50 protein-coding genes (2 of these 50 running past the window's edge) are annotated in these 57,671 nt (G+C 59.0%); 25 read left to right on the forward strand and 25 right to left on the reverse strand.

Features of this window, described 5'->3' with window-relative positions:
• Positions 1–53: the 5' portion of an alternative ribosome rescue aminoacyl-tRNA hydrolase ArfB gene (arfB, locus tag ACR0ES_RS13890; protein ID WP_209505170.1), read on the reverse strand. It extends 367 nt beyond the left edge of the window; the window shows 53 of its 420 coding nt (coding positions 1–53); it begins with the start codon at positions 51–53; the stop codon falls past the left edge of the window.
• A 153-nt stretch (positions 54–206) separates the two neighbouring features.
• On the opposite strand from arfB, the gene ACR0ES_RS13895 reads away from it, so the two are divergent.
• The gene (locus ACR0ES_RS13895) at positions 207–575 is read left to right on the forward strand and encodes a YybH family protein (RefSeq protein ID WP_480871048.1); all 369 of its coding nucleotides are present in this window, start codon (positions 207–209) and stop codon (positions 573–575) included.
• Positions 576–615: 40 nt separating this feature from the next.
• Here ACR0ES_RS13895 and ACR0ES_RS13900 read toward each other — a convergent pair whose 3' ends face one another.
• Complete coding sequence (locus tag ACR0ES_RS13900; RefSeq protein WP_480772982.1) at positions 616–1,065, reverse strand: CBS domain-containing protein; 450 nt, start codon at positions 1,063–1,065, stop codon at positions 616–618.
• A 56-nt stretch (positions 1,066–1,121) separates the two neighbouring features.
• Positions 1,122–2,486: a magnesium transporter gene (gene mgtE, locus ACR0ES_RS13905; RefSeq protein WP_480871050.1), complete on the reverse strand. Its 1,365-nt coding sequence runs from the start codon at positions 2,484–2,486 to the stop codon at positions 1,122–1,124.
• Positions 2,487–2,582: 96 nt separating this feature from the next.
• Here mgtE and ACR0ES_RS13910 point away from each other — a divergent pair, with 96 nt between their 5' ends.
• From ACR0ES_RS13910 to ACR0ES_RS13925, 4 genes are read left to right on the forward strand one after another with little or no spacing between them, the layout of a single operon-like run.
• On the forward strand, positions 2,583–2,861 hold the full coding sequence (locus ACR0ES_RS13910; protein ID WP_480482704.1) for a hypothetical protein: 279 nt from the start codon (positions 2,583–2,585) through the stop codon (positions 2,859–2,861).
• Positions 2,862–2,866: 5 nt separating this feature from the next.
• Complete coding sequence (locus ACR0ES_RS13915) at positions 2,867–3,367, forward strand: ATP-dependent zinc protease family protein (RefSeq protein WP_480487871.1); 501 nt, start codon at positions 2,867–2,869, stop codon at positions 3,365–3,367.
• The gene (rimK, locus tag ACR0ES_RS13920; RefSeq protein WP_480487873.1) at positions 3,364–4,269 is read left to right on the forward strand and encodes a 30S ribosomal protein S6--L-glutamate ligase; all 906 of its coding nucleotides are present in this window, start codon (positions 3,364–3,366) and stop codon (positions 4,267–4,269) included. The genes ACR0ES_RS13915 and rimK overlap by 4 nt, the downstream gene beginning before the upstream one ends.
• Before the next feature lie 5 nt (positions 4,270–4,274).
• Positions 4,275–5,309, forward strand: coding sequence for a succinylglutamate desuccinylase/aspartoacylase family protein (locus ACR0ES_RS13925; protein ID WP_480487875.1), 1,035 nt, complete (start codon positions 4,275–4,277; stop codon positions 5,307–5,309).
• A gap of 48 nt (positions 5,310–5,357) precedes the next feature.
• On the opposite strand, the gene ACR0ES_RS13930 is transcribed toward ACR0ES_RS13925, so the two are convergent.
• Entirely contained in the window at positions 5,358–5,723 is a 366-nt protein-coding gene (locus tag ACR0ES_RS13930) for an SPW repeat protein (RefSeq protein ID WP_480546905.1), read from the reverse strand.
• Between the two features lie 18 nt (positions 5,724–5,741).
• A complete protein-coding gene (locus ACR0ES_RS13935; protein WP_480487879.1) occupies positions 5,742–5,990 on the reverse strand; it encodes an EF-hand domain-containing protein in 249 nt (82 codons plus the stop codon).
• A gap of 256 nt (positions 5,991–6,246) precedes the next feature.
• Between ACR0ES_RS13935 and ACR0ES_RS13940 the strand changes: the two genes are divergently transcribed.
• Complete coding sequence (locus tag ACR0ES_RS13940; protein ID WP_480871052.1) at positions 6,247–7,113, forward strand: LysR family transcriptional regulator; 867 nt, start codon at positions 6,247–6,249, stop codon at positions 7,111–7,113.
• Between the two features lie 337 nt (positions 7,114–7,450).
• Here ACR0ES_RS13940 and ACR0ES_RS13945 read toward each other — a convergent pair whose 3' ends face one another.
• The 4 genes from ACR0ES_RS13945 to ACR0ES_RS13960 all read right to left on the reverse strand — a co-directional run bounded on the left by ACR0ES_RS13945 (position 7,451) and on the right by ACR0ES_RS13960 (position 11,271).
• Positions 7,451–8,095 carry a queuosine precursor transporter gene (locus ACR0ES_RS13945; RefSeq protein ID WP_480871054.1) on the reverse strand — a complete coding sequence of 215 codons (645 nt, stop codon included), beginning with the start codon at positions 8,093–8,095 and terminating at the stop codon, positions 7,451–7,453.
• Positions 8,096–8,186: 91 nt separating this feature from the next.
• Positions 8,187–9,071, reverse strand: coding sequence for an esterase-like activity of phytase family protein (locus ACR0ES_RS13950; RefSeq protein WP_480538468.1), 885 nt, complete (start codon positions 9,069–9,071; stop codon positions 8,187–8,189).
• Entirely contained in the window at positions 9,044–9,907 is an 864-nt protein-coding gene (mepA, locus tag ACR0ES_RS13955) for a penicillin-insensitive murein endopeptidase (protein WP_480871056.1), read from the reverse strand. The genes ACR0ES_RS13950 and mepA overlap by 28 nt, the downstream gene beginning before the upstream one ends.
• On the reverse strand, positions 9,904–11,271 hold the full coding sequence (locus ACR0ES_RS13960; RefSeq protein WP_209598483.1) for an MFS transporter: 1,368 nt from the start codon (positions 11,269–11,271) through the stop codon (positions 9,904–9,906). Before ACR0ES_RS13960 ends, mepA begins: the two co-directional genes overlap by 4 nt.
• Before the next feature lie 129 nt (positions 11,272–11,400).
• On the opposite strand from ACR0ES_RS13960, the gene ACR0ES_RS13965 reads away from it, so the two are divergent.
• The 3 genes from ACR0ES_RS13965 (at position 11,401) to yaaA (ending at position 14,609) form a co-directional block, all read left to right on the forward strand.
• Positions 11,401–11,688, forward strand: coding sequence for a YggT family protein (locus tag ACR0ES_RS13965; protein ID WP_170382138.1), 288 nt, complete (start codon positions 11,401–11,403; stop codon positions 11,686–11,688).
• A 78-nt stretch (positions 11,689–11,766) separates the two neighbouring features.
• A complete protein-coding gene (gene recQ / locus ACR0ES_RS13970; protein ID WP_480772991.1) occupies positions 11,767–13,806 on the forward strand; it encodes a DNA helicase RecQ in 2,040 nt (679 codons plus the stop codon).
• A 32-nt stretch (positions 13,807–13,838) separates the two neighbouring features.
• The gene (gene yaaA, locus ACR0ES_RS13975) at positions 13,839–14,609 is read left to right on the forward strand and encodes a peroxide stress protein YaaA (protein WP_480546900.1); all 771 of its coding nucleotides are present in this window, start codon (positions 13,839–13,841) and stop codon (positions 14,607–14,609) included.
• A 47-nt stretch (positions 14,610–14,656) separates the two neighbouring features.
• On the opposite strand, the gene ACR0ES_RS13980 is transcribed toward yaaA, so the two are convergent.
• The gene (locus tag ACR0ES_RS13980) at positions 14,657–16,915 is read right to left on the reverse strand and encodes a response regulator (protein WP_480772992.1); all 2,259 of its coding nucleotides are present in this window, start codon (positions 16,913–16,915) and stop codon (positions 14,657–14,659) included.
• 115 nt (positions 16,916–17,030) lie between these two features.
• On the opposite strand from ACR0ES_RS13980, the gene ACR0ES_RS13985 reads away from it, so the two are divergent.
• Together ACR0ES_RS13985 and pbpC are read left to right on the forward strand one after the other, a co-directional pair.
• On the forward strand, positions 17,031–22,457 hold the full coding sequence (locus ACR0ES_RS13985) for an alpha-2-macroglobulin family protein (RefSeq protein ID WP_480871057.1): 5,427 nt from the start codon (positions 17,031–17,033) through the stop codon (positions 22,455–22,457).
• Between the two features lie 36 nt (positions 22,458–22,493).
• On the forward strand, positions 22,494–24,551 hold the full coding sequence (gene pbpC / locus ACR0ES_RS13990; RefSeq protein ID WP_480871059.1) for a penicillin-binding protein 1C: 2,058 nt from the start codon (positions 22,494–22,496) through the stop codon (positions 24,549–24,551).
• Positions 24,552–24,571: 20 nt separating this feature from the next.
• On the opposite strand, the gene ACR0ES_RS13995 is transcribed toward pbpC, so the two are convergent.
• The 4 genes from ACR0ES_RS13995 to ACR0ES_RS14010 are packed head-to-tail and all read right to left on the reverse strand — an operon-like array spanning position 24,572 to position 31,249.
• Positions 24,572–26,614: a hypothetical protein gene (locus ACR0ES_RS13995; protein WP_480871061.1), complete on the reverse strand. Its 2,043-nt coding sequence runs from the start codon at positions 26,612–26,614 to the stop codon at positions 24,572–24,574.
• A complete protein-coding gene (locus ACR0ES_RS14000; RefSeq protein ID WP_480871063.1) occupies positions 26,611–29,373 on the reverse strand; it encodes a DUF4159 domain-containing protein in 2,763 nt (920 codons plus the stop codon). Before ACR0ES_RS14000 ends, ACR0ES_RS13995 begins: the two co-directional genes overlap by 4 nt.
• On the reverse strand, positions 29,370–30,245 hold the full coding sequence (locus tag ACR0ES_RS14005) for a DUF58 domain-containing protein (RefSeq protein WP_480871065.1): 876 nt from the start codon (positions 30,243–30,245) through the stop codon (positions 29,370–29,372). Before ACR0ES_RS14005 ends, ACR0ES_RS14000 begins: the two co-directional genes overlap by 4 nt.
• Positions 30,242–31,249, reverse strand: a complete 1,008-nt coding sequence (locus ACR0ES_RS14010; RefSeq protein ID WP_480871067.1) for an AAA family ATPase — start codon at positions 31,247–31,249, stop codon at positions 30,242–30,244. Before ACR0ES_RS14010 ends, ACR0ES_RS14005 begins: the two co-directional genes overlap by 4 nt.
• Before the next feature lie 64 nt (positions 31,250–31,313).
• Here ACR0ES_RS14010 and ACR0ES_RS14015 point away from each other — a divergent pair, with 64 nt between their 5' ends.
• Positions 31,314–31,889, forward strand: coding sequence for a DUF1285 domain-containing protein (locus tag ACR0ES_RS14015; RefSeq protein WP_480871069.1), 576 nt, complete (start codon positions 31,314–31,316; stop codon positions 31,887–31,889).
• On the opposite strand, the gene ACR0ES_RS14020 is transcribed toward ACR0ES_RS14015, so the two are convergent.
• The gene (locus tag ACR0ES_RS14020; RefSeq protein ID WP_480482669.1) at positions 31,872–32,726 is read right to left on the reverse strand and encodes a DMT family transporter; all 855 of its coding nucleotides are present in this window, start codon (positions 32,724–32,726) and stop codon (positions 31,872–31,874) included. The genes ACR0ES_RS14015 and ACR0ES_RS14020 overlap by 18 nt on opposite strands.
• Positions 32,727–32,994: 268 nt before the next feature.
• Between ACR0ES_RS14020 and ACR0ES_RS14025 the strand changes: the two genes are divergently transcribed.
• Both ACR0ES_RS14025 and ACR0ES_RS14030 read left to right on the forward strand, forming a co-directional pair.
• Positions 32,995–33,759 carry a hydroxypyruvate isomerase family protein gene (locus tag ACR0ES_RS14025; RefSeq protein ID WP_480871071.1) on the forward strand — a complete coding sequence of 255 codons (765 nt, stop codon included), beginning with the start codon at positions 32,995–32,997 and terminating at the stop codon, positions 33,757–33,759.
• Between the two features lie 53 nt (positions 33,760–33,812).
• Positions 33,813–34,043: a DUF2798 domain-containing protein gene (locus tag ACR0ES_RS14030; protein ID WP_209505197.1), complete on the forward strand. Its 231-nt coding sequence runs from the start codon at positions 33,813–33,815 to the stop codon at positions 34,041–34,043.
• Between the two features lie 43 nt (positions 34,044–34,086).
• On the opposite strand, the gene polA is transcribed toward ACR0ES_RS14030, so the two are convergent.
• A complete protein-coding gene (polA, locus tag ACR0ES_RS14035) occupies positions 34,087–36,888 on the reverse strand; it encodes a DNA polymerase I (RefSeq protein WP_480871073.1) in 2,802 nt (933 codons plus the stop codon).
• A 126-nt stretch (positions 36,889–37,014) separates the two neighbouring features.
• Entirely contained in the window at positions 37,015–37,194 is a 180-nt protein-coding gene (locus ACR0ES_RS14040) for a zinc-finger domain-containing protein (protein WP_480476870.1), read from the reverse strand.
• Positions 37,195–37,281: 87 nt separating this feature from the next.
• On the opposite strand from ACR0ES_RS14040, the gene ACR0ES_RS14045 reads away from it, so the two are divergent.
• On the forward strand, positions 37,282–38,274 hold the full coding sequence (locus tag ACR0ES_RS14045; RefSeq protein WP_480871091.1) for an ABC transporter ATP-binding protein: 993 nt from the start codon (positions 37,282–37,284) through the stop codon (positions 38,272–38,274).
• On the opposite strand, the gene ACR0ES_RS14050 is transcribed toward ACR0ES_RS14045, so the two are convergent.
• On the reverse strand, positions 38,271–38,735 hold the full coding sequence (locus ACR0ES_RS14050) for a DUF1203 domain-containing protein (protein ID WP_480871075.1): 465 nt from the start codon (positions 38,733–38,735) through the stop codon (positions 38,271–38,273). The two genes, ACR0ES_RS14045 and ACR0ES_RS14050, sit on opposite strands and share 4 nt — an antisense overlap.
• Before the next feature lie 110 nt (positions 38,736–38,845).
• Here ACR0ES_RS14050 and ACR0ES_RS14055 point away from each other — a divergent pair, with 110 nt between their 5' ends.
• The 3 genes from ACR0ES_RS14055 (at position 38,846) to ACR0ES_RS14065 (ending at position 43,318) form a co-directional block, all read left to right on the forward strand.
• The gene (locus ACR0ES_RS14055; RefSeq protein WP_480772999.1) at positions 38,846–41,764 is read left to right on the forward strand and encodes an error-prone DNA polymerase; all 2,919 of its coding nucleotides are present in this window, start codon (positions 38,846–38,848) and stop codon (positions 41,762–41,764) included.
• A gap of 48 nt (positions 41,765–41,812) precedes the next feature.
• A complete protein-coding gene (locus tag ACR0ES_RS14060) occupies positions 41,813–42,226 on the forward strand; it encodes a group III truncated hemoglobin (protein WP_480482659.1) in 414 nt (137 codons plus the stop codon).
• Between the two features lie 153 nt (positions 42,227–42,379).
• Positions 42,380–43,318: a DMT family transporter gene (locus ACR0ES_RS14065; RefSeq protein WP_480506582.1), complete on the forward strand. Its 939-nt coding sequence runs from the start codon at positions 42,380–42,382 to the stop codon at positions 43,316–43,318.
• Positions 43,319–43,378: 60 nt separating this feature from the next.
• Here ACR0ES_RS14065 and ACR0ES_RS14070 read toward each other — a convergent pair whose 3' ends face one another.
• Positions 43,379–44,491 (reverse strand): S-(hydroxymethyl)glutathione dehydrogenase/class III alcohol dehydrogenase, encoded by a 1,113-nt coding sequence (locus ACR0ES_RS14070; protein ID WP_267364409.1) that lies wholly within the window; start codon positions 44,489–44,491, stop codon positions 43,379–43,381.
• Between the two features lie 130 nt (positions 44,492–44,621).
• Here ACR0ES_RS14070 and ACR0ES_RS14075 point away from each other — a divergent pair, with 130 nt between their 5' ends.
• Positions 44,622–44,912 carry an I78 family peptidase inhibitor gene (locus ACR0ES_RS14075; RefSeq protein ID WP_480773000.1) on the forward strand — a complete coding sequence of 97 codons (291 nt, stop codon included), beginning with the start codon at positions 44,622–44,624 and terminating at the stop codon, positions 44,910–44,912.
• Between the two features lie 66 nt (positions 44,913–44,978).
• Positions 44,979–46,631, forward strand: coding sequence for a DUF6504 family protein (locus ACR0ES_RS14080; protein WP_480482653.1), 1,653 nt, complete (start codon positions 44,979–44,981; stop codon positions 46,629–46,631).
• Positions 46,632–46,634: 3 nt separating this feature from the next.
• Here the strand turns inward: ACR0ES_RS14080 and ACR0ES_RS14085 are convergent, their stop codons facing one another.
• Positions 46,635–47,360: an SDR family NAD(P)-dependent oxidoreductase gene (locus ACR0ES_RS14085; protein ID WP_480871077.1), complete on the reverse strand. Its 726-nt coding sequence runs from the start codon at positions 47,358–47,360 to the stop codon at positions 46,635–46,637.
• Positions 47,361–47,512: 152 nt separating this feature from the next.
• Here ACR0ES_RS14085 and ACR0ES_RS14090 point away from each other — a divergent pair, with 152 nt between their 5' ends.
• The 5 genes from ACR0ES_RS14090 to ACR0ES_RS14110 are packed head-to-tail and all read left to right on the forward strand — an operon-like array spanning position 47,513 to position 51,719.
• The gene (locus ACR0ES_RS14090; RefSeq protein ID WP_480871079.1) at positions 47,513–48,844 is read left to right on the forward strand and encodes an NAD(P)/FAD-dependent oxidoreductase; all 1,332 of its coding nucleotides are present in this window, start codon (positions 47,513–47,515) and stop codon (positions 48,842–48,844) included.
• Positions 48,798–49,343: a hypothetical protein gene (locus ACR0ES_RS14095; RefSeq protein ID WP_480773003.1), complete on the forward strand. Its 546-nt coding sequence runs from the start codon at positions 48,798–48,800 to the stop codon at positions 49,341–49,343. Before ACR0ES_RS14090 ends, ACR0ES_RS14095 begins: the two co-directional genes overlap by 47 nt.
• On the forward strand, positions 49,343–50,566 hold the full coding sequence (locus tag ACR0ES_RS14100; protein ID WP_480773004.1) for an MFS transporter: 1,224 nt from the start codon (positions 49,343–49,345) through the stop codon (positions 50,564–50,566). Before ACR0ES_RS14095 ends, ACR0ES_RS14100 begins: the two co-directional genes overlap by 1 nt.
• The gene (locus ACR0ES_RS14105) at positions 50,563–51,180 is read left to right on the forward strand and encodes a DUF3833 domain-containing protein (protein ID WP_480871081.1); all 618 of its coding nucleotides are present in this window, start codon (positions 50,563–50,565) and stop codon (positions 51,178–51,180) included. The genes ACR0ES_RS14100 and ACR0ES_RS14105 overlap by 4 nt, the downstream gene beginning before the upstream one ends.
• Positions 51,177–51,719 carry a DUF3833 domain-containing protein gene (locus ACR0ES_RS14110; RefSeq protein ID WP_480487914.1) on the forward strand — a complete coding sequence of 181 codons (543 nt, stop codon included), beginning with the start codon at positions 51,177–51,179 and terminating at the stop codon, positions 51,717–51,719. Before ACR0ES_RS14105 ends, ACR0ES_RS14110 begins: the two co-directional genes overlap by 4 nt.
• Before the next feature lie 517 nt (positions 51,720–52,236).
• On the opposite strand, the gene ACR0ES_RS14115 is transcribed toward ACR0ES_RS14110, so the two are convergent.
• The 5 genes from ACR0ES_RS14115 to ACR0ES_RS14135 all read right to left on the reverse strand — a co-directional run.
• Positions 52,237–52,689, reverse strand: a complete 453-nt coding sequence (locus tag ACR0ES_RS14115) for an SRPBCC family protein (RefSeq protein ID WP_480487916.1) — start codon at positions 52,687–52,689, stop codon at positions 52,237–52,239.
• A gap of 99 nt (positions 52,690–52,788) precedes the next feature.
• Entirely contained in the window at positions 52,789–53,601 is an 813-nt protein-coding gene (locus ACR0ES_RS14120; RefSeq protein ID WP_480587462.1) for an XdhC family protein, read from the reverse strand.
• A gap of 13 nt (positions 53,602–53,614) precedes the next feature.
• Entirely contained in the window at positions 53,615–54,805 is a 1,191-nt protein-coding gene (locus ACR0ES_RS14125) for a vWA domain-containing protein (RefSeq protein ID WP_480773005.1), read from the reverse strand.
• Entirely contained in the window at positions 54,805–55,671 is an 867-nt protein-coding gene (locus ACR0ES_RS14130) for an AAA family ATPase (RefSeq protein WP_480871083.1), read from the reverse strand. Before ACR0ES_RS14130 ends, ACR0ES_RS14125 begins: the two co-directional genes overlap by 1 nt.
• 104 nt (positions 55,672–55,775) lie before the next feature.
• Positions 55,776–57,671 carry the 3' portion of an aerobic carbon-monoxide dehydrogenase large subunit gene (locus ACR0ES_RS14135; RefSeq protein WP_480871085.1) on the reverse strand. The gene runs 522 nt beyond the window's last position, so 1,896 of the gene's 2,418 nt are visible here — the last part of the coding sequence; the start codon falls outside the window, past its right edge; it ends in the stop codon at positions 55,776–55,778.

Below are 57,671 nucleotides of genomic sequence, written 5' to 3' on the forward strand. Positions count from 1 at the left end.
CTTTCGGTCATTTCCCAGTCTTGCAGCGCGATATCATCGGTGATGTGCAGCATGGCAGTGTCAGCTTGGTGACTTGGGCGAATGAAAAAGAAGAGTCGCGATCCCGACCCGTGCCGTCGGATACCCGCAACATGCGGGCGGGCGTAAGCCATTGCGGCACAGCATTTCAGCAAGTCTCCTCATCCTCGGTGCCTAACGCAGTGCATATGTGCGATCAAGCCTGCTTTGGCAGGTCGCGCAATTCAGAATCCTGGCGGTGGCCGGGACGTTTGTTCGCGTCAGCTGCGTTCTTTACCGAAGACGTCATGTTGTTGGCGCCCGGCGAGCCCCTGCTGCGCGGGCGCGAAGCGTTCATCGAAGCCTATAAGGAAAGAATGAAGAAAAACATCGGCGGAACACATACAAATGAGTTGATCGATTTCGGTGTCGATAGTGATACCGCCTATCAGGTCGGATCCTTTGCATTTGCTGACTCTGATCCGCCGGAAAAAGGGAAGTTTGTGAACGTCCTGAAACGCCAGAAGGATGGCACCTGGAAAGTCAGCATTTCCATCTTCAACAGTGACCTTCCGTAGCGGCCCTGAGTTGAGAGCGAGCAGACATGGAACCGAGGTGTCAGGCGATTGACTGGCCTTGAGCACCGCGGGCGATATCACGCAACACCTTCAGCTCCAGCTCGTCTTCCTCATGCACCCGTGCCAGGATTTCTTTGCTGCTCACGACGGCAATTGCTTTTCCATTCTGAGTTACGACAAGATTTCGGATTTTGTGCTTGGCCATCAGATTAAGACCATTGGACAGCTTCGAACCCAGCGCGCAGGTGACAGGTTTTTCCGTCATCCAGTCACCCACTGTCTGCTTGTAGAAAGCCGAGCCGGAATCCGCCAGGCACAGCAACACGTCATGATCCGTGATAATCCCGACCAGCTTCCCATCGCTGAGAACCGCCAACGCATTCACATCCAGCAAAGCAATGGTGACGGCCGCATCGAACACCGTTGTGTCAGTGTCGCAAAATGGCGGCTTTTTCAGGTTCTGCGTTTTGACAATGCTTGAGATCGTCATGTCTTCCTCGTGGTTGAGCGCCCGACCCCTGTGTTGATCAGGGCGCATGAAAAACACTAATTCAGGAGCGGCATCATCGCCGTTGCAAGGCTCAGGACCAGGAAAAACCCTGCCATGTCAGTGATCGTCGTCAGCAAAGGGCCACTGGCGACCGCCGGGTCCTGACCGATGCGCTTTAACAACAACGGCAGAACGCCACCGATCGACACCGCGATGATCGTGTTCAGGCCCAGTGCGCCGCCAATCACCAAACCCAGAAACGGGTTTCCTTTCCACATCCAGGCAACGAGTCCGATCAGCAGGCCAAGGACACAGCCGTTGATGATGCCGACCGAAACCTCTTTTATCCAGACCCGCACAGCATCAATGGGCCGGACCAGACCAAGCGACAGCTCGCGCATGCTGACCGCAACGGCCTGATTTCCGGAACAACCGCTCATATCAGAGACCATCGGCAGGAACACAGCCAGAGCGATCACGGCAGAAAGGGTCTGTTCATAGGCGGAAATCACACTGGCCGCGATCACGTTGAGCACGATGTTAGCCGACAACCATTGAAGCCGTCGCCGCGCCCTGAGCGGCAAAGGCATCGATCGCAGTTCGTCGCCAAAGACACCCTGACGTTTCAGGCTTGCCGATTCCGCGCGCTTCAGCAGCGCCTCATCCACGGCAGAGCGGGAAACGACACCCACAAGATTCCCGTCCGTTTCGACAACCGGCAACCCAAGAAAAGGGTGCTCATCGAAAAGGTCCTCCAGTTCTTCCAGCGGCATTGTGGCCGGAACCGTGATGGGGGGCACCATGATATCGGTGAGTTTGATGCTTCGCCGTGTGGACAGCAGGCTGCGTAAGGACAGCACCCCGACAGGCACGCCATCGGAATTCAAAACGTAGGGGTGCTGGCCACGGTAACGTTCCAGATCGTATTCTTCATGAGCGAAACGCCGCAGAACCTTTCCGACTGTATCACCATCGGAAAAGGTAAAGGCTTCGGCCACCATCAGACCACCGGCGACATCGTCGTCATATTCAACCAGCCGCCGGACATCCGCCGCATCTTCCGGGTCCATCCGGGCAAGGATCGCTTCTGCATCGGCGTCTTCCAGTTCACCGATCACATCCGCCTGAATGTCGGAATCCAGCTCAAGGATGATCTCGGCGGCCTGATCGGATACCAAGCGTTCGACAAGATCGACCGCCAGCGCGTTTGGCGCTTCTTCGACCAGTTCGGCCGCACGTTCCGGTGGCAGCAACGAGAGCGCGGCGCTTCGCTGGTCAACGGGCAGGTTGAGCAATTCCCGCAGTGCATCGCTTAACGAAAGCGGATCAAGCAGGTCTGCCAGCGCCGCCCCGTCGCGATTTTCCAACGCCAGCTGAAGCTGCGTCCCTGTTTCCTTTGGTAAGGAGTCCGTATCGCTCATCCGCCGACCTGTGGGGGTATAGATTCTTAACTTACGCCGATATAGCAGAAATTATTTGCCTATAGACAAAAAAATTTTTGATTTGTAAGAAAGTGCATGCAGGAAAATGACTGGATATCCGCCGCAGCCGAACGTCTGGCCGTCTTGTACGATCAGGAGTTTGGCGGCAAGGCCAGCGGACGGTATCGCATTCCGGACAAGCTGGTGCGTCGGATCGCCGGGCGCAGGCGTTTGTATGAAGCAGATATCCGTGCCCTGTCGATCGCACTTTTTGAACTTGGGTATGTGTTAATCGATATGGATAGTTTTTACGTTGTGATGAGCGCGAATTCGTTTGTGAATTACCGGCGCGCCAATGATGACTGCGTGGCTTAGTCGCCATGGCTAAACAAACAGGATACCCCGAAGTCATAGGATGGCGCGAGCGGATCAGCCTGCCCGAGTTCGGGATCGAGCATATTCCAGCAAAGATAGACACAGGCGCCAGAACCGCGGCCCTGCATGCCGTGGACCAGACCGTGTTCGAGGTTGATGGCGAACGATGGGTCGAGTTCATGATCCCGGTCCATAATCGCCGTTCATCGGGTCGGGTGCGCACGCGGGTTGTAGACGAGCGGGAAATCAAGAACACTGGTGGCATTCCGGAACGCCGGTTGATTGTCAGAACGCAACTTCTGCTTGGACGGCATCGCTGGCTGATCGACGTTTCGCTGGCCAATCGCGCGAGGATGGAGTTTGATCTGATCCTTGGCCGTACCGCCATTCGACGGCGCGGGATCCTTGTCGATCCCGGCCACTCATATCTTCTGGATGCACGAAAAGACCCGAAAAAGATGAAGAGCAAGACAAGATCCAAGGACGCAGAAGGACGACATCAATGAAGCTTGTCATGCTTGCCCGAAATCCAAACCTGTATTCCCACCAGCGTCTGAAAGAGGCTGCTGAACAACGCGGGCACCAGTTGGATATCGTGAACACGCTACGCTGTTACATGAATATCGCGTCGCGCCGACCCGAGGTTTATTACGACGGCAAAAAGCTTGGGCGCTATGACGCGGTGATCCCACGGATCGGCGCTTCGGTCACATTCTATGGGCTGGCCGTGTTGCGGCAGTTCGAAATCATGGGTGTATTTCCGCTCAACGAGTCGGTTGCAATTGGCAGATCCCGTGACAAGTTGCGGTCCATGCAGCTGATGGCACGTGACGGGATCGGATTGCCGGTCACCACCTTCGCGCATGACCCGAAACAGACCGACGAAGTTCTCAAACTGGCGGGGGACGCTCCGCTGGTGGTCAAGCTGCTGGAGGGCACGCAGGGCATCGGAGTGGTGCTTGCGGATTCAAACCGGTCGGCAAAATCCGTGGTCGAGGCGTTTCGCGGCGCCAAGGTCAACATCATGGTACAGGAGTTCATCAAGGAAGCAGGCGGCACGGATATTCGTGCGCTTGTGGTCGGTGGAAAGGTGATCGCGGCGATGCAACGAAAAGGGGCAGAGGGCGAGTTCAGATCAAACCTGCATCGGGGTGGCAGCGCCAAGCCTATCAAAATCTCACCCGAGGAACGCTCGACAGCCGTGCGTGCGGCCAAGGCCATGGGTCTTAATGTGTGCGGTGTCGATATGCTGCGCGCCAATCACGGCGCCGTGGTGATGGAAGTAAACTCTTCGCCCGGGCTTGAAGGTGTTGAAAAGGCCACCGGCATTGATGTCGCGGGCAAAATCATCGAGTTTCTCGAAAAGAATGCAGCCAAAGGCAACACAAAGACACGAGGCCGTGGGTAAAGGTGATGCGCGGTCCCTTTGAAATCGGAGGTTTTCGCGTACCGCCCGGCACACGAACCACTCTGGATTTGCCGGTTAGCGTACTGTCGGATCACACGCCGGTAAGCATGTCAGTACACGTGGTTCACGGTCGCCGCCCCGGACCGGTCCTGTTCGTCAGTGCCGCCGTTCACGGCGATGAAGTGATCGGCGTGGAAATCGCGCGGCGACTGCTTCGGGCGCCACAACTTGACAAGCTTGCGGGTACCTTGCTGGTTATCCCGATCGTGAATGCCTTTGGTTTCATGACACATTCCCGATACCTTCCCGACCGGCGCGACCTGAACCGTTCCTTCCCCGGCAGCGAGGGGGGGTCGCTGGCCGGTCGGCTGGCGCATCTTTTCATGACCGAGATCGTCGAGCGGTCGGACCTGGGGATCGATCTTCATTCTGCCGCGATTCATCGCACCAATCTGCCGCAGATCCGCGTCTCTCCGGCTTCGGATGTCACCCTTAGATACGCGGATGCCTTCGGTGCGCCCGTGGTGATGATTTCAAAGCTGCGCGACGGGTCACTGCGCAAGGCCGCGCAAGAGCGTGGTGTGGATATCCTGCTGTTCGAGGGCGGTGAGGGTCTGCGTTTCGACGAACTGTCTGCGCGGGCGGGGGTTGCAGGCATCCTTCGGGTGATGAACGCAAAGGGCATGGTTGCCAAGCGTGGCATCGCCGCTGTGCGCGAAAAGCCTGTCCATGTCCGGTCAAGCTCATGGATGCGCGCGCCCGCCGGTGGCCTGTTGCGGACTTTCAAAGCGACCGGAGAATACGTGGCCGCCGGTGACCTGCTTGGACGCATTTCCGACCCGTTCGGAGAACTCAGGACCGATATCATCTGCGAAACCACGGGTATCATCGTGGGGCGCACTAATCTGCCTGTCGTTCATGAAGGTGACGCGTTGTTTCATATTGCGGAAACGACCGGCTCGGATGTCGAAATGCGGGTCGATACAATTGCCAGCCAGCTTGACGGCGATCCGATGTTCGATGAGGACGAGATCATTTAGACGCCGGAGCCAAAAGAAACGCGGGGCAGTTGCCTGCCCCGCGCCAGCCTACAGGATCGCACGCAATCTGTTGCTCGCCAGCGCCTCCCAAGCGGCGAGCGCGATCAGCGCAGATCCCGTGAGCCAAGCATTTGCCACTGCCACACCATGACCGGTAAAATGCAGCACCTCGGGCGCGGCGATCAGCAATGCCCCGACCGCCAATACCGGAGCCACCCGTGCGAGAAGGTGGCCCCGGCCGCTAGCGCCTGACATGACCAACACACCAATACCGATCGTCATGAAGGCGAGCGACTCACGGTCTGACGAACCGTGAGCTAGGGTTTTCTGGCTGAACAGTACAAATGGGGACAGCACTAACCAGATACCCATTCCGGCAAGCATCCACCTGTAGGGTGGAGAGGGGTTTCTCATGTTCTTGGCAACCCTGGCTTATTCGTCACCTTTGGGATCAGGAAGCAACTTTGCCTCGACCGCAGCGACCATTTCTTCGTCATTGACGAAACCGTCGGCATCCGTGTCAATTTCGGCAAAGCTCTCACTGGTAATATCGGGATACTTTGTCTGTAGCTCGGTCAGCGAAGCCAGACCATCACCGTCCGTGTCCAGTCCTACCGGCAAGGCAGCGGCCGGAAGGGCAAGGAATGACGCGAGCAGAGCAACAACAGAAACTCGACTCATTTTGTTCTCCATCAGGGAATGGGCGGTTTACCCATTGAGGGGTTGGTGCAGCGCTTGGGTGTCGGAGGCTTATCTACGGCAGACAGATTACACCTGTTCCGCAGATCGGGTTGTCCACTATACGATGAAAACTGTTGATTGGCGGTCCGATCCGGTGGGGGCACTTTCGCGCTACGCAGCATATATCGCACATCCGCATAGCGTTGAATAACGAATTTATATCACCCATAATATCGAATATTCAAATAGGTGAACGATGGACATTGAGCTCGCCCGAACTTTCCTTGCGGTCGTTGAAACCGGTACTTTTCTTGACGCAGCGGACAAGGTCCATGTTACGCAATCGACTGTCAGCATGCGGATTCGAACGCTCGAACAACAGCTTGGACAGCCCGTTTTTGAACGCAGCAAGTCTGGTGCGACCCTGACCATTGCCGGGCGGCATTTCCTCAAACATGCGCAGGTTCTGGTGCGAACGTGGACCCAGGCTAAGCTGGATGCCGGTCTGCCTGCTTCGATGGCAGCCGCCTTGGAAATCGGCGCAACACCAAGTCTTTGGGACGGCTATCTAATCAACGCCCTGCCCGAGTTGATGGCGGCACTCCCTGACGTCGCCATCCGGGCGACAGCGGCCTCGTCGGAAACACTCACGCGCGAAATCGAGGAAGGCAGCCTGGATCTTGCCATCATGTACCGGCCGCGAAACGCACCGGGCTTGTCCGCGCTCCAGCTTTTCGAGGACGAGTTTGTTCTTGTCAGCAGCGGCCCGGAAGCCCTGCCCGCTGATCTGGGCAACGCTTATGTCCTGATAGACTGGGGCCCGGAGTTTCGCGCCGATCATATGTTGAACTTTCCGGAACTTGATGCACCGCGCCTTCAGCTGGGCATTGGCACCCACGGCCTGCAATATCTTCGGTCGGTTCCCTCGGCCGGATATTTCCCACGGCGTGTTGTCGAACCGGAGCTTTGCAACGGGTGGCTCAAGTTGATCGAAATGGCACCCAGATTCGCTTATGCCGCCTATGTCGTGTTCGATGAAAGCGAGGAAGAAGGATATCCGGGTCAGGCCGCGCGGCAGCTTTGCCAGACATCAAGTGCACGCGGCCAGACACCGAAGCTTTGACGACACGTATTCACGCCGTTGCCGCGACCAAGCTTTATGCTGCGTCGAACGCAGCCAGCCTCCGCGCACGGTAAGTTTTGAACACCCCCAGAAAGTGAAGGGATCAAAAAGGGCCGCCCCAGCGGGACGGCCCTTCGAAAGTTCAGGAGGTCGGGTCGGTTAGATCAATCGACCAGCCGGAGCGAGCGCTCCGCCAAGGGCTGCCCTAACGGGCGATCCCCCCGGTTGTTCCGACACCTCTCTCCAATCTCTTTCTTGACACTGGATCACCTCCTTTTCTATCTGTTGCGGTTGAAAAGAAGCGTGCCACAAGTTGTGCCATTCTCAAAGCGTTTTTTTACACAGGCTGCACAGTCAGCCGCGCAACGATCACCTTGAACGGGATCAGGGCGATCAGCGCCAGTGAAAGCTTCACCAACCAGTCCGCAAAAGCCAGCGTCACCCAAAGTGGTGCCATCGGGCCGGACAGCATGAACGGAACAGGTTCCCACGCCCAGTTGATTGCGGCGTCAGCATTGGCGCCGAAGAAGGTGACCGAAGCCGAAAAGGCGAGGGTGAAGAAGATCGTGGTATCCAGTGCCGACCCCACCAGCGTCGACACCAGCGGTGCACGCCACCAGCGACCACCGCGCAGGGAATTGAACACGGTGACATCCGTCAGTTGCGCGATCAGGAAGGCGGTTCCCGATGCAACGGCGATGCGCAGCGGTACAGCAGCATAGGTGAACCCGTCACCCTGCAACATGATCTGGCTGCCGATCAGCGAACAGATAACACCGGTGACAAATCCAGCAAACACGACCTTACGGGCCGGACCCACGCCATAGACGCGGTTCATGATGTCGGTAACCAGAAAGGCCAGCGGATAGGTGAAAGCACCCCATGTCAGCAGCCCGTCAAGGATCAGGAACTGGACCAGAATGTTCGAGGCCACAACAATGGTGGCCATGGCAATAATGCCGGGAATGAAGTTACGTTGCATGTTTTGATGCCCGTTTTGACAAGGTAGCGGCGACTTGGCCAAGGGACCGTCCCAAGGCAAGCCGTGCCTTTAGACCTTTGCCTGCGCCCTGTCAATCGGGCAGCAGGTACTCCACAAGTTCGGTCCGCTGCAACGCCAGAAAGTTGTCATCTGAAATCATCGTGGCGCGCAACCGGCCCTGCCCGTCGCGCCAGACCGACAATCCTTCGAGGTTGTCATGCGCGCCCGTTCCGGTTTCGAACAGGGTTTCCTCGGTGCCTGGTTTCTCGTCTACCACGTCCCATCGCCGCAGTCGCGATCGAAAACCGACCAAGGATACCTTGCGTTCCAAAACGTAGAACCGTCCATCGGGACCGAAATCCGCGGCAACGGGTTTAAAGCCGCTGCGCTGTGGCAGAACAAACGGGGTCGACCATGTGCCGCCATTCCAACGGTAAACCGGAATGTCCCCTTTAGCGGTGCGGTTCTTTTCCGGCAAAGTGTAAAGCCAGCCGCGCCCATCAATGGCCAGAGCTTCGAAAGAACCATTGTCGGCAAGGTCCCGAAACGCATTCGGGCGAGGTAACACACGCGCGCTTGAGCCCGGTGTAGGGTAATAGGCGACACGATGCACCCCTTCGAACGAGATGAATATCCCGCCATCCGGCGTCACCGCGATGCCTTCGGAATCGCCGACGCCGCCTTTCATGATATGCCCATTGCTGGACAGCACCGGCCATTGACCAAGAACGTGAATATCCGCGATCTGGCCTTCGCGCCGCTCAATTCGCGCGGTCACGATCCGCGCCCGGTCGCTAAGCGCAATCATTTGGCCTCCGTCGTCCGAGATATGAAGCGCTGAAAATCCGCCAAACCAACTTGCTGGATGCCGCCAAACGAAACTGTCCAGGTGGACCGCAGATTTCACATCCAGCGCGGCGGCCACCGGGGCAAGAAACAGCGCTACACTCAGTTGGATTGCAAAACGGCGGAGCATTGTTGCGGCAAGTCTGCCAGAACGTATTCCCGGCGTTTCTTCGGCGGCGGTGCATTGGGATCGGGTGGCGGCGGGTTCAAGATGTTTTGCACCCATTGCCGGGCCTCGGCGCAGCCATCGCCTTTGGGGGGTGGGTCTTGATTCACGCAACCCTTTGACCCTCTGGGGCAGTTCAGGCGCACGTGGAAATGATAGTGATGCCCCCACCAGGGCCTGATTTTCCGCAGATAGGCTCGATTGCCTTTTTCGTCATCGCACATCTGAACCTTGGCCCCAGGAAACACGAAAATCCGGGCGACGCGTTTGTCTTTTGCCGCTTCGCGCAACAGCGCATGATGCTGCTTAGTCCAGTTTCCGTTGACGTAAGCGCCATTGGAACGACGAAGCGAGATAGACGAGATGTTTTCGCGCGACTTGCGGCTCAGGCGCATGTTTTCGCCCGGCAACATCCAGATATCGATGTCCAGCCCCAGCTGATGGCTGCGATGGCCCGAGGTCATCGGCCCGCCGCGTGGCTGGCTGATATCCCCTATATAGAGACCGTTCCATCCCGGTTGACTGGCTGCAAATCTGCTGAGGTCCTGCACGTAATCGATCGTCTGCGGATGCCCCCAGTTGCGATTGCGCGACAGGCGCATAGCTTGCCATGTAGGCCCCGTTTCAGGCAGTTGAACTGCCCCCGCAGCACATCCGCGCGAATAACTGCCGAAAGCGGCCGGTTTTTGCTGTGAACCTTGTTTCTGCGCCCCGAACAACTGCTTTGCCAGCGGTTCTGCCGTCGCAGTGCCAGCAATAGCAAGCGCCGCCAAAATTACCAAAAAACGTTTTAAAATCATCTGCTCTGATCCCCTTCCGGTCTCACCCAGCGCATCAGGAATAGACCCAGAATAAACAACAGAACGATGGGTGACACCCCCAGACGAGCACTTCCTGTCACCGTGGTGGCGATCCCGATCAGAAGTGGCGCAGCAAAGGCGGTGGCACGACCCGACAGACCATAAAGGCCAAAGCTTTCGACGGGGGTTGCCGGGTCCGTATGCCGGACCATCATCGACCGGCTACAGGATTGCAGGATGCCGCCCATGCCTCCGATCAGGATACCGCAACCAAAGAAAACCATATCCGGCAAGCCCGACCCTTCGGACATGGCGATACCGAATATCTGGGACCGGTCCATTGAAACGATGGTGATGCAGACAAGGATCAACACCCAGATCGCAACGATAATCACGGGCTTGGGACCATATTTCTTGTCCAGCTTGCCGCCCACCCAGGAAAATGCCGCTGCAGCCAGAACGCTGACGATGCCGAAAACACCGATCTTGATCAGGTCCCATTCCAACACTAGCCGGGCATAGACGCCGCCAAAACTGTAAAGCCCATTCAGCGCATCCCGATAGAACATGGATGAGCCCAGGTAACTGGCCAAACTGGTGCGATGGCGCAGGTTAGACACTGATTTTGCCAACAGCCGCAGCGCCTCGGCAACGCTGCCCTTTTTGTTTGTCGTTTCGTCGTCATGGACCCAAAGGAAGTAGGGCACCATGAACAGAATGAACCATCCGGCGGTAAACGGCCCAACAAAGCGCGTACCCTGCTGTTGCGACGCATCCAGCCCAAACAAGGGGTCCATCCCGATCAGCGTTTTGCCGTTGGCCTGCTCCACAAACAGCGCAAGCATGATCGCCAGCGAGATCAGGCCGCCGAAATAGCCAAAAGCAAAGCCCGAGCCGGAGATTTCGCCCACTTCGCTGTCGTCACCCAGATCGGGCAGTTGGGAATTGATGAAGATCAGGGCGTATTCCGCGCCGATGAAACCCAGACCGAAGGCAGACAGCATCAACCACATGTTCGAGCCATCGGGCATCGTGTACCAAAGCGCGCCGGAACCTACTGCGTACATCACGGAAAAGGCGAATATCCAGGGGATGCGCCGACCAGACACATCGGCCATCGCCCCCATCAGCGGTGCACCGAAGGCAATAATCAAACCAACTATGGTCATGCAGTTGGCCCAGACCACCTGCGCCTGTGCATCCGCAGACCCCGCGTCCAGGCCGGATGCCAGATAATATTCCGCAGCGACGCCCGCGAAGTAAGGGCCGAACACGAACGTGACCAAAAGAGTGTGATAGGGCTGACTGGCCCAATCGAAGAACCACCAGCCCCAGATACGCCTGCGCTTGGATATTTCTGCCATTTCTGCCCCTGTTTTCTTGTTGCGGTCATAAGACGGGGCTTTGGGGCAATTCGCAAGCGCAGAGTTCAGCCTACTTGCTCTTTGCTGAAAGGGTGCTTAGGTCTCGTCCAACAAGAAAACGGAGATCCCATGCTGTCGCTGATCCAAATCCTGCTGCTGATCCTGGACATTGTCTGGTTCATCATTCTGGCCCATGTGATCATGAGCTGGCTGATCAACTTTCAGGTGCTCAACCTCCACCAACAACTGGTTGCACAAATCTGGTACGGATTAAATCGGATATTAGAGCCTATTTACGGGCCGATCCGCCGCGTTCTACCCAATATGGGTGGGTTGGATTTGACCCCGCTGGTGGTGCTGATCGGCGTCTATGCCTTGCGGATCATCCTTATCAACAACGCGCCCTATTTCTACTGACCACTTGTTCACTGAATCTTAGTATGTGATTGTCCTGTCTTAAGAGCAGATAAACCTTAAAACAGGGCACCCCCGCATATGTTCGACGCCGCACCCTTGCTGCGAGATGTCTTTGGATTCGACGCCTTCCGCCCCGGGCAGGAAGAGATTGTCGACGCCGTGACGGCAGGTGAAAACGTGCTGGCGATCATGCCCACAGGTGGCGGGAAGTCTCTTTGCTTTCAACTCCCTGCACTGCTCCGCGATGGCGTGACGGTCGTTATATCTCCGCTCATTGCCCTGATGCGTGATCAGGTGCGGGGGCTGCAAGAGGCCGGGGTCGAGGCCGGTGCGCTGACATCCGGCAACACGCCCGAGGAAACCGAGGCCGTCTGGGACGCGCTGGAAGACGGGCGGCTAAAGCTGCTTTACATGGCACCCGAACGTCTGGCTGCCGGGTCGGCGCTTGGGATGCTCCGTCGGATCAACGTCAGCCTGATCGCCGTGGACGAAGCCCATTGTGTCAGTCAATGGGGGCATGACTTTCGCCCTGATTACCTGCGGATCGGAGAGTTGCGGCGCGCCCTGAAGGTTCCGCTGGCCGCGTTTACCGCCACGGCGGACGCCGAAACGCAGGATGAGATTGTCGAAAAACTGTTCGATGGCATTGAGCCACGCAAATTTCTGCGCGGATTTGACCGGCCTAACATTCATCTGGCTTTCGCCGCAAAGGACGGACCGCGCAAGCAGATCCTTGATTTCGCAGATGCGCGCAAAGGCCAGTCCGGTATCGTTTACTGCGGCACCAGAAATAAAACCGAGGTGATTGCTCAGGCCCTGCGCGCCGAGGGGCACTCGGCTTGCCACTATCACGGCGGGATGGACCCCGAAGATCGCCGCATTGTCGAAACCCGTTTCGCGCGCGAGGACGGGTTGATCGTGGTCGCAACCGTGGCTTTTGGCATGGGCATCGACAAACCCGATATCCGTTGGGTCGCCCATGCGGACCTGCCCAAATCGATCGAAGCCTATTATCAGGAAATCGGGCGCGCCGGACGCGATGGCGGCCCGGCCGAAACGCTGACCCTGTTTGGCCCCGATGACATTCGCCTGCGGCGATCACAGATTGACGAGGGTCTAGCGCCGCCCGAGCGGCGCATGGCCGATCATGCGCGCCTGAATGCCTTGCTGGGTCTGGCCGAGGCCTTGGAATGCCGCCGCCAGACATTGTTGGGTTACTTTGGCGAGGCCACAGCACGCTGCGGCAAATGCGATCTGTGCGACAGCCCGCCCGAAGTTTTCGACGGCACAACTCCGGTGCGTATGGCCCTGTCTGCGATCCTTCGGACCGAGGAATGGTTCGGGACAGGCCATTTGATCGACATCCTTCTGGGAAACGAGACCGACAAAATCCGCGCCCGCCGCCATGAGGATTTGTCCACATTTGGCATCGGCAAAGATTGGACGCGCCCGCAATGGCAGGCCGTTTTCCGCCAGATGATGGGCCACGATCTGGTGCGCCCAGACCCTGAACGTCACGGCGCATTGCGCATGACCGAGGCGGCCAAACCAATTTTGAAAGGCGAGGCAAAGATAAACCTGCGCAAGGATACGCTGCGCAATGCGGTACGTCGGCCTGCGGTCAAGGCTATGGTATCCGAAGAAGACGCTCCGCTGCTGTCTGCGCTCAAGGCCAAACGCCGTGCCCTGTCCGAAGCTGCACGTGTTCCGGCCTATGTCATCTTTCCCGACCGCACGCTTATCGAGATGGCGGAAAAGCGCCCTGTAACGCTGGACGAAATGGCCCGGATCGGCGGTGTTGGGGCCAAAAAGCTGGAACGCTATGGCGACACGTTCCTTGAAGTGATCGCAGGGGCGGTAAAAAGCGTTCATCCGGCGCGCCGAAAACTGGCTGGCCGCAATCAGGGTGAGATTTACGACCGCTTGATGGAAGTTCAGTCCTTGCTGTCGCGCGGACCGGACGGGATCGACAAGCCCCTGACCTGCTCGGCCTCACAATTGGCAAAGGTTGCACAACTGCGCCCCGATGATCCCCGTGGAATTGCACAGGTGCTGGGTGATCGACGTCACGAAAGGTTTGGCGCCGCTTTTCTGGACGTACTGCGAGAGGCGGGCTAGATACCCCAAAACAGGCAAGAAAGAGGGCGGATATGCTGATCGTGATTTCCCCGGCCAAACGGCTGGACTGGGCCGAGCGGAGTGTAGGGGTTACGCAGCCCGATTTTCAGGATGATGCAATCCGGCTGTCCAAAACCGCCCGCAACCTGACGCTGGGTGATCTGAAAAAGCTGATGGACCTGAGCGACGATCTGGCACGCCTGAACCGCGACCGGTATCGCGCTTTTTCGGATGCACCCGACGCCAAGGCCACACGCCCGGCTGCGCTTGCTTTTGCTGGCGACACATATCAAGGACTTGAAGCTGCATCGCTGGACGAAGACGAGCTGTCATGGGCGCAAGACCACTTGCGCATCCTTTCCGGCCTTTATGGTGTGTTGCGACCACTCGATGCGATACAGCCCTACCGGCTTGAGATGGGCAGCAAACTGAAAACCCGAAGAGGGAAGAACCTTTACGAATACTGGCGCGATCAGCTGAGTAAGGCACTGAATGCACAAGGTGCCGAGATTAACAGCAACATTCTGGTGAATTGTGCCAGTCAGGAGTATTTTGGTGCGGTGGATTTGAATGCCCTGAACCTGCGCGTCATCACACCGGTCTTCATGGAAGATAAGGGCGGCACCCCAAAGATTGTGAGCTTTTTTGCCAAAAAGGCGCGCGGTGCCATGGCGCGGTATGTCATCCAACACCGCTTGACCGACCCTAAGGGACTGCTGGATTTCGACAGTGGCGGCTATGAATACCGCCCTGATCTGTCGGAAGCGGATAAGCCCGTTTTCGTCAGACCTTATGCGGCCTGAAACCCAGATCACTTGAACTTGCATCCCGATGGCAAACGCCTGAAGTGTCAGCCCGACGAGGTCGGATTTGGGTTTTCGCCCCGCTCACGCCGGATTTTGACACTGGGCATGGTGTCTGCGACCGAGCAGACGCAATCGGGTTGGTGTTGCAGGATCATCTGGTGAATTCGGTTCTTGTGTAGCGGTTTGGTCAGGTAGTGGTCCAAGCCGGCTGACAGAATACCCTGATCATCCCCCGCCATGGCATGGGCCGTCAGGGCAACGATAGGAACGTGACGACCGGTTGCAACCTCAAGCCCGCGAATTTCCGCTGTTGCTTGTTTGCCGTCCATCTTCGGCATTGAAATATCCATGAAGATCAGATCTGGCTCGAACGCCTGATAGATCTCAACCGCTTCAATCCCATTGGAGGCAAAGCGAAGATCGATATTCAGATCCTTGACCATCTTCTTCAGGATCAATTGGTTGGTGCGGTTGTCCTCGGCGGCAAGAACCCTCATGCGTCGGGGGTGCGCAGATTCAGAATCTCTCTTTTTAGAGACTGTTTTACCCATATCCAAAGGGCCTCTTTCCAACGATGAGCCGTCGAGGGCCATCAACCTGCCATACAACTCGGATCGAGGGATGGGTTTCTGCAAGACACCGTCGATCAGGTCACGGGCAGGATGCGCGTGAATCAAACCGGGGCTTGCAGACATCACGACCACCGGAATGTCACCCCACCCGCGATCCCTGAGCGCGACCGCAAGATCCAGGCCATCCATATCCGGCAGATCGTGGTCACAAAGAACCAAATCAATCTGATCATTCATCTGTGACAGCGCCTCGGTCCCCGACGTGCAAACCGTCACCTCAGCCCCCAGTCGCCCAAGCTGTTTGGCAAGAATGGCCCGGTTCACGGCAAGATCTTCGACCAGTAGGACATGTTTCAAACAATCCGCCAGGTTCGGAGGCTCGGGTTGCGGGCCTTCTACCGTGGGCAGTGTCACGCGAAAACCGAAACAGGATCCCTGTTCCGGTTCGCTTTCAACCCAGACCGAGCCGCCCATCAAGGTGATCAGCCGCTTGGTGATGGCAAGGCCAAGCCCGGTGCCTTCAAACTGGCGGTTGCGCTCGTCTTCGACCTGATTGAACTCGCCAAATATGTGATCGATTTTCTCGGCGTCGATGCCAATTCCGGTGTCTTCAATCGCGATATGGATGTCGCAGATCTGCACATCCGGGTTGGGCACCCCTGTCACCCGGACCAGCACGTAGCCTTCGGAGGTGAACTTGACGGCGTTGCCGACCAGATTGGTCAGAACCTGCCGTATCCGACCAGGATCGCCCACAAAAAGGGTTGGCAAGAACAAGTCGTAATCCACCAGCAATGTCAGCCCCTTATCGCGCACGCTGGGCTGTAGCAGCATCGCAACTTCAAGAATGCAACGTTCAAGATCGAACTGTTCGGGGTGCAGAGTCAGCTTGTCCGCCTCAATCTTGGAATAGTCCAGAACGTCGTTGATGATGACCAGCAACGCCTCACCCGAATTGCGGATCGTGTTGACGTATAGCCGCTGCTCTTCGTCCAACGGTGTCTCGTCCAGCAATTCGGACATGCCAACGATGCCGTTCATCGGGGTGCGGATTTCATGGCTCATATTGGCCAGAAAGGCCGACTTGGCCCGGTTTGCTGCTTCGGCCCTCTCGCGCGCCGCCTTAAGCTCGATTTCGTGCCGGACCGACGCCGTGATGTTGAGAGCAAGGCTCACCATATCGCCACCGCTGCCGCGCTGGTCGATCAGGCGGATATAGTGACCGTTCCAAAGCTGCATGACGATTGGTGGCGGGTTGGCGCGGCTCCAGCGGGCCAGCATTCTGTCCTGCCAGTCTTCCGCAGATTCATCCCCGATATCGACAATACCTTCTGACGTCAGCAAATGCAGAATACGCGGGTATGATATCCCCGGCGCGACCTCGTCCAGGCCTTCAAAAACGCTCAGATACGCGGTGTTTGCGCCGATCAGCCGGTTGTCACCGTCAAAAAAGGCAAATCCGTCCTGAATTGTCTGAATCGAGTGCCACAAACGGCGTTCGGCAACCTCGATCTTGGCGTTGGCCACGCAGAGATCGGATTTGACCTTTTCGTTTTCATCCCGAACGGTTTCAACCTCAGCCTGCGTTTCGCCAATTCGTTTGGTCAACGCCATGGCATGTTGACCCAGTTTGCGATTGGCTGCCGAAAGCTCGGCCTGTTTCAGGGCCAGCATCCGTTCAGCTGCCAAACGCGCGCGCCGTTCCTGTGCCAATTTATGTGCAAGACTCATTTGATTGATTCCAGAACGCTCTGCTCCCAGCATCCCGATGGAAGATGAAAAACTGTTTAAGCCGTTGCACAACAGGCGTACACCATGCAACGCTGTGCCCAAAGAGGAGGGCACCATGCGCCGCTTTGTTTTTATTTCAATAACTTACGTCTTTTCACTTTTGGTCCTGCCCGGCGCCACCCAGGCGCAAGATGCAGTGCCTGATTTCCGCTACATCACGACACGGGACGCAGATTTTTATGGCTCGGATCTGGACGCCCTTTTCGATACCGATCTGAAGTCCTGCATTCAGGCTTGTTCCGCCAATACACTTTGCACCGCGTTCACCTACAACACCCGATCCAATGCCTGTTTTCCAAAAAGCGGTGTAAACCGGCAAGAGACCTATCAGGGGGCTGTGTCTGCTCAGAAGGTGCTTACTCCAGATCAGATCCAAACATTGGCAAAAACGCGCGCAAATGCGTTGAATGTACTTGGTACTGCTGACCTGAAGCAGGCCGCAGATCAGGCACGCGATCTGGGCTTTTTGCATATGGCACAGGGTAACGACCTGCAGGCTGTTCTGGACGCGGCGCGCAGCGCGAGCAGCCCGCGGCAGGTGATGAATTGGACTGGTGTGGCCGTATCGCTCAGCGATGCGCCTGATCTGTGGGTGGAATACGCGCGCCTGTTGTTGCAGACAAACTCTTCGGACTGGAGTGAAAGGCGCAACCTGCGCAACCGTGCGCTGAATGCCGCAACCAATGGCTATCTGCGCGCGGACGCTCCCGGCACGCAGATTGCCGCCCTGATGACATTGGCCCGCGCCCTGGAGGAGGTCGAGCGTGGGCGCGATATGATCCCGGTGCTGCGGCTGGCCGAGCAAATCCAACCGCGCGAGGATGTACTGGCCGCACTGAATGATGCCATCGGGAAATACGGGTTTCGCGTGGTCGACAGTTCTGTCGAAAGCGACGCCGCCGCGCCGCGGATCTGCGTCGAGTTTTCGGAACCGTTGGTCAAGGCGGGGGTCGACTATGATCCGTTTGTCCAGCGCAACGATGACGGGTTGGTGGTACAGGCTGAGGGCAGGCAGCTGTGCGTTGGCGGTGTCGCCCATGGTCAGCGCTATCGCCTGACGCTACGCGAAGGCTTGCCCTCCGCCTCGGGCGAGGCGCTGAACCGCAATGTTGAGCTTACCCATTACGTGCGCGACCGGGCGCCTTTGGTCCGGTTTCCCGGGCGCAGCTACGTTCTGCCGAAATCCGCTGATGCTGCGTTGCCCGTTGAAACGGTCAACGTCACCGAGCTGAACCTGATCCTGCGGAGGGTCAGCGACCGGAACCTGTTGCGCGCGGTTCAGCAGGATTTCTTCGGTCGTCCGCTCAGTGAATGGCAGGAAGCAGAATTTTCCGATGAAATTGCCGAGGATATCTGGACCGGTACCGCCGAAGTGGCCAACGAACTGAACCAGACCATGGCGGCGCGCCTGCCCATGGCCGAGGCGATCGCGGATCAGCCCGCTGGCATTTATGCGCTGACCGCCCGTGTTCCGGGGGCTGATCCCTATGACGACCCGGGCGCGACGCAATGGTTTGTTCTGTCCGATCTTGGGATCAGCAGCGTGCTTGGCACCGATGGATTGCACGTCACGGTGCGCGGGTTGAGCGACGCGGCACCCCGTGAAGGTGTCGAGGTTTCACTGGTCACAAGCGCAAATGCGGTCATCGCCCAAGCGCGAACGGATGAATCAGGTTATGTCCGGTTCGATCCCGGCCTGACACGGGGCAAGGGTGCCAGTGCGCCCGCGCTGGTGATGGCATCGACCGGGGACAGCGACTTCAGCTTTCTATCCCTGACCGATCCTGCCTTTGACCTGTCAGATCGTGGTGTTGAAGGGCGTGCACCTGCGGGGCCGGTTGATGTTTTTCTAGCCACGGATCGCGGCGCTTATCGAGCCGGAGAGGTGATCCACCTCACCGCCTTGTCGCGCGATGGTGAGGCGCAGGCTATCGAGGGCCTGCCCCTGATTGCGATCCTGTATCGCCCTGACGGCGTGGAATACCGCCGAACCGTCTCGGATGGCGGCGTCGCCGGGGGACATATCTTTGCCCTGCCTGTTGCGGAGGATGCACCACGCGGCGCTTGGCGGATCGAGATCAGGTCTGATCCCAAAGGCGATGCGCTGGCGCGACAAACAGTGCTGGTAGAAGACTTCCTGCCGGAACGTATAGATTTTGAGCTAAACCTGCCGGACGCGCCCCTGCGTCCCGGCGACAGCCCTCCGCTTTCGATCGACGCGCGCTATTTGTTTGGTGCGCCGGGGTCCGACCTGAGCATCGACGGTCAGGTTATCGCACGCCCGGCGGACACAGTGCCGGGCTACGACGGGTATCGCTTTGGCCGCTATGACGCCGAGACATCGATCAAAAGCACCTATTTTGGTGACATGCGCACAGATGCAAACGGCAAAGCATCTATTGCCGTTGAAATCCCTGTGTTAGAGACGGAAGGGAAACCAATTGAAGCCGAGGTTATTGCGCGACTGGCTGACGGCTCAGGCCGCCCTGTTGAACGTCGCCTGAGCGTTCCTGTCCTGCCGCCGCAACCTGTGATCGGTGTCAAACCCCTGTTCGAGGACGTACTCCCCGAAGGTACCGAGGCAGCGTTTCAGATCATTGGCCTTGCACCCGACCTGAGCCCCAGCCCGATGCGCCTGCGCTGGACGCTGAACAAGATCGAAACGCGGTATCAATGGTATCAGCTTTACGGAAACTGGAATTGGGAACCGACAACCAGACGCACTCGCGTTGCCACCGGAGAGATTGACGTCGCTACTGATCCTTTGGCGTTGTCCCAGCCCGTGGACTGGGGCCGTTATGAACTGGTGGTCCAACGTATTGATGGCACCTTTACGGAAACCGCTGTCGATTTCCACGCAGGCTGGTATCAGGCCGCAGATGCTTCGACCACGCCTGACCGGCTTGAGATGTCGCTGGATCGCGACAGCTATCGCGCCGGGGAAACCGCACAGCTGCGCATCGTTCCGCGCATGGCAGGTATCGCCCAGATCGAGGTGCTTTCGAACCGCCTGATCCATCGCCAGATGGTTGCCGTAAAGGAGGGCGAGACAGTTATCCCGATAGAGGTGACAGAAGATTGGGGTGCAGGTGCCTATGTCACGGCCACAGTGATCCGACCGATGGATGTTGCGGCCGGTCAGAACCCGGCACGCGCCATGGGCGTCTCCTATGCTGCCATTGATCCCGCGGATCGCACGCTGTCAGTTGCCATTGAGGTGCCCGAGGTAACCTCGCCCCGTCAAACACAGAAGGCCCTTGTTAGGGTCGAAAATTTTATAAGCGATGATCCAGTGTGGCTGACCCTTGCCGCAGTGGATGTGGGCATCCTCAACCTGACGGGGTTCGAAAGCCCAAACCCGCAAGAGTACTATTTCGGGCAACGTCGGCTGGGTGTGGACCTGCGTGATGTTTACGGCCGGCTGATCGACGGCATGAACGGAGCGATGGGTACGGTTCGCTCTGGCGGCGACAATGACAACGGGATGCGCCGCCAATCCCCGCCACCGACGCAAGATCTGATGGCGGTGTTCAGTGGCCCGGTTCAGGTCGGTGCGGATGGAAAGGTTGAGGTCGACATCCCCCTGCCAGCCTTCAATGGTACAGTCCGCCTGATGGCCATCGCGTGGTCACAAAAAGCCGTCGGTCAGGCCGAGGCTGACATGCTCGTCCGCGATCCGGTGGTGGTTACCGCCAGCCTGCCGCGGTTTCTGGCCCCCGGCGATCAAAGCCGGATGCGGCTTGAGATTGTCCATGCGGATGGCGCATCCGGAGACATGGCGCTTGGCCTGACCACCACCGGTGGACTGGAACTGGGCCCGGTACCGGCACGCTTTCAGCTGGAGGATGGTGGCAAAGCGGTGTTCGACATCCCTGTAACGGCCCATGTTATTGGCGATCCAGAGATCAGCGTTTCCATCACCACACCAGACGGGCGCGATCTGTCGCAAACCCTACGGATGCCGGTGCGGGCCAACGATCCCGTAATTGCCCGGACGCGGCGCTTTGCGCTGGGTGCGGGGGACAGCTTTCTGTTTTCGCAGGATGTTTTTGATGGGTTTCAACCTGGCTCGGCCAAGGCCATTCTGTCAGCCGGAGCGTTGGCCAAATTTGACACGCCAGGCCTGCTGGATCAGCTGAACCATTACCCCTATGGCTGCACCGAACAGATCACCAGCAAGGCACTGCCGCTGCTTTACCTGTCATCCGTCGCGCAGGCCTCGGGGCTGGGGAATGGCCCGGAGGTGGATCAGCGCATCACGGATTCGATCCAAAGCATTCTGACTCGTCAGGCTGCAAACGGTGCCTTTGGCCTGTGGCGCGCAGGCAGCGGTGATTTCTGGCTGGACGCCTATGTGACCGATTTCCTGTCGCGCGCTCGTGCGCAGGGGAACCCGGTGCCGAATCGGGCTTTTGCGCAGGCCATGGATAACCTGCGCAATCGGGTCAACTATGCGCCGGACTTCGACGAAGGTGGTCAGGATATTGCCTATGCCCTGATGGTTCTGGCGCGGGAAGGCGCGGCGGCGATGGGCGATCTGCGCTATTATGCGGATGTCAAAGGGGATGCTTTCGACACGCCGTTGGCCGCCGCACAACTGGGCGCTGCGCTGGCGTCGTACGGGGACCAGACCCGCGCAGACGCGATGTTCGCCCGTGCGGCGCGGATGCTGCAACAGGAGCCGAACGATCAGGAAAACCACTGGCGCGCGGATTACGGCACCCGCCTGCGGGATGCGGCGGGCCTGCTGACCCTGGCCGTAGATGCAGGCAGCGAGGCGATTGACCGCAACGCATTGATCCAACGGGTAAGCACGGGCCGAACGCCCCTGTCCACACAAGAGGCCGCGTGGTCCCTGTTGGCGGCGCACGCGCTGGTGTCAGACCCTTCCGGGTCCGGCTTGACGGTCAACGGCGTGTCAGTTTCCGGCCCCTTTGTTCAGGTTCTGCAATCCGGGCAGGCGGAAGAGGTCAACATCACTGCGACCGACGGTCACGCAACCGATATCACCCTGACGGTGACCGGAATCCCCGAGGATCCGCCAGGGGCTGGTGGCACCGGCTATGCAATCGAACGGCAGTATTATTCGATGGACGGCGATCTGATTGACGCAGGCCGCTTTGCCGTGGGGGACCGGTTCGTCACGGTTCTGACGGTCACGCCGTTTGAAAACGGTGGGGCGCGTCTGATGGTAGACGATCCTCTTGCCGCCGGGATCGAGATCGACAACCCGAACCTGCTGCGATCGGGCGATGTACGGTCGCTGGACTGGTTGGATCTGTCTGATGCCACGCATACCGAGTTCCGATTGGACAGGTTCCTGGCTGCGGTTGACCTGTCTGGACGCCAGACCGTGACGCTGGCTTATGTCGCCCGTGCCGTCACACCGGGCGTGTTCCACCATCCGGCGGCCTCGGTCGAAGATATGTATCGCCCCCAGAACCGCGCACGAACGGCGACGGGACGGGTCGAGGTGCAGTGACCGGCCATCGTTCATATCCTTGTTTGGGCGGCGCTCATGCCTAGGGTGCCGCGCCTGTTATTTGCGTTGGCCGGCGCTCTCTATCTGGCGGCATTGGCGCGGGATGGCGTTGACCGCTGGGTCGACGCCACAGTGCTGCCGCCTGTTCTGACTGAAACTTCGGTCGAGATACGGGATCGTAACGGTGACCTTCTGCGCGTGTTCCCGATTGCAGATGGCATCTGGAGGCTGCAACCCGGTGCGGTCGATCCCAATTTCACCGCTATGCTGATCCGGTACGAAGATAAACGTTTCTGGACCCACGCGGGCGTGGACCCTGTCGCGTTGCTGCGCGCAGCCGGGCAAAGCCTTTGGAGCGGGCGCGCTGTTTCAGGCGGGTCAACCCTGACCATGCAGGTCGCGCGGCTGATCGAAGATGGATCGACCGGGCGTTGGAGTGGCAAATTTCGCCAGATTAGGGTCGCATTGGCGCTGGAACGGCAGCGGAGCAAGACACAGATCCTGAACCTCTACCTGACCCATGCCCCCTATGGCGGCAATCTGGAAGGTATCCGTGCCGGTGCCCGCGCCTGGTTCGGCAAAGAAGCAACCCGTTTGACCGCCGCACAGGCGGCCCTGCTGGTCGCTTTGCCGCAATCCCCGGAGGCGCGGCGCCCGGATCGCAGACCCGAGGCAGCCCAAATTGCCCGTGATCGGATTTTGCGCAGGTTGGAGCGCTACGGCGTATTGACCAAGGCTGAAATGCACGCTGCCCTGACGGAAACCATTCCTGATCGAATGATCCCGTTTCCGCGCCTTGCACCCCATCTGACCGACCGCGTGAAAGGCCAAACCCGTGCAACCGGTGTATTTGATCTGACCCTGGATGCAGGGGTGCAAGCCCGGTTGGAAACTGTGGTCGCTCGGGCCGCCGCGCGCATCGGGCCGCGCGTGTCCGGTGCGCTGATCGTGGCAGATCATCGCGACGGTAAGATTTTGGCCTCGGTCGGGTCAGCCGGGTATCAGGATGCACGACAAGGGTTCGTGGATATGACCCAAGCCGTGCGGTCGCCCGGATCGACGCTGAAACCTCTGGTTTACGGGCTGGCATTCGATCAGGGGCTGGCCCATCCGGAAACCCTGATCAGCGACAGCCCGGTGATGTTCGGGCGTTACGCCCCGCGAAACTTCGATGGCGTTTTCCGAGGCGATGTAAGGGTTCGGGACGCGCTGCAATTGTCGCTGAATATCCCTGTCGTGCGCCTGACGCACGAGCTGGGCCCTGCGCGCGTGATGGCAGCACTGCGGACAGCAGGATCAGAACCGCGCCTGAGCAGTGGTACACCCGGATTGGCAATATCCTTGGGTGGCGTCGGGCTGAGCCTGCATGATCTTGTACAGATCTACGTGACGCTGGCCGCTGGTGGGCAAGGCCCGATTCTGCGCCATGACGCCTTGGCTGATGCACGGCTCACCTCTCGTGTTTTGTCCGAAACCTCAGCATGGCAGATTGCGGATATTCTATCCGGGATCACACCACCCACGGGCAGCACTTCAGGGGCGCTGGCCTTCAAAACGGGAACCTCTTATGGGCACCGCGATGCCTGGGCCATTGGCTTTGACGGGCAGCATGTCATCGGGGTCTGGCTGGGACGCGCGGATGGCACACCTGTTCCCGGCGCATTCGGAGGGGACGTTGCCGCGCCGCTTCTGACCGAGGCTTTCGGCCTGTTGAAACCCGAACTCACGCCCCTGCGCCCACCGCCGCCATCAACACTGTTGGTTGGCGCGGCGCAATTGCCACAACCGTTGCAACGTTTCCGGCCCCGCGCGGCGGCTTTCGAAACGGACCAAACCGCACCTGATCTGTTGTTTCCGCCAGAAAACGCTGTGTTAGAGACTTTCGGGAGCCCTCTGACGGTGAAACTACGCGGTGGTGTCGGGCCGTTTTCCGTTCTGACCAACGGCGTGCCTGTCTTGACCGGGCAACGGCAGCGAGAATTCGAAATTCCCAATCCCGGACCCGGATTTACCTCACTTGTGGTGGTGGATGCACAGGGTCAATCCGACCGGGCCTCGTTCCGGATCGACCAGAGCGCGCCCGGTTCCCGTTAAAGAACAGCAATGGGCCAGCGTTAACGCCGCCCTTCCCGCAGCCAACCGCCCAGCAGAAAGCCTCCAGCCAGCAGCAAGACAAGCCAGGGCGGCAGCAACCCGGCCTGCGTGACATCCCGCGTCTCATACGCGTTGCGTGGGGTCAGACCGATCCAACCCCGACCGGCGGCGGGGCGTCCGGCGCGTACGTTGCGGATCGACGGCAGCCCATCTTCCAACCAGATCACACCGCCCCGCAACCTGGCCAGCACCGGTTCAAGGACATCACCAGTCGCGATGGTGCGCTCGAACTCCTTCGGTGCAGCAGGGCCAAGGCCGATCACAGCCATGTGGTCGCCTTCCTGCAAACGATAAAGGCCGATCTCGGGGCCGTAATACTGCGCTTCAAACCGACCCGGAGAAACCTCTTTCAAAGTAATCTCCAACGTCTCGCCATTCGGCAAGGTGACTGTTACCGGGCCGACTTCTGTCCCGAGCGTCTGACGAATGATGCGCATGGACTGACCGTTGGCCTCGGCCCACAACGCCTCTTCTTCCAGTTCCGGTTCTTTCATCATCCAATGGGCCAGCCTGCGCAACAGCTCCAGCTGCGGACCCCCTCCTTCGAAGCCACGACTCCAAAGCCAGGCATGGTCAGACGCAAGCATCGCAACGCGCCCTTCGCCGACACGGTTCAGGACAAGCAGCGGACGATCCTCGACCCCGGTCATCAGCACGTCGCCCGAGCGATGTTTCACGTCGATCTGTCGCAACCACGCCCCCCAATCCTCGGATTCTCCAAGGTTGGTCGTGACCGGGTGACGATGCCCCAGATCACTGACCATCGGCACATATCGTTCCTCGATCACCCGCGCGGTTGGCTGAGCTGGCAGAACTGGCGCCAGGGGCGAGCGGAAGATGCTGTCGGCACCGGCGAAATCAGGTCCGGCGGCAACCAGGACCGCGCCGCCTTCGTTGATGTAGCTTGTGACATTGTCCAGATAGATCGCAGGCAGAATCCCGCGCCGCTTGTAGCGGTCAAAGATGATCAGGTCGAAATCGTTGATCTTTTCCAGAAACAACTCACGCGTCGGAAAGGCGATCAGCGACAGCTCGTCAACGGGCACACCGTCCTGTTTCTCGGGCGGGCGCAGGATGGTGAAATGCACCAGATCAACAGAACTATCAGATTTCAACAGGTTACGCCACGTGCGACCGCCCGGATGCGGTTCACCCGAGACCAGCAGCACACGCAGGCGGTCCCTTACGCCATTCATCTGGATCAGGGCCGTGTTGTTGCGGTCGGTCAACTCGCCCTCAGCCTGAGGGACGGAAAACTGGATCACGTTGCGCCCGCCATGGGGCAATGTGACGGGCAGTTCGACATCGCGACCGATTGGAATGCTGAACTGCTCGGGCTCGCCCCCATCCACCGAAATTTCCAGCGGCGCAGATGTTGCACCTGCGGGGGCAGCTCCGCTGTCTTCGACGCGCAGGGTCAAGGTCACCGATTCACCAATGATGGCGAAAGCAGGGGCGTTTCGGACAATAAGCCTGCGATCCCAGTCGCTTTCCCGCCCGGTTTGCAGCAGGTGCATCGGCGCGGGCAGATCCGGGGCCTGATCGGCATCATGCACGATCCCATCTGACACCACGAGGATACCTGCGATACGCGCGCGCGGCTCTTCCGCCAAGGCTTCGTTCAGGGCTGCCATGATCTGCGTGCCCTCATCACCTTCACCATCGCCAACCCGGATACGGCGCAGTTCTGTATTGTCGCGTGCCTCGATCTCTGCGGCTAGGTCATCTGCGGCCATTGCTGTTTGTTCCGCCCGATCTGAAAGCGTCTGGCTGGCGCTTTCATCCTCGAACATCAGAACGATATCTGTCAGCGGTGCACGATCTTCGATCTGATAGACCGGGCCGGACAGCGCAGCGATGATCACCAGCGCCGCCAACCCACGCAAGGCCCATCCCGACAATCCGCGCCACAAGGCCATCACGACCCCGGCCACGGCAATCATACCCACGACAAGCAGCATCGCCCACGGGATCAGCGGATCGAAGATGACGGTTCCTGTCATTGTCCCAACCTGTCCAGAAGGGCGGGCACGTGAACCTGATCGGATTTGTAGTTCCCCGTCAGCACATGCATCACCAGATTGACACCAAAACGATTGGCCAACTCGCGTTGCCGTTCCCCGGCATAACCGCGCCCGACGGGCAACAGGGCCTGCCCGTTGCGATCCACCGCCCAGGCACCGGCCCAGTCATTGCCGCCGATGACCACCGGCGTCACATTGTCGTTCAGATTGCGGAAAGGCATCCCGTCGATCTGTTCTGCATCCAGCGGCGCGGCTTCAACCCAAACCTCGGTGCCTGAATATCGGCCCGGAAAATCCTGTAACAGGTAGAACGTGCGTGTCAGAACATGATCACGCGGAATCGGCTCTAATGCAGGGATATTCAGCGGTCCGGCCAGTTGTTGCAGTTTGCGGCCATTTGGGCTGGAGGCACCGAAACTGGCGATATCCGCATCACGTGTGTCAAACAGGATCATCCCTCCGGACCGCAGATAGGCGTTCAGCTTGACATAGGCCTCGGCTGAAGGTTGCGACTGGTTCGCTGAGATCGGCCAATAAAGCAACGGAAAGAACGCCAGCTCATCCCGTTCCAGATCAACACCGATGGGGTCTGCGGGTTCAACCGATGTGCGATAGAGCAGGGTTTGGCCAAGCCCGCGCAACCCGGCTTGCGCAATATCATCTACCTGCGCATCGCCAGTCAGGACATGCGCCAATACCAGTTCGTGGGTCGCAGCCAATGCAAACTCGGTGTCCTCAGGCGTTTGCGCGTGACCTTCGGGTACCAACAGGACACCGGTCAACGCCAAGGCCGTTGTTCGGGCCAAACCCAACCTGCCCGACAAAGCAAGCGATGCAATAACATCGACTGTCAGCAAAATCAGTGCAAGGCTGAGCAACAGACCGCCGAGCGGCATTTCCGTGCTGACCTCCTGCCCTTTGATCGGCACATTTGCGGGCCAGACAACAGGACGCAGCTGAGTTTCTTCCGAGACGACGTTCAACGCCAGCTTCTGCTTGCCACTTTCATAAAGACCCGGGCGCAGTTCCGGCCCGATCTGGCCCGATATCAGCTCAACCCCGTCGACACCGGCCAGGGTTCCGGCATCTGACAATGTGCCAAACCCGTCCATGATCTGTACCGGCTCCCATGTTGTTCCCAGTAACTGAGCCTCTTGCCGTGACTTTGCGGCCGAGGCCACGGCCAGCCGATCCAGCATTTCAACGAACAGGCCCGACAGTGGCAGGCTGGACCATTCTGCATCGGCGGTCACATGGAACAACACCACCTGCCCCAATCCCAGCGCCTTACGTGTCACCAAAGGCGTGCCGTCAGACAGCGAGGCAATCACACGATCCGCCAAGTTAGGGTCTGGTTGCGCCATGACCTGAGTGGAAACGACCACGTCATCAGGGATGTCCAATCCATAGAAAGGCGAGGTTTCGGGGAATGGTGCCAGGGTCTTGGCCTCACCCCAGCTCATCGCGCCGCCGACAGATCGCCCACCGCTGCGCAGCCGCGCAGGCAGCAGGGTGTCTTCGGTGTCACGCCCAAGATCGCTGGCCGCCATACGCGGGCCGGCAAAGCGCAGCAGCAAACCGCCCTGTTCGACCCATTCAATCAGGTCCGCCTTTTCAGGTTCCGACATCTGGGCCACATCTGACAGAACAATGACATCCGGATTGGCGGGCAGAACCTCAGTCAGACCGCCATCGACGAAATCCGCCGTGGGGCTCAGGACCTGAGTCAGATAATGCAGGGGTGACAGCAGCTCCAGACCTTCGCGGTTCAAACTCCCGGCAATCAGCGCGACCTCACGGCGACGCAGGCTGTCATCGGTCAAGGTCACGGTCCCGGCGGACCTTTGGCCCTGGATTTCGAACCGCGTGATCCGGGCGCGGAGTTCGGATGGCAGCGCCAGATCGACCTGCGCCGATGAATCCCCGGCTTCAAGGGTCAGTTCCACAGAATGCAGCACTCGGGCGGTTCCCGCCGGGTCGCGCCCTTGTGCCAATACTGTCACACGTTCCTCGGGGCCGGGGCCTGCGCGCTGCACTGTCACTTTGATCAGCCCATCCTGATAAGCCGCTGGCAGGATCGCCATGGGCCGGGACGCCGCCTGATACACCACGACATCGCCACGAGCCTGCAAGCTGGAGACCAGCGCCGCATGATCTACATAATCCAGCCGGTCGCTGAACCAATGAGTATCAAACCCGCCATCAATTGATTTTAATGCCGCAATGGTCTGTGCGATCTGAGGTTCTGTCGGCTGCCATGGGTTGGGCATCAATCCCGGCAAATGTCCCCGCCAAGCCTCGCCCGCCTGAAAAACGGGTGTTTCCGGTTCGGTCAGGCGCAGGATAGCCACCGTGCGCCCTGCGCGGCCAGCCTCGGTCAGTTGCGCATCGATCTGATCCAGCGTGGCCGACCATCGGGTCGCGCCAGCCCAACTGGCGTCCAGCACCATCAGCAGCGGCCCGGACCCGATCTCATCCCGCGACGGGTTCAGAACCGGACCGGCCAGACCTATGATCACCGCCGCAGCTGCCAGCATCCGCAGCAGCAACAGCCACCACGGCGTGCGGTCCGAAACGCTTTCGTCATCCTTCAGGCCCAAGAGCAACGTCACCGCCGGGAACATCCGACGGATCGGCGCGGGCGGCACCGCGCGCAGGATCAGCCACAGGATCGGCAGGGTCAGAAGACCCAGCAGCACCCATGGAGCGGTAAAGCCGATGCCCGCCAGAACCGTCATCGCGTTCCCCCGTCCAGCGCACGATATATCCACAACAGAGCCGCTTGCGCGCTATCTCCCGTGTGATGCAGGCCCATTTGCCAGCCAGTCGCCCGGCAAAGCTGCGTCAGCGCATCCTTACGGTGGGCGAGGCGTTGCAGATAGCGGTCCCGCAGCTCTGCCGCCTTGAGCGTTTCGTGCCGGACGGACCCCCCGACGCTTTCGAAAATCGTACGCCCACGATAAGGAAATGTCTCTTCGCCCGGGTCCAGCACCTGAAGGATCACGCCGCGAACACCACGGTCTGCGGCTTTGGTCAGGGCCAGTTCAACTTCGTCCATTCGACCAAGAAAATCCGAAATGAACACGGCACGGGCATGCGGGATCATGGCGCGATGTTCAGGCGGGGCGTAATCCGTTTGATCATCCTCGGACCAGGCTTGCGCCAGCCGGATGATCTGCGCATTGCCACGCCGGGGTGGCAAGGTCGTGCCTGTCAGGCCAACACGCTCTCCACCGCGGACCAGCAGGATGGACGTTGCCAGTCCCAAAAGCCGGGCGCGATCTGCCTTGGTCGGCAACGATTTGTCGGACGCAAACCGCATCGACGCCCCCTGATCGACCCAAAGCATTACCGATTGCGCGATCTGCCATTCGCGTTCCCGCACATATTGCTGATCTCCACGCGCCGAGCGGCGGTGGTCGATCATCCGGCGACTGTCGCCGATCTGCGCGGGGCGGTATTGCCAGAAATCATCCCCCATGCCAGAGCGTCGCCGTCCATGGTCACCCAGCAGAACGGTACCCGCCAGATGCTCGGCCCGCGCCAAAAGGGGCGGCAGCCGCGATGCCTCGGCCTCGGATCTTTCGCGAAGGGTCAGCGCGGCATTCACGCTGCCGCCTCGGTCCGAATCAACCCGACAGCAGTCGAGTCGATCAGGTCGGCCAAACTGTCGCCGCGTGCCCGTGCCGCAAAGTTGAGAGCCATCCGGTGGCTAAGCACCGGGCGCGCCATGTCCAGCACATCCTCGGCATTGGGTGCCAGACGCCCCTGCAACATCGCACGTGCCCGAACCGTCATCATCAGCGCCTGCGCAGCGCGTGGCCCAGGACCCCACGCGACGGTTTCAGCAACCCGTTCGGATACACCCGCTTCTTCTGGGCGGAAGGCCCGCACCAGATCAAGGATCAGCTCGACAACCGATTCCCCGACCGGCATCCGACGCAGCAGGACCTGTGCAGCCAGCAACTCTTCCTTGCTGAAAATCTGATGTGCTTCGTCTTCCTCAACGCCGGTCGTGGCCAGCAGAATATCCCGCTCGGTCTGGCGGTCGGGGTATTCTACATCGATCTGCACCAGAAACCGGTCCAGCTGCGCTTCGGGCAGGGGATAGGTGCCTTCCTGTTCGATCGGGTTTTGCGTGGCCAGAACATGGAATGGCACACCAAGGGAACGGTCCTCACCGGCCACTGTCACCGTACGCTCCTGCATCGCCTGCAGCAGCGCAGATTGCGTTCGCGGGCTTGCGCGGTTGATTTCATCCGCCATCAGCAGCTGACAGAAGATCGGGCCTGGAATGAAACGGAAATGGCGGCTGCCATCATCGGCCGTATCCAACACCTCAGATCCAAGAATATCGGCGGGCATCAGGTCGGGCGTAAACTGAATGCGATTGCCATGCAGGCCCATCACGGTCGACAACGTCTCGACCAACCGTGTCTTGCCCAAGCCCGGCAGACCGATCAGAAGGGCGTGACCACCGCACAAAAGCGCAGCCAGGGTCAGGTCCACGACCCTTTCCTGCCCGATGAAGCGGCGGGTGATCGAGGCCTTGGCCTCTTGCAGCTTGTTTTCCAGCGCTTCGATCTCGGCTACGAGGTCGGCAGGTTCGTTCATGACTTTCCCTTCCGTGGACGAATATGATTGAAGTGTATCGCGCTGAGAGGAAATGGCAAAAGCAATGAGCGGACAAAAACCTGTGAAACCCTCGCCCGACGGATTGGCCGCATCGGTAAAAGCCGCCAAAACCCGAGGTTTACCGCCCGTTCACCTGTGGAATCCTCCGTTTTGTGGCGATCTGGACATCCGTGTCGCAAAAGATGGTACATGGAATTATTTAGGCTCGCCCATCAATCGGTTCGAGCTTGTGAAGCTTTTTTCCTCAATTCTTAAGAAAGAAGACGGGAAATACTATCTGGTCACGCCGGTTGAAAAGGTGGGAATCACTGTCGAGGACGCGCCGTTCATCGCCGTGGATTTCGAGCAAACCGGCGAAGGTCGGACGCAAGACCTGACCTTTCGCACACAAGTGGACGACATCGCTGTTGCAGGGCCCGCGCATCCAATCCGGATTGTAATCGATCCTGAAACAGAAGAACCGTCACCCTACATACTGATCCGCACGAACCTCGAAGCGCGCATAGATCGCAAAAGCTTCTATCGCCTTGTCGAGATTGGCGGCCACCATGAGGGCTGGTTTGGTGTCTGGTCAGGTGGGCAATTCTTCCCGCTGATCCCTTCAGCCGATCTTGGCTGACCGTGGAGCGCGATCCTGGGCCAGCACGACGGCCAAGGCGACTACGCCCGCGCCCAGCGCACGGGTCCAGTTCCAGTCTTCCCCCAGCATCAGCATGATCAGCATCACGTAAAACGGGGCGATATTGATGTGAAACGAAGCCAGCGCCACGCCCAGCTTTCCCACGGCCGAGATGAACAACACTTGGCTGAGCCCCAGTGATATCAAGGCATAGATCCCAAGCATCCCCCATTGCTGCCCATCAATGGCGGCGGTTGGCAGCACATCCATGCCCAGCTGGGCCGCCCCAAAACTCAGCACTGCGGCCATGAGCAACCCACCGACGAAAGTAATTGTACAGCGCCCGATCTGACTGAGTTCGGGGAAGTCGCGCGCAGTGGCCATGCTGCCCCAGCAAAACAGGCCCGTTGCAAGGATCGCCAGAACCGCGCCCAGCCCCAGCTGTTCGGGCGCGGCGGTGCTGGTTGCAATCAGCCCACCCAGAACCGACACCAGAACACCCAACGCAAAGGTCCACTTCAGCCGTCGGGTTCCTGCCATCAGCTCCAGTACCGTTGCCAGCAAAGGCGCGCAGGATGCAATGATCGCGACTGTCACCGGGTCCGTCATTTTCTGCGCAACGATCAGCAGAAACATGGCAAAGCCAAAACCAAAGCCGCCGACAACCATCGCCCGACCCCATCTTGCGCGTAACACTCTGCTGGGGCCATCCAGCAGGATCCAGACCGGTATCAGAACGGCAATCGCCAGCGCCAGGCGCGCGGTCAGCAATGCAACAGGGGGCCAGGTTTGCAGCAAAACTTCCGCCGCCGGGAACCCCGCTGCCCAGGTAATCATGGAGGCAACCGCCAGCCCATTCCCTGACAACGCAGGGTTTTGGCCACCAGACATAGCGGTAGTTGCCCCGCGTACGGGTTCCGGGCTCATCGCCATTGGATTCGGACCTTTTGTTAAGACGGCACCCGTAATGACGCGCCGCGCTGTGCGGACCCTTGCTGATTCGGTGCAAGCGATCTGGTCGATTTTCGACAATCTGTCGTTTTCGATCCCTTCCCCGAAAATCATCCCTTGGTTATGGTCGGATCAACACAACCACTGACCGCTCATGCCCAGATTTGCTGCCAACCTTTCACTGCTATTTACCGAAATGCCTTACCTGGAGCGGTTTCAGGCTGCGTCAGATGCCGGGTTCACAGCGGTCGAAGTATTGTTTCCTTACGACATCGCCGCGACGGAAACCCGCCGCGCCTTGCTTGCCAACGGGTTGGAGCTTGTGCTGATCAACGCGCCACCGCCCAACTACACCGGCGGTGCGCCGGGTTACGCAGCAATCCCCGATGGTCAATCGCGGTTCCAGTCGGACATTCGCCGTGTCCTGCGATATGCAGGGGTGCTACGCCCCGGTCTGATCCACATCATGTCCGGGTACGCCACCGGGCCGGATGCATTGAGTTGTTTTGTGCAAAATCTGCAATGGGCCGCCGATTTCGCCCCACAGCAACAATTCACCATCGAGCCGCTCAACCCGGTTTCACAGCCCGGATATTTTTTGAACGATTACGATCTGGCAGCAGAGGTTCTCAACCAGGTGAATCGCCCGAATGTCGGCCTGCAATATGACAGCTTTCACGCCCATATGATCCATGGCGACGCGCTGGCTGTCTGGGACCGCTTTCATCCGCAGGTGGTCCATACCCAAGTTGGCGCAGCCCCGGATCGCACGGAACCGGGTCGCGGACCAACGGATTTCAAGGCCTTGTTCTCGGCCATGGACGCGGCAGGTTATAGCGGCTGGATCAGCGCGGAATACACACCCTCAATTCAACGCACCTGCGACACACTCGACTGGATGCGGGACTTGCACTGGTAATTTTCATTCAGATACCGCACATCAAGGGCATTGCGACCATTAGGATGCCTGCTTTGATACCAGCCCGCTATGCCCGTGCCGTTTTCAGCCTGATCATGTCCGGCCTCATGTCCTTGATTGTAACGGGGATCGCGACGGTCAAAGCAATCGGGTTTAACCCCGGCACAGTTGGCGACTGGATGGCGTCCTGGGCTTTTTGCTGGCCCATCGCCTTCACCGTAATCCTGCTGTTTGGCCCGTCCGTGCAACGAATGGTGAACCGTATGGTCGGGCCGCAGGGCTGACCCGCTGATAGTGCAGACCGTCGAGGACTGATGAACAACGCCGCTAGTGCGCCTCGGCCCAGTTTGCACCCTTCCCGGCATCCACGACCAGCTTCACATCCAGTTTGACCGCAGGATCCGAAGCGCCCTCCATCACGTCTCGGGCCACGTCGATCACCTGATCCACTGCATCTTCGGCCACTTCGAACAGCAACTCGTCGTGAACCTGCAACAGCATCTTGGCAGGCAACCCGTTGATCGCATCGGGCATTCGCACCATCGCGCGCCGGATCACATCCGCCGCCGTACCTTGAATTGGCGCATTGATCGCTGCGCGGCGCGAGAACCCGGCATGTGGCCCTTTGGCATTGATCTCGGGCGTGTGAATCTTGCGCCCGAACAGGGTTTGCACATAGCCGTGCTCTTTCGCGAATTCGACTGTGTCGTCCATATAACGGCGAATGCCTGGGAAACGTTCGAAATAACGATCAATAAAGCCCTGCGCCTCGGCCCGCGGAATGCGCAGGTTTCGGGCCAGACCAAAGCCCGAGATGCCGTAGATCACACCGAAATTGATTGCCTTTGCCTGACGGCGGATATCAGGCGTCATCTCATCCAACGGCACATCAAACATCTCGGACGCAGTCATGGCGTGAATATCCAAACCGTCCGAAAATGCCTGTTTCAGAGCCGAAATATCGGCGATATGGGCCAGAATCCGCAACTCGATCTGGCTGTAGTCGAGACTTACCAACACATTGCCCGGCTCGGCGATGAAAGCCTCACGAATACGCCGCCCTTCTTCTGTCCGCACCGGAATGTTTTGCAGGTTCGGATCGGTCGAGGCCAGACGCCCTGTATTTGCTCCGGTGATCGAATAAGACGTATGCACCCGACCTGTGTCGGGGTTGATATGGGTCTGCAGCGCGTCGGTATAGGTCGATTTCAGCTTGCTCAGCTGCCGCCAGTCCAGAACACGGCGCGGCAGTTCATGCTCGGTTGCGAGGTCTTCCAGAATATCAGCGCCGGTCGAGTATTTGCCGGTCTTGCCTTTCTTGCCACCTTCCAGACCCATTTTGTCGAACAGGATTTCGCCCAGCTGAGCAGGCGACCCGACATTAAAGCTTCCTCCGGCCAGCTCGTGAATTTCAGCCTCTAACCCGGCCATTTTCTGGGCAAATGCGTTGGACATCCGGCTCAGGACATCACGGTCGACCTTGATGCCATGCATCTCCATCTCGGCCAGCACCGGCACAAGCGGCCGTTCCAGCGTCTCATAGACCGTGGTCACCTGCGCCCGGTGCAATTGCGGCTTGAACAGCTGCCACAAACGCAAGGTGATGTCCGCATCTTCGGCGGCATAAGCCGTGGCCTCGTCAATCGCGACCTTGTCGAAGGTAATTGCCGATTTTCCCGACCCCAGCAGCGGTTTGATCGGGATTGGTGTGTGGCCCAGATAACGCTCGGACAAGGTGTCCATCCCATGCCCATGCTCACCGCCATGCATGGCGTAGGACATCAGCATCGTATCGTCGATGGGTACCACGTCGATGCCATACCGCCTGAAGATCTTGGCATCATATTTCATGTTCTGCCCGATCTTGAGGACCGACAGGTCCTCGAGCATCGGTTTCAAAAGCCTCAGGGCCTCATCCAATTGCATCTGCCCTTCTGCCAAAGCATCCGAGCCAAACAGATCATCCGCTGATCCATCGCGGTGGGTCAACGGGATGTAACAGGCTTCTCCGGCCTCGACACACAGCGAAATACCCACCAGACCGGCAATCATCTCGTTCAGGCCCGTGGTCTCTGTGTCCACAGCAACCCAACCACGCTCATAGGCCTGGTCAATCCACTTTTGCAGGGCCGCTGCATCACGCACGCATTCGTATTTCGAGCTGTCAAACGGGATCACCTCGGCCTCGACCGCTTCCACCGCTGGCGCAGGGGCGTCGGCAATCACCGGAGCCTCAACCCCCAGCTTGTCAGCGATACGCTTGGTGAGGGTGCGGAACTCCATCTCAGCCAGAAACGCCAACAGCGTGTCCGCATCGGGGTCCTTCACTTCAAGGTCGTCCAAGGTGAAATCCAGCGGAGTATTCTCGTCCAGTTGAACCAGTTTCTTCGAAAGCTCGATCTGGTCTCGCATTTCGATCAGGGTCTGGCGGCGTTTAGGCTGCTTGATCTCATCTGCCCGGTCCAGCAGGGTCTCCAGATCGCCGAATTCGTTGATCAGCAAAGCCGCCGTCTTGACCCCGATTCCCGGCGCCCCCGGAACATTGTCGACGCTGTCACCGGCCAACGCCTGAACATCGACCACACGTTCCGGTCCGACCCCGAACTTCTCGACCACGCCATCCCGGTCAATGCGTTTGTTCTTCATCGCATCCAGCATTTCGACGCCGTCCCCGACCAGCTGCATCAAGTCCTTGTCGGAACTCACGATGGTCACACGGCCACCTGCATCCCGCGCCTGAACGGCGAGCGTCGCAATGATGTCGTCAGCCTCATAACCCTCCATCTCCTTGCAGGCGATGTTGAACGCTTTTGTCGCCTCGCGGGTCAGCGGCATCTGTGGGCGCAAATCCTCGGGCATCGCCTCGCGGTTGGCCTTGTAGAGGTCGTAAAGATCGTTCCGGAAAGTATGAGAACCTTTATCAAAGATCACCGCCACATGGGTCGGCGCATCTGCCCCGGTGTTTCCCTCGACATATTTCTGCAGCATGTTGCAAAAGCCCGAAACAGCCCCAATCGGCAACCCATCCGACTTGCGGGTCAGTGGCGGCAGCGCATGATAGGCCCGGAAAATAAAGGCCGATCCGTCGATCAGATGCAGGTGACACCCTTTTCCGAAATTCGTGGTCATTTCGCGCCCTCTCTGATCGTTTGCGAAAACACTAATGCCACGGGCGCAACGATAGAGCCACCCGCACCGCGGCCGCAATCTTCATCTTTTCATAAATACTCAATGCCCGCACCGGGCAACACGGGCTCAGGCGTCAGTCTGATGCCCGGCCAGAACATATTTGCAGTCGCAATAGGGGCATTCAACCCAGCCCGTGTCTTCGGGGATCTGCAGCCACACGCGCGGATGACCCAACGCACCTTCGCCGCCATCACAGGCAACACGGGCGGTTTCGACGATCTTGGTTTCCGGCGCTTCGATGGTCACGGCTGGCGATCCTTCTTCGGTTGTCGGCCTCGCGGGCATGTATTAGGTGCGTTTATGAGCGATGATCAAACCGGGGGCAAGTGCCACATGTGCGACGCGGCAATCAGGATCGAAGGGCTGCGCAAAACCTATCGCGGTGGCAAGGGTCAGCCCGAAAAGCATGCGCTGAAAGGCATTGACCTGACCGTCCCGCGCGGCTCGGTTTTTGGTCTGCTGGGTCCGAACGGTGCCGGAAAATCGACCCTGATCAATATCCTGGCTGGTCTGGTGGTGAAATCGGCGGGTCGCGTGGCGATCTGGGGCTTCGATCAGGATCAGAGTCCACGCCAGTCGCGATCGGCCATCGGTGTAATGCCACAAGAGCTCAACCTCGACCCGTTTTTCACCCCGCGCGGCGCGCTTGAGGTTCAGGCCGGTCTCTATGGCGTTCCGAAATCCCAACGGCGCAGTGATCAGATTCTGGAATTGGTCGGTCTAAGCGACAAGGCCGAGGCCTATGCACGCACTCTTTCGGGCGGGATGCGGCGGCGGTTGCTGCTGGCCAAAGCACTGGTGCATCACCCGAAAATCCTTGTGCTTGATGAGCCCACAGCAGGTGTGGATATCGAACTGCGCCAGATGCTCTGGGCCAATGTGCGCAAGCTGAACGAACGGGGCATGACCATCATCCTGACCACCCACTACTTGGAAGAAGCGCAGGAGATGTGCGACGAGATCGCCATTATCAACCACGGCGAAAAGGTCGCGCAGGACAGCACGGCCAACTTGCTGGGCCGCTTGGACAGCCGCACCATGGTGATTGTGCCCGACAGCCCGATCATTGATCTGCCTGTGTCAGAAGGCGTCGAGGCAGCTCTCCGCGATGATGGCAGCCTTGTCCTGCAATACCGAAACATCCAGACCAGCGCCGAACAGGTTCTGGAATCGGTGCGCGCCGCGAATATCCGCATCCGCGACGTCCGCACCGAAGAGGCCGATCTTGAGGACGTATTCCTTGCCCTGACCTCGTCCCGTACCGAAGATCATCCGGCGGATGATCAGGATCAGCCACGCCGGGGCATCCACCGCGTCAAGCTTTAAGCCCGGTCTATTCGCGCCTGATAGCAGTTATTCCGCGCAGATCGCACGTGAATATAGGCAACGTCGGATCGGGAAAAGATATCCCTGACTTTTGCGCCGATCTTATCCGTCGGCGTGATCGCCCCGGTGCCATAGACGATCCTGTCATCCGTACCGTAGCCCTTGATCAGATAGTCGGGCGAGGTGGACAGAATTTCGGGCAGCGCGTCTTCCTCGTACCGGTCACATGGTGTTGCACACAAAAAGATCGGGCCGGTTTCCGCATAGGGATGTGTCTTTGAAAAAGGTCGATGTGCCAATATCAGCATCTCATCGCCCTCGGGGATATGTCGCAGGCAGTGGCGGCACGGGTTACCTGCACCCGTCGAAACAGCGCGTTCCGGCGTTGAACCATATGCATCCGCGCCACCTGCCTGAAGGGCGCGTACATCGTTGGTGGGCAAAGCGGTGATTTTGAACATCTCGGATCTCCTTTTTTGCTGACCATGCCCGTGCGACCGGACCCAATCGACCCGTTTCCTGCGCAAAGGACTCGAAAAAGAACAAAACGTGAATATAATGTGGAATCGCCATGTATGCCGAGCTGTCGATCACGTCGAATTTTACCTTCCTCACCGGGGCCTCGCACCCCGAGGAGTATATGGAGCGTGCCGTCACCCTGGGCCTACCCGCCATTGCGATTGCCGATGACAACTCGGTCGCCGGGATCGTCCGCGCCCACACTCAGGCGCGCGAGCTCGCCCGCAAGGTCCGCGAACGGCTGGCGTGGGAGGCGCAGAATACCTCAATCGGGCCACCCTGCCCCGATCATATCCCCAAGCCGCCCTCCTATCCCATCCACGCGGTTCCCCGCCTGATCCCGGCGGCGCGACTGATCTTCACCAATGCGCCCATGGTTACCGCTCTGCCCCTGAACCGGCAGGGCTGGGCCAACCTGTGCCGCATCCTCTCCAAAGGCCGCCTGCGCGCCGATAAGGGCGACTGCATCCTGCACCTGTCTGACCTGCTCGAATTTTCCGATGGCCTCCACCTGCTGCTGTGGCCACAGGCGGCGGGCTCTCCGGGCGGCGCGGGCGCGTGGCGGACACAGGCGCAGCAGCTGACGCGCCGCTTTGCCGGGCGGATGCATCTGTTGATGCACCCCCGGTATGATGGCGCCGATAGCGCATTTTTCTCTTTATTAGAGACTGAAGCAAAACAGCTTGGCATCCTAACGCTCGCCAGCGCGACACCGATGATGCACCACGGCACCCGCCGCAAACTGGGCGATGTGCTGACTGCCATCCGCCTGCGTCGCAAAGTGGATGCATTGGGTCGGGACGCTTTGGCCAATGGTGAACAGCGCCTGCGCTCCGGGGCCGAGATGCTACGCATCTTCAAAGGTCATGAGGGGGCCGTTGCCCGCGCTTATGCGCTCAGCGAACAACTCACGTTCTCGCTGGACGAGCTGCGTTATGAATACCCCAACGAGGGCAGCACACAAGAAACCCCGACCCAGCGCCTGCACCGTCTGGCGCATGAGGGGTTGAAATGGCGTTATCCCGCCGGGGCGCCCGAAAAGGCGAAAAAAATGCTGGCGCATGAGCTGACGCTGATCGGCAAGCTGAAATACGAACCCTACTTCCTGACCGTCCGCGATATCGTCCATTTCGCCCGTTCGCGCAGCATCCTCTGCCAGGGGCGCGGATCGGCTGCCAACTCGGTCGTTTGCTTTTGCCTCGGCATCACCGAGGTCAGCCCCGAGATGGGCACCATGGTGTTTGAACGCTTCGTCTCCGAGGCGCGCGATGAACCGCCAGACATAGACGTCGATTTCGAACATGAACGCCGCGAAGAGGTGATCCAGCACATCTATGACCGCTATGGCCGCGAACGCGCGGGCCTCTGTGCCACGGTGGTCCATTACCGCGGCAAACGCGCCATCCGCGAGGTTGGACGCGCCATGGGCCTGACCGAAGATACAATCTCGGCGCTTTCCTCACAGCTTTGGGGCTTTTTCTCGGCCTCGGGGCTTGAGGCGCAACGGATGCGCGAAATTGGTCTCGACCCCGAAGATCGGCGCCTGAAACAGACTCTAATGCTGGTTTATGAGATCGACGGCTTTCCCCGCCACCTCTCGCAGCATGTGGGAGGATTCATCATCACCGAGGGTCGGCTGGATGAGCTTGTCCCCATCGAAAACGCCACGATGGAGGGTCGCACGGTCATCTGCTGGGACAAGGACGATATCGACAGTCTTGGCATCCTCAAGGTCGATGTCCTCAGCCTCGGGATGCTCACCTGCATCCGCAAGGCGTTTGACCTGATCGGCCAGCACCACCAGACCAGCTATACCCTTGCCACCCTGCCACCCGAGGATCCGGCAGTCTATGACATGCTCTGCAAGGCGGACAGCATCGGCGTGTTTCAGGTGGAATCACGTGCACAGATGAACTTCCTGCCGCGGATGCGGCCGCGTAATTTCTATGATCTGGTGATCGAGGTTGCCATCATCCGCCCCGGCCCCATTCAGGGCGACATGGTCCACCCCTATATCCGCCGCCGGAACGGTGAGGAGGAGGTCAGCTTCCCCTCGGACGCGCTGGGCGAGGTGCTGGGCAAAACGCTGGGCGTGCCGTTGTTTCAGGAACAGGCGATGCAGATCGCCATTGTCGGCGCGGGCTTCACCCCGGAACAGGCCGATCGGCTGCGCCGCTCGCTGGCGACCTTCAAGAAACATGGCAATGTCAGCGAATTCCGCGCGCTCTTTTTGCGCGGGATGAAACGCAACGGGTATGAACAGGATTTCGCGGAACGTTGCTTTTCCCAGATCGAAGGCTTCGGCTCGTACGGTTTCCCCGAAAGCCACGCGGCCAGTTTTGCGCTGCTGGTCTATGCCTCGGCCTGGATCAAATGCCACCATCCGGGCATCTTCGCCTGCGCCCTGCTGAATTCGCAGCCGATGGGGTTCTACGCGCCGGCCCAGATTGTGCGGGATGCGCGCAAACATGGGGTACAGGTGCGCCCGGTCTGCATCAATGCCAGCTTTTGGGACAATGTGATGGAGCCTGATGGCCATGGCGGGCTGGCGCTGCGGCTGGGCTTTCGCCAGATCAAGGGCCTGAGCGAGGAAGACGCCAGCTGGCTGACCGCCGCGCGCGGCAACGGCTACACCCAGGTCGACGATGTCTGGCGCCGCGCAGGCCTTGGACCATCGGTGATCGAACGGCTGGCCGAGGCTGATGCCTTCGCCGCCTGCGACCTGACCCGGCGCGAGGCGCTGTGGCAGGCCAAGGCAATTGCCACAGCCAAGCCTCTGCCCCTGTTTTCGCAAGATCTGGAGGGCGAGGCGCTGGACGAACCCGAGGCTTATCTGCCGCAAATGACGCTGGGCGAACAGGTGGTCGAAGATTACGTCGCCACCCGCCTCAGCCTGCGGGCGCACCCGGTGGCCCTGCTGCGGCATCTGCTGACGCCGGATGGGCGCGACAAAACCACCTCTGTTCCGTAACCCCGGAACACCCTATCTGCCGAAAACAGAGTCGAAATTCAGGCCGTCATGACCAGACCCATCCTTCCCCCGCGCTTTCCCGCGACGCCCGAGCAAATCAACGCGCAAGTTCGCGCCTTTTATGCCCGTGTCCGGCAAGACGCGGTTCTTGGGCCCGTATTTGCCAACCACGTCACCGACTGGCCCGCGCATGAAGACAAGATCGCCGCCTTCTGGCGCAATGCCATCCTGTATGAGCGCTGCTATGACGGCAATCCGCAACGGGTCCATATCGAACGGCCCGATGTGAAACCGAAATTCTTTGCCCATTGGCTGGATCTGTTCGAGGAGGTCGCCACCCGGACTCTGCCCGCGGAAACGGCCACCCCGTGGGTCGCCTTGGCCCGCCGCATCGGTGTCGGCATGAAGGCAGGTGTCCAATCCGCACGACAGCCCAAAGACGCGCCGCCGATCCTGCGATGATCCCGGATCATGGCGGCCATGCGATGTTAGCGATAAAATAAGGGCTATTCGCGCCCTCGGAATAGGGTTAAGCAGCACTACGGACAGCCGGGAACCCTGCCTGCGCTGCTATGATGTATCGTCACCAAACCAACATAGGCCGAGGCCGGATTGATGAGTGCTCAAAACAACACCCTGCGGGGGCTTGGCTATGCATTTCTGGGATTTGCCGTCTTTGCCAGCCACGACGCGCTGATCAAGGTGCTGGGCGGCACCTATTCAGTGATGCAGATCATCTTTTTCGCCACGCTGTTTTCGTTCGTTCCAATGGCCGTCACGATCCTGACCGACCGCACGACGGGAAACTTTCTGCCGCATCACCCATGGCTGGTTTTGCTGCGTTCGGGCCTGATGGTTACGGCCATGTCCTGCGCGTTTTACGCGTTTTCGGTTCTGCCACTGGCCGAGGTCTATTCCCTGCTGTTTTCATTCCCGCTGATCGTCACGGTGCTGTCGATCCCGATACTGGGTGAAGTGGTCCGCGTCCAGCGCTGGGCTGCGGTTGGCGTCGGCCTGATCGGCGTCCTGATCGTTCTGCGCCCCGGTGCAACGGATATCACACTGGGCCATATGGCCGCCCTGATGGCCGCCTTTTGCAGCGCCTTTGCCTCGGTCCTTGTCCGCAAGATCGGGAATGAGGAGCGCTCGGCCGTGCTGATCCTTTATCCGATGCTGCTGGCCATCGTCGTGATGAGCCTTGCCCAACCGGCTGTATATCAGCCGCCGTCCCTGCTGCATCTGGCGATGATGGCGCTGGTTGGGGTGTTCTCGGTCATCGCGCAACACCTGATCATTCTGGCCTACCGCGCCGCACCCGCCGGTGTCGTCGCCCCCAGCCAGTACAGCCAGATCATCTGGGCGACGCTGTTTGGCATGATCTTCTTCGACGAGCGCCCTGACATCTGGGTCGCCGTCGGTGCCAGCATCATCATCGCGTCCGGCGTCTATGTTGTTTGGCGAGAAAGCCGGGCCAACACCACCTCGGTCAACACCCCGGTTCTGCGGGTTCGGTCGCCGCGTTCAGATACCGGGGCGTCACGGCCTGGAAAGTAGGTCCAACAAAAACGGCGCGCCGATCAGCGCGCCTTGGTTGGAAAACTGTGGATTTTACTCTTAGTAGATAACCACCGAACGGATACTTTCGCCCTTATGCATCAGGTCAAAGCCGTGGTTGATGTCGTCCAGACCCATGGTGTGGGTGATCATCGGGTCGATCTCGATTTTGCCTTCCATGTACCAGTCGACGATCTTGGGCACATCCGTGCGCCCACGCGCGCCGCCGAATGCGGTACCGCGCCACGAACGGCCGGTGACCAGTTGGAATGGCCGGGTCGAGATTTCGGCCCCTGCAGGAGCCACGCCGATGATGATCGACTCACCCCAGCCCTTATGCGCCGATTCAAGTGCTGCGCGCATCACGCCGACATTGCCTGTGGCGTCAAACGTATAATCCGCTCCGCCCTTGGTCAGGTTGACGAGATACGGCACCAGATCGCCTTCAACTTCGGACGGGTTCACGAAGTCGGTCATGCCAAACCTTGTGGCCATTTCCACTTTGGAGGGGTTCAGGTCGACGCCGACGATCTGGTCTGCTCCGGCCAGACGCAGACCCTGAATGACGTTCAGGCCGATACCGCCCAGACCAAACACGATTGCGCGGCTGCCGATTTCCACCTTGGCGGTGTTGATGACCGCGCCGATACCGGTCGTGACACCACAGCCGATATAGCAGATCTTGTCGAACGGCGCGTCCTCGCGCACCTTGGCCAGGGCGATTTCAGGCAGAACTGTGTGGTTCGAGAAGGTCGAGCAGCCCATGTAGTGCAGGATCGGATCGCCATCCAAGGTCGAGAAACGAGAGGTGCCATCGGGCATCAGACCCTTGCCCTGGGTTTCCCGGATCGCCTGACACAGGTTGGTCTTGGGGTGCAGACAGTATTCACACTCGCGACATTCCGGCGTGTAAAGCGGGATCACATGATCGCCCGGCTTCAGGCTGGTTACGCCCGGACCCACTTCAACCACCACGCCTGCGCCTTCATGGCCCAGAATGGCCGGGAACAAGCCTTCGGGGTCGGCACCCGACAGGGTGAATTCGTCGGTATGACAGATACCGGTGGCCTTGATCTCGACCAGAACCTCGCCCGCCTTGGGGCCTTCGAGGTTCACATCCATCACTTCCAAAGGTTTGCCTGCCTGAATGGCGACGGCGGCACGGGTACGCATGCTACTTATCTCCCTGTCACTTTTGCCCCGACCCTGCGTCAATTACAGGGTGTTTTCAACCGTGCTTTCATGGCAGGTTGGCTAATTAATTGATATTGCAGAAACGACATTGCCAGAATGAGGAACGCCAATGCACCGATTTTTCCCGATCCTGTTCTTTCTGGCGGCCTGTGCTGAAACCCCGCCCGCGCCCGAAGACGCTTTGCTGCCGCCGGAACCTGCCCCGGTCGATCTGGCCTTTTGTCAGGGAGAAGATTTTTCCGATACCGTTGGCCAGCCGGTTTCGAACATTCAGGCAAACCTGCCCGCACGGTCGCGCGTGCTGGGCCCGGATGGCATCGCCACACAGGATTACCGCATCGACCGGCTGAACGTGTACGTGAATGGTGACGGGATCATCCAGCGGCTGACCTGCGGATAAGGGCGGACTCGACTCAGGCATCGATTCTCACCTAAGAACAAAGTAAGAACATTGTGGTGCCTGCAAATGCCCAAACGCCGAATACTTTCGCTATGGTTCCCTCGCCTGGGGGCTGAACGGCTGATCCGCGCTGCGCGGGGGTTGCATACCGGGCCTTTGGCCATCGTGGCCGAACAGTCGAACATGCAGGTTATTACCTCAGTGAATGCCGATGCGCAGGCTGTCGGGCTGCGTATCGGCCAGCCGGTGCGGGATGCTCATGCCATGTGTGCCAACCTGATCACGCGGCACCGTAACGCCCCGGCCGAAGCCGCGTTCCTGGCCGCGTTGCGTCGCTGGGCGGGAAAGTTCAGCCCATGGGTGGCCGAAGAGGCCCCGGACGGGCTGATCGTCGATCTGTCAGGTTGCGCCCATCTGTTTGGCGGAGAGGAGGCGTTGCTGAACGTTCTTGAAACCGATTGCGCGGATATGGGCCTCAGCGTACAGATTGGCATCGCCGACACGCTGGGCGCAGCCTGGGCTTTGGCGCGCTATGCGGGGCAGGCGGCCACATCCGACCGCAATGGCGACGCCATCAGTCAGGAGGCCCGTGCCACCCGCGCCCGGGCGGGTAAACGGCGGCACTGGACCAAAGGCGGCACCGCGCCGCAAGTGAGGGCCCTGGGTGGAGGCGCGCGGATCGCACCGCCGGGTCAATCTTATGGCGCACTCAGCCCCCTGCCTATCGCCGCGCTGCGATTGGAAGATCAGGTTGTCGTGCAGCTGAACCGTCTGGGCCTGCGCCGCATCGGCGATCTGCTGGGTCAACCCCGCGCCAGCCTTGCGCGGAGGTTTGGACGCGGGCTGGTTCTGCGGTTGGATCAGGCCATGGGCAGCGCGCCCGAGCCTGTTTCGCCCGCCCGCCCGCCGCACCATTTCGCGGTGCGGATGACCCTGCCCAACCCGATTGGTCTGGTTGAGGATGTCATGGCTGCGGTTGATCGGGTTCTGCCAACGCTTTGCACCAAGCTGGAAGAAAAGGGGCGCGGTGCCCGCACCCTGCGGCTGGAGGCGCACCGCGCCGATCAGGCAGCTGAGGTTATCGAGGTCGGCCTGGCCCGCCCAACTTACGATAAATACCGCATTCGCCCTTTGTTAGAGATGAAAGTTGACAAGATCGACGCAGGCTACGGCATCGACATGCTGCGGCTTGAGGCGGTTCAGACAGAACCCATCCACGCCCGTACCGTGGCCGGCCATGCCGAAGCCCGCCGTGTGGCCCGCAACCGGCTGGCGGGCAACACCGCCGTGGATGATCTGATCGGCAAGCTGGGCGCGCGGGTGGGGCTTGAGGCGATCACCCGGCGCCATCCCGCGGCCTCGCACATCCCTGAGAAAACGGCGCAAACGCTGGCGGCGGCATGGTCGGAACCTGCCCGCGACTGGCCTGCGCCGCCACGCCCCCGCCCCCTGCTGATGTGGCAGCCTGAGCCGGTGATGGCACCGGAAACCCCTGACGTGCCCAGCGCCTTTCGCTGGCGCGGGCGTAACTGGCAGCTGGCGCAGGCCACCGGCCCGGAACGGATCGCACCGGAATGGTGGCTGGATGACCCGAACTGGCGCAGCGGCGTGCGGGACTACTGGGTTGTGGTGACACAGCAGGGCGAGCGGTTGTGGCTGTTTTATGGCCATGGCGGAACCATGTCTGCAGGCTGGTTTTGTCACGGGCAGTTTGGTTAGGGTCTATTTCCCTCGGTACACCAACAGATCCGGCAGATAGTCAATCAGACGGATAAACCACGAGAATGGTGCAGGAAAATCTGTACGGAAACGGCGCCGCAACATCGCCTTGACCACACGATCCGCCGCATCCTCGGGGCTCATCAGCATGGGCATCCTGAAGCTGTTTTTCTCAGTCAGACGGGTCTTGATGAAGCCGGGATTAATGATCCGCACGGTCACGCCGGTGCCCGCCAGATCATGGCGCATCGTTTCCGCCAGGGAAATCAGTGCCGCCTTGCTGGCCCCATATCCGATGGCCGCTGGCAACCCGTGATAGCCCGCGAGCGACCCGATCAGCGTAATATCCCCCCGACCTGCCTTAACAAGGTCCGGGACGGTTTCACCCAACACACGCAAAGCACCCAGATAGTTTACATCACCCATCCTGAGCGACGCCTCTGTATCCCAATCCGCCGAGCGCACGGGGTCATACGCGCCGGCATTGTAAACCAGCCCATCGACCAGACCCGCCTCGGCCACAGCCCCGCGAACAGAATCTAAATCAGTGACATCGCACCGGATCGCACGGGCATTGGGAAGCTCGGAGCAGATGTCGGCCAAACGTTCAGAACTACGCGCCGACAAGATCAAATGCGCGCCCCTGTCGCTTAGCGCATTGGCCAAAGCACGACCCAAACCTTCGCTTGCGCCGATGATCCAATAGGTTTTTCCGTCAAAGCTGCTCATGCGCGGGCCGATTCAGTCATGTTTCATATTCTACGGGCCCGTGACGTAGTTGGATCAAATGCGATCGCGCTTCTGACAAAACTTCCAACCGGATTGATCCAGCTGCACCTACCCCGCGTATTCCATTCTAAGAACCACTTAACGAGGCTGGAATGTTCGACGAAACCCAGGGCGTACGGAAGAAAATCGCAGTTGTTGGTGCAGGTATTTCAGGCCTTTCAGCCGCCTACTACCTTTCAGAAAACAATGACGTGACCCTCTATGAGGCGGAACCGCGTTTAGGTGGCCATGCCCGCACAGTCATGGCCGGGAAGAACGGCGATCAACCGGTGGATACTGGTTTCATCGTCTTCAACTACGCAACCTATCCTTTTCTGACCCGACTTTTTGATGAGCTCAATGTTCCCGTTATCGAAAGCGAAATGAGTTTTGGTGCGACAATCGACAATGGTCGTATCGAATATGGTTTGAACAATCTGCGCACCCTGACCGCGCAGAGGCGCAATCTTGCGCGCCCCGCCTATTACAAGATGATTGCCGACATTCTGCGCTTTGGCAAAAAGGCTCCGGAGGCTGCAAGAGACGACGACACCACGATTGGTGAGCTGGTGGATCAGCTTCGGCTAGGACACTGGTTCCGCCACAACTATCTGATGCCCATGTGTGGGGCAATCTGGTCAACTCCGGTTGAGCTGGTGGATCAGTTCCCTGCACGCTCATTGGTGCAGTTCTTTCGAAATCACGCCCTTCTGGCCAGTGGCCGTGCAAGTCAACACCAGTGGTACACAGTTAAAGGTGGCAGTATCGAATATGTCCGCAGGATCGATGCCGCCCTACGGACACGAGGGGCGGCAATCCGTTTGGCCAGTCCGGTTCAGAACATTTCCCGGAGTGTGACAGGTGTTACGGTCCGCAGTCAGGGTACGGTGGATCAGTTTGATGAGATCATCCTGGCTACCCACTCTGACCAGTCGCTTGCCATTTTGGGCGGGAATGCCACCCCGGCGGAAACCGCTGCGCTGGGCGCAATTCGGTACCAACCCAACACTGCCACCCTGCATTGCGATCCTGGCCAGATGCCAAAGCGGCGTGCGTGCTGGTCCAGCTGGACCTATCGATCACAGGCCGGAGACGTAGGCGTTACATATTGGATGAACCGACTGCAGAACATACCGGACAACGACCCGCTTTTTGTGACGCTGAACGCCTCGGCAGAGATTCCAGCGGACAAAATCTATGATCAGGTCGAGTTTGCCCACCCGGTATTCGACAAAGCCGCCCTGAAAGCACAGGGGCATATTCGCGAAATACAAGGACAGAACCGAACCTGGTTCGCCGGTGCGTATAACCGGCACGGATTTCACGAAGACGGGATTGCCAGCGCGATGCATGTTGTTGAGCGGATAAATGGCACCCCGCAAACAATCGGAGCTGAATATGCCATTCTTGGACAAGATCCGGCCATCTCTGTTGCCGCCGAATAGCGGGATGCTGCGCGCGACCCTTTTGAGCCTTTCCTTGCTGGCCCCCACTGGGTTGATTGCCTCGCCTGTGACGGAAGAGTTGGATGGTGCACAACTTCGCGGAACTGCAACCTTCCGCTATCTCGGGTTTCCGATCTACGACGCCAAGCTTTACACACCCAAAGGTGCTTCGTTCAGCTGGAGTGAAGATTTCGGGCTTCAGCTGACATACCGTAAAAGCATCAAGAAGAATGCGCTGGTCAACTCGACGCTCGACGAGATGAAACGCGTCGGCCACCCTGCCCCGATTGGCGACCAACTGGATGTATGTTTTAAAGGTGTCACCAAGGGTGACAGCTATCTGGCGGTGTCCGACGGGCCAGACAAGGTCAGTTTCTGGCTGAACGGTCGAAAGACCTGCACAATGGCATATCCGGGCATCAAACGCAGTTTCATGTCGGTTTTCCTTGGCGAAAACACGCGGTCGGCGTCCTTCACCCGAATGCTTCAGGGAAAGTGATGCTTTACCCTCGGGTCAGCTTGTATGCGCTGATGCTCGCTGCGGCGGGCATCCCGCTATACATTCATCTGCCGCGTTTTGCGGCGGTGAATCTGGGCATTGGACTGGGGGTGATCGGTACCGTCTTGCTGATGATCCGATTGGTCGATCTGGTACAGGACCCACTGATCGGTTGGGCGATAGATAGATGGCCCGGTGGCCAGCTTGTCTTTGCGTCCATGGCAGCTCTCGGCCTTGCCATTGGATTTCCGGCGCTGTTCAGCCTGCAACAAGGCGCAGATGTACTGACATTGATTGTTCTTCTGATACTGTTGTTTTCGGCTTATAGCCTGGGGACTATCCTGCTCTACGGGCGTAGTGCGACGCTAGCAAAACGCGCAGACGCGAAGGAGTTGATGACCCTCGCCGCTTATCGGGAAGGCGGACAACTGACAGGCGTTATCATCGCGGCAAGTGCCCCTGCCCTTTTTGTTGCCGCCGGAGCCCACGCGCAAGGCTATCCCGCATTTGGTCTGTTTCTGGGTCTGCTATCGGTCGCAACCCTTTTGTTGACTGTTCCGATCTGGCGGCGGCCCCCAATCACCGGATCCGGTCTGTCTTTCGCAAGCCTGGGCAAGGCCGGGGGTTTGCGCCTTCTGGTGCTGGCTTTGATCAACAGCCTGCCTGTGGCCGTCACATCGACCCTGTTTCTCTTTTTCGTAGAGGACCGTTTGCAACTGCCCGGCAAAGCCGGACCGTTGCTGATCCTGTTTTTCCTCAGCGCGGGCGCAAGTGTGCCGCTTTGGGCAAAGCTCAGCAACAAAATTGGCTCGAAACAGACACTGATGATTGCGATGCCGCTTTCCATCGCGGGATTTATCGGTGCCGCCACACTGAGCGCTGGGAACCTCACCGGTTTTGCGTTGATTTGCCTCGCCTCGGGTGCCGCTCTGGGCGCGGATATGGTCGTGCTGCCCGCCATGTTTTCGGTCACTTTGACCCGAGCCGGTCTTAACGCGTCCACAGCGTTTGGTATCTGGTCCTTTGCTGGCAAGCTGGGCCTGGCCCTGGCAGCCTTTATTACCCTGCCATTGCTGGAGCGCAATGGCTTCACCCCCGGTCAAACCAATTCCGCCCAAGCGCTTGATGCACTCAATCTCGCCTACGCGATGCTGCCCTGCATCCTGAAACTTGGGGCCTTTGGAATGGTCCTGACCCTGCCAACCGAGGTCACAAGCAAATGAATGCTTTCGCCATCATCCTGCTGGCTCTGCTGATTGCAATGCTTGTCCGCGCCCGACTGCTGAGCTTTCGTGCGCAGAGCCCGTCAGACTATGCCGGTACCGGGCCCACTTTTTCGCTGAAGAAGCATCTGAACGGTGAAATCCTGTCCGAAGGTCTGATCTATGGCCCCAATGGCAGGATGTCGAACAGCTTTGTGGCCCGCATGGTTGGTGAGTGGAATGGGAACACAGGCACACTTTCCGAGTTTTTCACGTACTCAAATGGCAAAAAGATGAACCGTAAGTGGTATCTGACGCTGGGCACCAGAAATACGTTTACGGCAACGGCAGAGGATATCGTTGGCGAAGGTCACGGCACGATATCCGGCGCAACGATCAAGCTGACCTACAGGATCATTCTCCCCAAGGACGCAGGAGGACACACGCTGGATGTTACAGACTGGATGTATTTGACAGAACAGGGCGTTATCATGAATCGCTCCGAGATGCGTAAGTTTGGCATCAAGGTTGCTGAGCTCGTTGCAACAATGCGCCCAACCCCCAAATCACATCCGATCCACGTAGGTGGCGCAAATGAGTATAGCATCACTTCAGAAAGGCGGCTGGTGCAATGATCACAGGTCGCTCTCTGATTACATGCGTTTCCGTCGCAAGCTTTGCACTTCTGGTTGCCTGCTCTGGCAAACCGAAGGTTCCGACAACCTTTCTGTCTGAACGGCAGCTGAACCTCGAGGAATTCTTCGACGGAAAGACCGTGGCTTACGGGCAGTTTCAGGATGTACTGGGGAATGTTCCACGCAGATTTGAAGTCGATATCGACGGCACATGGGACGGGGAAACCCTGACACTGGTCGAGGATTTTATCTACGACGACGGCGCAACCGAACAGCGCATCTGGACGCTGACAAAGACTGGCGATGACACGTGGACTGGTACTGCGCCCGGTGTGCTGGGAACCGCCAGCGGGACCGAGAGGGGCGACACCTTCAACTGGAAATACAAGATTGACCTGCCTGTCAAAGATGGCACGATGCGCGTCAGTTTTGACGATTGGATGTGGCTGCTGACCGAGGACCGTCTGTTAAACCGCGCTTACGTCTCACGCTTTGGCATACGCCTCGGCGAAGTTATCCTGATCTTTGAAAAAGAATAGATTCCGCTATTTCCATCCAGACGTTGCCCATCAATAAAATATGAACTCGTCCACCGGCACCTGTACCAGACGCCTTGCTGCGTCTGCCATGTTTACATTTGGCCCATCTGGCGTTGCAGAGTCGTGGTGGGCTCCGTCTTCAATTTTCAAACGGGCGCGCTCAATCTCGCCCCACAAGAAAAAAAGACCGTCCCGTTTGCCGACAAGACCGGCAGGTATCGTGGTCCGCAAAACACGAGTTTTTGCCTGTGACATCTGCTCTCTTACTGCCTCCGGTGTTTTCCACCTTTTGCAGAAAATCTACCGGTTATTTCGGGAAAAGCCAATTTTTTATGGGCAAAACCCGATTTTCAACCCCCCGTTGACAGGGGTGCTCGCAGCTCTCGCTGAAGGGTGTTGTCCTGACTGAGTATTTGCAGTCACCGCCGATTGCCACACTTCGGTTGATGGCGGGTTCCCCCGCCTTGTCGTCAGTGGTCCATGCTTTGACAACCTCTCGGCTATGGAACGCCCCGGATCATGCAGTCGACTGCTCTGACACGATCTCTCCGAACCGCGTAAAGAACTTTGCCGACAACTTCTTGGCGGTTCCCGCAATCAGCCGACTGCCGAGCTGAGCGATCTTGCCACCAACATCAACCTTCGCCGTGTATTTCAGTACGGTTTCGTCACCTTCTTCGGTCAACGAAACGTCTGCGCCGCCTTTGGCAAATCCAGCCGCCCCGCCCTTGCCTTCACCCATCAAAGAGAACCCGTTTGGTGCATTGGCCGTGTCCAATGTGACCTCACCCGCAAAGCGCGCTTTGACCGGGCCAATTTTCAGAACAACTTTCGCCTCAAGATCGGTTGGTGATTTCTGCGTCAGTTCCTCACATCCCGGGATGCATTCCATCAAAATGTCGGGATCGTTAAGCGCGCGGTAAACGACGTCGCGTGGCGCTGCGATACGGATTTCATCAGTCAGTTCCATTCAGGTCTTTCCTTTGTTCAACAACATCTTGGAAATAGGCGCATTGCAGCCGTTTCTATCCTTTGAGCCAGCCACGCAGGCCACATGTGGCAAAGGTGTTCAAGCAAGCTTTTCATCATGCGACACCTTTGCTGCCTTTTCACCGTTCCGCCACATCACAATCTCGGCCAAAATCGACAGGGCGATCTCATGCGGATCTATGGCATGTATGTCCAACCCCGCCGGGGATTTCAGGCGCGCAACTTTCAAAGGGTCCAATCCCTGGGCGATAAGCTTTGCAGTCAGCGTAGCTGCCTTGCGGCGACTGGCCACCATCGACACGCGTGCCGCATCGGTTTCCAATGCAGCCTTCAAAGCGGATGCATCGCTGCGCCCCTGCGCAGCCACCACGACAAAGTCCCGCGGCTCCACACCCAGCGCATCGACATGTGCCAAGGCAAACCGCACATGGTTTCCAGCAATATCAAGCCCATCCTCGACAGCCGTGCGAAATCCGGCCAGCGATCCATGCGCTGCCAGAGCTTTGGCAATCAACCCCTCGCCGAAAATCACCAGCCGGGGCGCGTGTTGATAGGGTTCGACCAAAAGATCGACTGTACCACCGGACGGGCACCCACTTTTGAACGTTTGAACACCATCGGGATCCGTCATGTTCACCACCTTTTCCGAAGGTTTGACACGGATAATCTGCGGTGCCCCGGACGCCCAAGCTTGTTGCGCCGCGGCCCGGACTGCGCGCTGCACACAAGCCCCGCCTAGATGCCCCAGGATTTCACCCGCCTGGGTAATCGCCGCCTTCCCCCCAGCTTTGGCCGAGGTCGCATCCGCCGTGCGCAAAACCGTCGCCACACAAAAGGCCTCTCCGGTTCCGCGCAGCTGATCGATGGTGTCAAAAATGTCGAAATTCGCCAAGGTCAGACTCCTTTCACAGCTTTTGGAACTGCGGCTCAAGCGCTGCCAATGCATCCAGTGTATTGGCCGGCAAATGCGCATCCAGATAGGGTTCAGCCGCCTGCATCGCTGCCGCAATAGGTTGATAGTCCTTCCAGCCCTTCAAGGGGTTCAGCCAGACGATCCGGCGTGCCTTGCGCCTGATACGCGCCAGCATATCCCCCAGAGCCTGCGGATCAGAACTGCAATATCCGTCCGACAGGATCAGGACGACAGTACGCCCGTTCAGTGCCCGCGCGCCGTATCCCGACAGAAATCGCTCCAGACTGCCGGAAATATCGGTACCGCCGCCGAAGCCTTCGGCCATCAGCGACAATCGCCCCGCAGCCCGGAGGGTGTCATGGTCGCGCAACGCATCTGTTACCCGCATCAATCGCGTGTGAAACAAATACGCATCTGCCTCGATCCCGCTGCCGGTCAACCCTTTCAGAAAAGCCAGAAACACGCGTGAGTACGCGGTCATCGAACCACTAACGTCGCACAATGCCACAATCCGCATCGGGCGCGGTGGCCGCGCTCGGCGATACAGGTCCAGCGGCTCACCGCCACGCGCCAGACTGGCGCGCTGTATTCGGCGCATATCCAGAACAGCCCCGCGCAACGCCCGTTTCCGGCGGCGCGATCGCCTGTCCCGAAATGCCCGCGCCAAGGTCAGCGCGGCTGTTTCAGCCTGTTTTAGGGCCTCTTCGTCCATCAACTCTCGCAAGTCCCGGCGTGACAGGTTGGCCGTTCGCGTGGCGATCAACTTGCCGTCCACCCCTTCGGCTTCCCCTTCACCGCAGTCAGGCAGAGTGGCCTCTTGCTCCGACCCGGATCGTGGTTCGTCCTCACCCTGAGTTCTGGTCTGCCAGATCATTGGCTTGGCGGACTGCACCCGCACATGCTTGTTTTTCGCTTTTCCCGAACGCTGTGCGCCAGCGTTGAACCAATAGGCGTCGAACAGTTCATCAAATCGGCGCCAATCTTCCGCATCTCCGGTCAATACCGCGCACATGGCTTGCCGGGCCTGTTTGGCATCCGTTGCATCCACTTCGGACAAGGCGGCAAGCACGTCCCCCGCATCCGACGCCCCCAATTGCATACCGTTCATTCGCAAATGCGCTATGAAACCCGACATACGGTCGGCAAGACCCGAGGCCCGAGAGGGAAAGCGCGTAACCTGCATCACGCGACCTTTCCAATCAGGCGATCCATCACCTCGGGCGGTGCCGCATTGTAATCTGCGGCAGTTTTCAGCAAACACACCAGCGTCGCCTGGACGTCTTCGCGGGATTTGGCCAGATCATTGACACCCAACCCGGACAGGGCTGCTGCCCAATCCAGCATTTCGGCGATGCCCGGTTTCTTCTCAAGATCTTCCTGACGCAGCGCCTGTACAACACCGATGATCTGACGCGCCAGAATCCCCTCGATTTCAGGCAGTCGCGCCCGCAGGATTGCCAGTTCGGTGTCCCTCGAAGGATAGTCAAGAAAGCTGTACAAACACCTTCTGCGCAGCGCATCCGACAAATCCCGCGTCCCGTTGGCCGTCAGAATGACGACAGGCCGCACATGTGCCTGCACCGTTCCCAACTCGGGTATGGTGATCTGAAAGTCTGACAGGATTTCCAGAAGATAGGCTTCGAACTCCTCATCCGCCCGATCAATCTCATCAATCAACAGAACCGGAGGTTTCGTTTCCGAGATAGCCTCTAACAAAGGCCTTTTCAGCAAATATTCATCCGAAAACAGCTGCGCCTCAGCGACGCCGCCTTGCGCTTCGCTCGCCCGGATCGCCAATAGCTGTCGCTGATAGTTCCATTCATAGATGGCATGACTGGCATCCAGACCTTCGTAGCATTGCAGACGTATCAATCGCGTATCGCGCCAGGCTGCCACCGCTTTCGCAACTTCGGTTTTCCCCACACCCGCCGGCCCCTCCAGCAACAACGGGCGCCCAAGTTTCTGCGCCAGATGCAGCGCCATGACCAACCGATCATCGGCAACATAGCCCTGCTCGGCCAACCCGTTCTGCACGTCGTTCAAGGTCAAAACCAGGATCCTATCTTCATCTGGCCCCAAATATCCCGGGGGAGGTTCGGAGGGGGCAGAGCCCCCTCCGTCGGTCGGACCGGCAACAGCCGGTCCGATCCCAATCACCCATGCATCCCCAGACCATTGGCAATCTTCCAAATCCGCCAGTGATCGTGCGGCATATGGCTCTGCACCAACCCAAAAGGCCGGAACGCGTCATGCACTGCGTTCGAGAACGCAGGCACACCGCCGACATTCGGGCTTTCCCCCACACCCTTTGCGCCAATCGGATGGTGCGGGGATGGGGTCACCGTATGGTCAGTGGTATAGTTCGGCGTCTCCCACGCGGTTGGCAGGAAAAAGTCCATCAGCGTACCGGTTTTCACATTGCCCATGTCATCATAGGCAATCTCCTGACCCATCGCGATGGCCAGTGCCTCGGTCACACCCCCATGGACCTGCCCCTCGATGATCATCGGGTTGATCCGAGTACCGCAGTCATCCAGCGCATAGAACTGCCGGACTTCCCATTCACCAGTATCCACGTCAATCTCCATGACACAGATATAGGCTCCGAACGGATAAGTCATATTGGGCGGGTCATAGTAACTGACGGCCTCCAGACCCGGCTCCAGCCCAGGAATGGCCTGATTATAGGCGGCGAATGCGATTTCCTTCATGGTCTTGAACCGCTCCGGCGCGCCTTTGACAGCAAAGCGATCCACGTCCCATTCGACGTCATTGTCGTGTACCTCCAGCAGATAGGCCGCGATCATCTGGGCTTTTGCCCGAATTTTGCGGGCCGCCATTGCCGTGGCCGCGCCAGCGACCGGAGTGGACCGGGATCCATAGGTCCCAAGCCCGTAAGGCGCGGTATCCGTGTCACCCTCTTCCAGCGTGATGTCATCGGCGGGCAGGCCGATTTCACTGGCGATGATCTGGGCAAAGGTTGTGGCATGGCCCTGCCCTTGACTGATCGTCCCCAGCCGCGCGATCGCTGATCCGGTCGGATGAATGCGAATCTCGCAGCTGTCGAACATCCCCAGCCCGAGGATATCGCAGTTCTTCACCGGTCCGGCTCCGACGATTTCCGTGAAATGCGTCAGGCCGATGCCCAGCAGCTTGCGCGTTTTTCCGTCCTTGAAATCCGCGATCCGCTGCGCCTGTTCCGCCCGCAGACCCTCATAGTTCACAGCCTTCAGCGCTTTGTCCCAGGCCGTGTGATAATCGCCCGAGTCATATTCCCAGCCCAGCGCGGATTGATAGGGAAACTGATCTGCCTTGATGAAGTTGATCCGACGCAACTCGGCCGCGTCCATGTTCAGCTTGATGGCCAGAACCTCGATCATGCGTTCGATGAAATAGGCGGCTTCGGTTACGCGGAAGGAACAGCGATAGGCCACACCGCCCGGCGCCTTGTTGGTATAGACGCCATCCACCGCCAAATAGGCAGTCGGGATGTCATAAGACCCGGTGCAGATATTCATGAACCCGGCAGGGAATTTGGTCGGGTCGGCACACGCGTCGAAACCGCCGTGATCTGCCGTGGTATGACACCACAATCCAGTGATCTTTCCATCCTTGGTGGCGGCAATCTTCCCCTGCATCCAGTAGTCGCGCGCAAAGGCAGTGGACATCAGGTTTTCCATCCGGTCCTCGACCCATTTCACCGGCTTGCCGGTAACGATCGAGGCCACCACCGAGCACACATAGCCTGCGTAGGCCCCCACCTTGTTGCCAAACCCACCACCGATATCGGGGCTGATCACGCGGATATTATGCTCGGCCAACCCCGAAATCAGCGACACAACCGTGCGGATCGCGTGCGGAGCCTGGAACGTCCCGTACAGAGTCAGCTTGCCAGTCACCTTGTCCATCGACGCCACGCAACCGCAGGTCTCAAGCGGGCACGGGTGGGTGCGGTGGTAATAGATCATCTCTTCGGCGACCACGTCTGCCTCGGCCAGCACAGCTTCGGTCGCGTCCTTGTCGCCCTGTTCCCACGTAAAGATGTGGTT

Source organism: Ruegeria sp. N7 (assembly GCF_056531345.1).

What these genes read in the sequence shown, in the direction of transcription:
- ACR0ES_RS14125 (WP_480773005.1), bottom strand. Translation starts at nt 54,805, where the DNA reads ATGCAGGTTACGCGCTTTCCCTCTCGGGCCTCGGGTCTTGCCGACCGT.
- ACR0ES_RS13925 (WP_480487875.1), top strand. Translation starts at nt 4,275, where the DNA reads ATGCGCGGTCCCTTTGAAATCGGAGGTTTTCGCGTACCGCCCGGCACA.
- ACR0ES_RS13915 (WP_480487871.1), top strand. Translation starts at nt 2,867, where the DNA reads ATGGCTAAACAAACAGGATACCCCGAAGTCATAGGATGGCGCGAGCGG.
- ACR0ES_RS14045 (WP_480871091.1), top strand. Translation starts at nt 37,282, where the DNA reads ATGTGCGACGCGGCAATCAGGATCGAAGGGCTGCGCAAAACCTATCGC.
- ACR0ES_RS13980 (WP_480772992.1), bottom strand. Translation starts at nt 16,915, where the DNA reads ATGAGTCTTGCACATAAATTGGCACAGGAACGGCGCGCGCGTTTGGCA.
- ACR0ES_RS14060 (WP_480482659.1), top strand. Translation starts at nt 41,813, where the DNA reads ATGACCAGACCCATCCTTCCCCCGCGCTTTCCCGCGACGCCCGAGCAA.
- ACR0ES_RS14020 (WP_480482669.1), bottom strand. Translation starts at nt 32,726, where the DNA reads ATGATTACCTGGGCAGCGGGGTTCCCGGCGGCGGAAGTTTTGCTGCAA.
- ACR0ES_RS13900 (WP_480772982.1), bottom strand. Translation starts at nt 1,065, where the DNA reads ATGACGATCTCAAGCATTGTCAAAACGCAGAACCTGAAAAAGCCGCCA.
- mgtE (WP_480871050.1), bottom strand. Translation starts at nt 2,486, where the DNA reads ATGAGCGATACGGACTCCTTACCAAAGGAAACAGGGACGCAGCTTCAG.
- ACR0ES_RS14070 (WP_267364409.1), bottom strand. Translation starts at nt 44,491, where the DNA reads ATGCGTACCCGTGCCGCCGTCGCCATTCAGGCAGGCAAACCTTTGGAA.
- ACR0ES_RS14015 (WP_480871069.1), top strand. Translation starts at nt 31,314, where the DNA reads ATGAGCGGACAAAAACCTGTGAAACCCTCGCCCGACGGATTGGCCGCA.
- recQ (WP_480772991.1), top strand. Translation starts at nt 11,767, where the DNA reads ATGTTCGACGCCGCACCCTTGCTGCGAGATGTCTTTGGATTCGACGCC.
- ACR0ES_RS13930 (WP_480546905.1), bottom strand. Translation starts at nt 5,723, where the DNA reads ATGAGAAACCCCTCTCCACCCTACAGGTGGATGCTTGCCGGAATGGGT.
- ACR0ES_RS14055 (WP_480772999.1), top strand. Translation starts at nt 38,846, where the DNA reads ATGTATGCCGAGCTGTCGATCACGTCGAATTTTACCTTCCTCACCGGG.
- ACR0ES_RS13940 (WP_480871052.1), top strand. Translation starts at nt 6,247, where the DNA reads ATGGACATTGAGCTCGCCCGAACTTTCCTTGCGGTCGTTGAAACCGGT.
- ACR0ES_RS13995 (WP_480871061.1), bottom strand. Translation starts at nt 26,614, where the DNA reads ATGACAGGAACCGTCATCTTCGATCCGCTGATCCCGTGGGCGATGCTG.
- ACR0ES_RS14100 (WP_480773004.1), top strand. Translation starts at nt 49,343, where the DNA reads ATGCTTTACCCTCGGGTCAGCTTGTATGCGCTGATGCTCGCTGCGGCG.
- ACR0ES_RS14095 (WP_480773003.1), top strand. Translation starts at nt 48,798, where the DNA reads ATGCCATTCTTGGACAAGATCCGGCCATCTCTGTTGCCGCCGAATAGC.
- ACR0ES_RS14105 (WP_480871081.1), top strand. Translation starts at nt 50,563, where the DNA reads ATGAATGCTTTCGCCATCATCCTGCTGGCTCTGCTGATTGCAATGCTT.
- ACR0ES_RS13965 (WP_170382138.1), top strand. Translation starts at nt 11,401, where the DNA reads ATGCTGTCGCTGATCCAAATCCTGCTGCTGATCCTGGACATTGTCTGG.
- ACR0ES_RS13950 (WP_480538468.1), bottom strand. Translation starts at nt 9,071, where the DNA reads ATGCTCCGCCGTTTTGCAATCCAACTGAGTGTAGCGCTGTTTCTTGCC.
- ACR0ES_RS14050 (WP_480871075.1), bottom strand. Translation starts at nt 38,735, where the DNA reads ATGTTCAAAATCACCGCTTTGCCCACCAACGATGTACGCGCCCTTCAG.
- ACR0ES_RS14110 (WP_480487914.1), top strand. Translation starts at nt 51,177, where the DNA reads ATGATCACAGGTCGCTCTCTGATTACATGCGTTTCCGTCGCAAGCTTT.
- ACR0ES_RS14090 (WP_480871079.1), top strand. Translation starts at nt 47,513, where the DNA reads ATGTTCGACGAAACCCAGGGCGTACGGAAGAAAATCGCAGTTGTTGGT.
- ACR0ES_RS14000 (WP_480871063.1), bottom strand. Translation starts at nt 29,373, where the DNA reads ATGACGGTTCTGGCGGGCATCGGCTTTACCGCTCCATGGGTGCTGCTG.
- ACR0ES_RS14115 (WP_480487916.1), bottom strand. Translation starts at nt 52,689, where the DNA reads ATGGAACTGACTGATGAAATCCGTATCGCAGCGCCACGCGACGTCGTT.
- ACR0ES_RS13985 (WP_480871057.1), top strand. Translation starts at nt 17,031, where the DNA reads ATGCGCCGCTTTGTTTTTATTTCAATAACTTACGTCTTTTCACTTTTG.
- ACR0ES_RS14065 (WP_480506582.1), top strand. Translation starts at nt 42,380, where the DNA reads ATGAGTGCTCAAAACAACACCCTGCGGGGGCTTGGCTATGCATTTCTG.
- ACR0ES_RS13945 (WP_480871054.1), bottom strand. Translation starts at nt 8,095, where the DNA reads ATGCAACGTAACTTCATTCCCGGCATTATTGCCATGGCCACCATTGTT.
- ACR0ES_RS14080 (WP_480482653.1), top strand. Translation starts at nt 44,979, where the DNA reads ATGCCCAAACGCCGAATACTTTCGCTATGGTTCCCTCGCCTGGGGGCT.
- rimK (WP_480487873.1), top strand. Translation starts at nt 3,364, where the DNA reads ATGAAGCTTGTCATGCTTGCCCGAAATCCAAACCTGTATTCCCACCAG.
- pbpC (WP_480871059.1), top strand. Translation starts at nt 22,494, where the DNA reads ATGCCTAGGGTGCCGCGCCTGTTATTTGCGTTGGCCGGCGCTCTCTAT.
- ACR0ES_RS13935 (WP_480487879.1), bottom strand. Translation starts at nt 5,990, where the DNA reads ATGAGTCGAGTTTCTGTTGTTGCTCTGCTCGCGTCATTCCTTGCCCTT.
- ACR0ES_RS14075 (WP_480773000.1), top strand. Translation starts at nt 44,622, where the DNA reads ATGCACCGATTTTTCCCGATCCTGTTCTTTCTGGCGGCCTGTGCTGAA.
- ACR0ES_RS13895 (WP_480871048.1), top strand. Translation starts at nt 207, where the DNA reads ATGTGCGATCAAGCCTGCTTTGGCAGGTCGCGCAATTCAGAATCCTGG.
- yaaA (WP_480546900.1), top strand. Translation starts at nt 13,839, where the DNA reads ATGCTGATCGTGATTTCCCCGGCCAAACGGCTGGACTGGGCCGAGCGG.
- ACR0ES_RS14010 (WP_480871067.1), bottom strand. Translation starts at nt 31,249, where the DNA reads ATGAACGAACCTGCCGACCTCGTAGCCGAGATCGAAGCGCTGGAAAAC.
- ACR0ES_RS13910 (WP_480482704.1), top strand. Translation starts at nt 2,583, where the DNA reads ATGCAGGAAAATGACTGGATATCCGCCGCAGCCGAACGTCTGGCCGTC.
- ACR0ES_RS13960 (WP_209598483.1), bottom strand. Translation starts at nt 11,271, where the DNA reads ATGGCAGAAATATCCAAGCGCAGGCGTATCTGGGGCTGGTGGTTCTTC.
- mepA (WP_480871056.1), bottom strand. Translation starts at nt 9,907, where the DNA reads ATGATTTTAAAACGTTTTTTGGTAATTTTGGCGGCGCTTGCTATTGCT.
- ACR0ES_RS14085 (WP_480871077.1), bottom strand. Translation starts at nt 47,360, where the DNA reads ATGAGCAGCTTTGACGGAAAAACCTATTGGATCATCGGCGCAAGCGAA.
- polA (WP_480871073.1), bottom strand. Translation starts at nt 36,888, where the DNA reads ATGACCACGAATTTCGGAAAAGGGTGTCACCTGCATCTGATCGACGGA.
- ACR0ES_RS14025 (WP_480871071.1), top strand. Translation starts at nt 32,995, where the DNA reads ATGCCCAGATTTGCTGCCAACCTTTCACTGCTATTTACCGAAATGCCT.